51 protein-coding genes and 1 riboswitch (2 of these 52 cut by a window edge) are annotated in these 57,671 nt (G+C 44.7%); of the genes, 12 read left to right on the plus strand and 39 right to left on the minus strand.

From position 1 onward, the window contains the following. A protein-coding gene (gene galE, locus AC1DM9_RS21125; RefSeq protein ID WP_441877407.1) for a UDP-glucose 4-epimerase GalE crosses the window boundary here: on the minus strand, positions 1–268 show its beginning. 719 nt of this gene lie to the left of the window's left edge; only the first 268 of its 987 coding nucleotides appear in the window; its start codon is at positions 266–268; its stop codon lies off the left edge, out of view. 43 nt (positions 269–311) lie between these two features. Then, a complete protein-coding gene (locus AC1DM9_RS21130; RefSeq protein WP_477527947.1) occupies positions 312–1,484 on the minus strand; it encodes a galactokinase in 1,173 nt (390 codons plus the stop codon). A gap of 205 nt (positions 1,485–1,689) precedes the next feature. On the opposite strand from AC1DM9_RS21130, the gene AC1DM9_RS21135 reads away from it, so the two are divergent. Beyond that, entirely contained in the window at positions 1,690–2,559 is an 870-nt protein-coding gene (locus AC1DM9_RS21135) for an AraC family ligand binding domain-containing protein (protein ID WP_477512771.1), read from the plus strand. A gap of 101 nt (positions 2,560–2,660) precedes the next feature. After that, positions 2,661–3,890, plus strand: coding sequence for an NAD(P)/FAD-dependent oxidoreductase (locus AC1DM9_RS21140; RefSeq protein ID WP_477582002.1), 1,230 nt, complete (start codon positions 2,661–2,663; stop codon positions 3,888–3,890). Positions 3,891–4,040: 150 nt separating this feature from the next. Here the strand turns inward: AC1DM9_RS21140 and AC1DM9_RS21145 are convergent, their stop codons facing one another. After that, complete coding sequence (locus AC1DM9_RS21145) at positions 4,041–4,595, minus strand: hypothetical protein (RefSeq protein ID WP_477512769.1); 555 nt, start codon at positions 4,593–4,595, stop codon at positions 4,041–4,043. Between the two features lie 193 nt (positions 4,596–4,788). Here AC1DM9_RS21145 and AC1DM9_RS21150 point away from each other — a divergent pair, with 193 nt between their 5' ends. Continuing rightward, complete coding sequence (locus AC1DM9_RS21150) at positions 4,789–5,979, plus strand: magnesium transporter CorA family protein (RefSeq protein ID WP_441877422.1); 1,191 nt, start codon at positions 4,789–4,791, stop codon at positions 5,977–5,979. 71 nt (positions 5,980–6,050) lie between these two features. Here AC1DM9_RS21150 and AC1DM9_RS21155 read toward each other — a convergent pair whose 3' ends face one another. Beyond that, complete coding sequence (locus tag AC1DM9_RS21155; RefSeq protein WP_477582004.1) at positions 6,051–7,019, minus strand: Gfo/Idh/MocA family protein; 969 nt, start codon at positions 7,017–7,019, stop codon at positions 6,051–6,053. Positions 7,020–7,169: 150 nt separating this feature from the next. Here AC1DM9_RS21155 and AC1DM9_RS21160 point away from each other — a divergent pair, with 150 nt between their 5' ends. Continuing rightward, positions 7,170–7,985: a lipase family protein gene (locus AC1DM9_RS21160; protein WP_477582006.1), complete on the plus strand. Its 816-nt coding sequence runs from the start codon at positions 7,170–7,172 to the stop codon at positions 7,983–7,985. A 100-nt stretch (positions 7,986–8,085) separates the two neighbouring features. Here the strand turns inward: AC1DM9_RS21160 and trhA are convergent, their stop codons facing one another. From trhA to AC1DM9_RS21235, 15 genes are all read right to left on the minus strand, one after another. Next, entirely contained in the window at positions 8,086–8,733 is a 648-nt protein-coding gene (trhA, locus tag AC1DM9_RS21165) for a PAQR family membrane homeostasis protein TrhA (protein ID WP_477512766.1), read from the minus strand. Positions 8,734–8,806: 73 nt separating this feature from the next. Next, positions 8,807–9,502 carry a lipase family protein gene (locus AC1DM9_RS21170; RefSeq protein WP_477512765.1) on the minus strand — a complete coding sequence of 232 codons (696 nt, stop codon included), beginning with the start codon at positions 9,500–9,502 and terminating at the stop codon, positions 8,807–8,809. 274 nt (positions 9,503–9,776) lie between these two features. Next, on the minus strand, positions 9,777–9,980 hold the full coding sequence (locus AC1DM9_RS21175) for a hypothetical protein (protein ID WP_179089865.1): 204 nt from the start codon (positions 9,978–9,980) through the stop codon (positions 9,777–9,779). A gap of 32 nt (positions 9,981–10,012) precedes the next feature. Further along, positions 10,013–10,930, minus strand: coding sequence for a TRM11 family SAM-dependent methyltransferase (locus AC1DM9_RS21180; protein WP_477582009.1), 918 nt, complete (start codon positions 10,928–10,930; stop codon positions 10,013–10,015). Between the two features lie 27 nt (positions 10,931–10,957). Continuing rightward, complete coding sequence (locus AC1DM9_RS21185; RefSeq protein WP_339207192.1) at positions 10,958–11,287, minus strand: LapA family protein; 330 nt, start codon at positions 11,285–11,287, stop codon at positions 10,958–10,960. A gap of 186 nt (positions 11,288–11,473) precedes the next feature. Further along, on the minus strand, positions 11,474–13,285 hold the full coding sequence (locus AC1DM9_RS21190; protein ID WP_477582011.1) for an FTR1 family iron permease: 1,812 nt from the start codon (positions 13,283–13,285) through the stop codon (positions 11,474–11,476). A 66-nt stretch (positions 13,286–13,351) separates the two neighbouring features. Continuing rightward, positions 13,352–14,659 carry an iron uptake transporter deferrochelatase/peroxidase subunit gene (efeB, locus tag AC1DM9_RS21195; RefSeq protein WP_477582013.1) on the minus strand — a complete coding sequence of 436 codons (1,308 nt, stop codon included), beginning with the start codon at positions 14,657–14,659 and terminating at the stop codon, positions 13,352–13,354. 4 nt (positions 14,660–14,663) lie between these two features. Then, positions 14,664–15,527 (minus strand): iron uptake system protein EfeO, encoded by an 864-nt coding sequence (gene efeO, locus AC1DM9_RS21200; RefSeq protein ID WP_430057374.1) that lies wholly within the window; start codon positions 15,525–15,527, stop codon positions 14,664–14,666. A 153-nt stretch (positions 15,528–15,680) separates the two neighbouring features. Further along, positions 15,681–16,775 carry a glycosyl hydrolase family 18 protein gene (locus tag AC1DM9_RS21205; protein WP_477582015.1) on the minus strand — a complete coding sequence of 365 codons (1,095 nt, stop codon included), beginning with the start codon at positions 16,773–16,775 and terminating at the stop codon, positions 15,681–15,683. Between the two features lie 37 nt (positions 16,776–16,812). Further along, the gene (locus AC1DM9_RS21210) at positions 16,813–18,474 is read right to left on the minus strand and encodes a polysaccharide deacetylase family protein (RefSeq protein WP_477582017.1); all 1,662 of its coding nucleotides are present in this window, start codon (positions 18,472–18,474) and stop codon (positions 16,813–16,815) included. Positions 18,475–18,512: 38 nt separating this feature from the next. After that, positions 18,513–20,384, minus strand: a complete 1,872-nt coding sequence (locus tag AC1DM9_RS21215) for a glycosyltransferase family 2 protein (protein ID WP_477582019.1) — start codon at positions 20,382–20,384, stop codon at positions 18,513–18,515. A 21-nt stretch (positions 20,385–20,405) separates the two neighbouring features. After that, the gene (locus AC1DM9_RS21220; RefSeq protein WP_477582021.1) at positions 20,406–21,719 is read right to left on the minus strand and encodes a nucleotide sugar dehydrogenase; all 1,314 of its coding nucleotides are present in this window, start codon (positions 21,717–21,719) and stop codon (positions 20,406–20,408) included. A 27-nt stretch (positions 21,720–21,746) separates the two neighbouring features. Next, a complete protein-coding gene (locus AC1DM9_RS21225; RefSeq protein WP_477582023.1) occupies positions 21,747–23,198 on the minus strand; it encodes a polysaccharide deacetylase family protein in 1,452 nt (483 codons plus the stop codon). A gap of 239 nt (positions 23,199–23,437) precedes the next feature. After that, positions 23,438–24,520, minus strand: a complete 1,083-nt coding sequence (locus AC1DM9_RS21230) for a Gfo/Idh/MocA family protein (RefSeq protein WP_477512487.1) — start codon at positions 24,518–24,520, stop codon at positions 23,438–23,440. Between the two features lie 85 nt (positions 24,521–24,605). Beyond that, positions 24,606–25,175: a C40 family peptidase gene (locus AC1DM9_RS21235; protein ID WP_076269627.1), complete on the minus strand. Its 570-nt coding sequence runs from the start codon at positions 25,173–25,175 to the stop codon at positions 24,606–24,608. Positions 25,176–25,548: 373 nt separating this feature from the next. On the opposite strand from AC1DM9_RS21235, the gene AC1DM9_RS21240 reads away from it, so the two are divergent. Both AC1DM9_RS21240 and AC1DM9_RS21245 read left to right on the plus strand, forming a co-directional pair. Next, on the plus strand, positions 25,549–26,481 hold the full coding sequence (locus AC1DM9_RS21240; RefSeq protein ID WP_477582025.1) for a hypothetical protein: 933 nt from the start codon (positions 25,549–25,551) through the stop codon (positions 26,479–26,481). Between the two features lie 115 nt (positions 26,482–26,596). Further along, positions 26,597–26,842, plus strand: coding sequence for an NHLP leader peptide family RiPP precursor (locus AC1DM9_RS21245; RefSeq protein WP_477512489.1), 246 nt, complete (start codon positions 26,597–26,599; stop codon positions 26,840–26,842). Between the two features lie 41 nt (positions 26,843–26,883). Here the strand turns inward: AC1DM9_RS21245 and AC1DM9_RS21250 are convergent, their stop codons facing one another. The 6 genes from AC1DM9_RS21250 to AC1DM9_RS21275 form a co-directional block, all read right to left on the minus strand. Further along, on the minus strand, positions 26,884–28,803 hold the full coding sequence (locus AC1DM9_RS21250; RefSeq protein ID WP_477551705.1) for an ATP-binding protein: 1,920 nt from the start codon (positions 28,801–28,803) through the stop codon (positions 26,884–26,886). Positions 28,804–28,955: 152 nt separating this feature from the next. After that, complete coding sequence (locus tag AC1DM9_RS21255) at positions 28,956–29,702, minus strand: hypothetical protein (RefSeq protein ID WP_477582027.1); 747 nt, start codon at positions 29,700–29,702, stop codon at positions 28,956–28,958. Then, positions 29,702–30,580, minus strand: a complete 879-nt coding sequence (locus tag AC1DM9_RS21260) for an ATP-binding cassette domain-containing protein (RefSeq protein WP_477582029.1) — start codon at positions 30,578–30,580, stop codon at positions 29,702–29,704. Before AC1DM9_RS21260 ends, AC1DM9_RS21255 begins: the two co-directional genes overlap by 1 nt. Then, positions 30,577–30,945, minus strand: coding sequence for a GntR family transcriptional regulator (locus tag AC1DM9_RS21265; protein WP_076271901.1), 369 nt, complete (start codon positions 30,943–30,945; stop codon positions 30,577–30,579). The genes AC1DM9_RS21260 and AC1DM9_RS21265 overlap by 4 nt, the downstream gene beginning before the upstream one ends. A 215-nt stretch (positions 30,946–31,160) precedes the next feature. Next, positions 31,161–31,955 (minus strand): alpha/beta hydrolase, encoded by a 795-nt coding sequence (locus AC1DM9_RS21270; protein ID WP_477512493.1) that lies wholly within the window; start codon positions 31,953–31,955, stop codon positions 31,161–31,163. A 14-nt stretch (positions 31,956–31,969) separates the two neighbouring features. Beyond that, complete coding sequence (locus tag AC1DM9_RS21275) at positions 31,970–32,881, minus strand: Gfo/Idh/MocA family protein (protein WP_477582031.1); 912 nt, start codon at positions 32,879–32,881, stop codon at positions 31,970–31,972. A gap of 293 nt (positions 32,882–33,174) precedes the next feature. Between AC1DM9_RS21275 and AC1DM9_RS21280 the strand changes: the two genes are divergently transcribed. The 3 genes from AC1DM9_RS21280 (at position 33,175) to AC1DM9_RS21290 (ending at position 36,225) form a co-directional block, all read left to right on the plus strand. Next, positions 33,175–33,924 (plus strand): DNA-binding response regulator, encoded by a 750-nt coding sequence (locus tag AC1DM9_RS21280; protein WP_477582033.1) that lies wholly within the window; start codon positions 33,175–33,177, stop codon positions 33,922–33,924. 429 nt (positions 33,925–34,353) lie between these two features. Next, positions 34,354–35,319: an ATP-binding protein gene (locus AC1DM9_RS21285; RefSeq protein WP_441877492.1), complete on the plus strand. Its 966-nt coding sequence runs from the start codon at positions 34,354–34,356 to the stop codon at positions 35,317–35,319. Positions 35,320–35,346: 27 nt separating this feature from the next. Then, complete coding sequence (locus AC1DM9_RS21290; RefSeq protein WP_477582035.1) at positions 35,347–36,225, plus strand: tetratricopeptide repeat protein; 879 nt, start codon at positions 35,347–35,349, stop codon at positions 36,223–36,225. Positions 36,226–36,274: 49 nt separating this feature from the next. Here AC1DM9_RS21290 and AC1DM9_RS21295 read toward each other — a convergent pair whose 3' ends face one another. The 7 genes from AC1DM9_RS21295 to AC1DM9_RS21325 form a co-directional block, all read right to left on the minus strand. Beyond that, positions 36,275–37,297, minus strand: a complete 1,023-nt coding sequence (locus AC1DM9_RS21295; RefSeq protein WP_477512498.1) for an S-layer homology domain-containing protein — start codon at positions 37,295–37,297, stop codon at positions 36,275–36,277. A 165-nt stretch (positions 37,298–37,462) separates the two neighbouring features. Next, positions 37,463–38,905 carry a nicotinate phosphoribosyltransferase gene (locus AC1DM9_RS21300; RefSeq protein WP_477512499.1) on the minus strand — a complete coding sequence of 481 codons (1,443 nt, stop codon included), beginning with the start codon at positions 38,903–38,905 and terminating at the stop codon, positions 37,463–37,465. 138 nt (positions 38,906–39,043) lie between these two features. Next, the gene (locus tag AC1DM9_RS21305) at positions 39,044–39,643 is read right to left on the minus strand and encodes a response regulator (protein WP_441877504.1); all 600 of its coding nucleotides are present in this window, start codon (positions 39,641–39,643) and stop codon (positions 39,044–39,046) included. A gap of 31 nt (positions 39,644–39,674) precedes the next feature. Further along, a complete protein-coding gene (locus AC1DM9_RS21310) occupies positions 39,675–40,793 on the minus strand; it encodes a sensor histidine kinase (RefSeq protein ID WP_477512500.1) in 1,119 nt (372 codons plus the stop codon). 155 nt (positions 40,794–40,948) lie between these two features. After that, positions 40,949–42,004, minus strand: coding sequence for a Delta(5) desaturase DesA (gene desA / locus AC1DM9_RS21315; protein WP_441877510.1), 1,056 nt, complete (start codon positions 42,002–42,004; stop codon positions 40,949–40,951). Between the two features lie 244 nt (positions 42,005–42,248). Beyond that, positions 42,249–43,481: an aminopeptidase gene (locus AC1DM9_RS21320; RefSeq protein ID WP_339207151.1), complete on the minus strand. Its 1,233-nt coding sequence runs from the start codon at positions 43,479–43,481 to the stop codon at positions 42,249–42,251. A gap of 96 nt (positions 43,482–43,577) precedes the next feature. Then, positions 43,578–44,183, minus strand: coding sequence for a TetR/AcrR family transcriptional regulator (locus AC1DM9_RS21325; RefSeq protein ID WP_441877513.1), 606 nt, complete (start codon positions 44,181–44,183; stop codon positions 43,578–43,580). A gap of 156 nt (positions 44,184–44,339) precedes the next feature. On the opposite strand from AC1DM9_RS21325, the gene AC1DM9_RS21330 reads away from it, so the two are divergent. Continuing rightward, positions 44,340–45,227: an ABC transporter ATP-binding protein gene (locus tag AC1DM9_RS21330; RefSeq protein WP_339207147.1), complete on the plus strand. Its 888-nt coding sequence runs from the start codon at positions 44,340–44,342 to the stop codon at positions 45,225–45,227. Next, a complete protein-coding gene (locus AC1DM9_RS21335; RefSeq protein WP_477582041.1) occupies positions 45,227–46,039 on the plus strand; it encodes an ABC transporter permease subunit in 813 nt (270 codons plus the stop codon). Before AC1DM9_RS21330 ends, AC1DM9_RS21335 begins: the two co-directional genes overlap by 1 nt. A 63-nt stretch (positions 46,040–46,102) precedes the next feature. Here the strand turns inward: AC1DM9_RS21335 and AC1DM9_RS21340 are convergent, their stop codons facing one another. Next, positions 46,103–47,059 carry a helix-turn-helix transcriptional regulator gene (locus tag AC1DM9_RS21340; protein WP_477582043.1) on the minus strand — a complete coding sequence of 319 codons (957 nt, stop codon included), beginning with the start codon at positions 47,057–47,059 and terminating at the stop codon, positions 46,103–46,105. A gap of 128 nt (positions 47,060–47,187) precedes the next feature. On the opposite strand from AC1DM9_RS21340, the gene AC1DM9_RS21345 reads away from it, so the two are divergent. Next, entirely contained in the window at positions 47,188–48,072 is an 885-nt protein-coding gene (locus tag AC1DM9_RS21345) for an SDR family oxidoreductase (RefSeq protein WP_441877525.1), read from the plus strand. An 8-nt stretch (positions 48,073–48,080) separates the two neighbouring features. Here AC1DM9_RS21345 and AC1DM9_RS21350 read toward each other — a convergent pair whose 3' ends face one another. From AC1DM9_RS21350 to AC1DM9_RS21375, 6 genes are all read right to left on the minus strand, one after another. Further along, positions 48,081–48,950 (minus strand): SDR family oxidoreductase, encoded by an 870-nt coding sequence (locus AC1DM9_RS21350; protein WP_441877528.1) that lies wholly within the window; start codon positions 48,948–48,950, stop codon positions 48,081–48,083. Positions 48,951–48,957: 7 nt separating this feature from the next. Next, positions 48,958–49,767, minus strand: coding sequence for an adenosylmethionine decarboxylase (gene speD, locus AC1DM9_RS21355; RefSeq protein WP_076271701.1), 810 nt, complete (start codon positions 49,765–49,767; stop codon positions 48,958–48,960). 134 nt (positions 49,768–49,901) lie between these two features. Continuing rightward, a complete protein-coding gene (locus tag AC1DM9_RS21360) occupies positions 49,902–52,814 on the minus strand; it encodes an EAL domain-containing protein (protein WP_477582046.1) in 2,913 nt (970 codons plus the stop codon). 84 nt (positions 52,815–52,898) lie between these two features. After that, positions 52,899–52,984, minus strand: a riboswitch (cyclic di-GMP riboswitch). 116 nt (positions 52,985–53,100) lie between these two features. Further along, positions 53,101–55,686 carry a metallophosphoesterase gene (locus AC1DM9_RS21365; protein WP_477582048.1) on the minus strand — a complete coding sequence of 862 codons (2,586 nt, stop codon included), beginning with the start codon at positions 55,684–55,686 and terminating at the stop codon, positions 53,101–53,103. Positions 55,687–55,691: 5 nt separating this feature from the next. Then, complete coding sequence (locus tag AC1DM9_RS21370) at positions 55,692–56,957, minus strand: methyltransferase domain-containing protein (RefSeq protein WP_477582050.1); 1,266 nt, start codon at positions 56,955–56,957, stop codon at positions 55,692–55,694. 40 nt (positions 56,958–56,997) lie between these two features. Continuing rightward, on the minus strand, positions 56,998–57,671 hold the 3' portion of the coding sequence (locus tag AC1DM9_RS21375; RefSeq protein ID WP_477551724.1) for a nucleotidyltransferase domain-containing protein. 172 nt of this gene lie beyond the right edge of the window; 674 of the gene's 846 nt are visible here — the last part of the coding sequence; its start codon lies off the right edge, out of view — the gene reads right to left on this strand; its stop codon occupies positions 56,998–57,000.

The following is a 57,671-nucleotide window of genomic DNA, read 5'->3' on the forward strand; positions in this document are numbered from 1 at the left end:
GATAATATTTGCCCGGATCCTTCATGCTTTCGCCAACAAGCGAATTCGCTGCAAAATGGATCACTGCATCGATTTCATTTTCCTTAAAGACGGTATCCATGAAAGCTGCATCGCGAAGATCACCCTCATACAGCTTGCCTCCAAGCAAAGCCTTGCGGTGACCCTGCTGCAAGTTGTCGACGATAACGATTTCCTCGCCGCGTTCCTGCAATGCCGCTACTGCATGCGAGCCGATGTAGCCAGCCCCTCCAGTTACTAATACTGCCATGATTCATTTCCCCTCTCCATTTGGTGTCGCATGATCATGCTATTTATACTAGGCGCTCTACGCCATTTCCGATTGTGCATACATAGAAGTCAGCAGTTAAGCCTGTTGCTTCATTATACTTGCGGCCTACCTCTGCTTGGAACGCTTCAACGCTGTCTTCGTGAACGAGCGAAACCGTACATCCGCCGAAGCCTGCGCCCGTCATACGCGAACCTAGTACGCCTGGTACGAGGCGAGCAGCCGCAACCATGGCATCCAGCTCAGCACCCGTTACTTCGTAAAGATCGCGCAGCGAATCGTGTGAGCCGTTCATTAATTGTCCAAACTGCGCAAGATCGTTTGCTTTCAATGCTTTGATTGATTGCAGTACACGGTCGATTTCTTCTACCACATGCTGTGCGCGTTTGCGAACTGTTTCATCCTTGATCAGATGTTTTGCAGAGTTAAATTGCTCCAGATTAATCTGTCCAAGAAGCGTAAGCTCAGGGAATGCTGCTTTAAGATCCTGTACCGCCTGCTCGCATTGTGCGCGGCGCTCATTATAAGCGGAGTCAACCAAGCCGCGGCGTTTGTTCGTATTGCCTATTACCAGCTTATAGCTGCCGGAATCAAATGGAATGAGATCATATTCAAGCGTATCGCACATGAGCAGGATGGCATGGTCCTTTTTGCCGTTTGCAACCGCGAATTGGTCCATGATGCCGCATTGCACGCCATTAAACTCGTTTTCGGATTTTTGTGACAGCAATGCGATTTTCACTTTATCAGTTGGAAGTCCCTCAAGAGTTTGCAGTGCAAAAGCTGTTACGACCTCAATGGATGCAGAGGAGGAAAGTCCAGCACCATTTGGAATTTCGCCATGATACAGCAAGTCGTAGCCGCTGGAAAATTTCACGCCTGCTTGCAAAAGCTCATGAACAATTCCTTTAGGATAGTTCATCCAGTCGTCAGCCTCGTCATACACAATCGTGTCGAGCGAGAAGCTTTTTGACGCTGGGAAGTTTGTTGTCGCTAGACCAAGATGATGATCTGGGCGTTTGCGGATAAGAAGCGTCGTTCCGAAAGTTAGTGCAGCTGGGAATACGTAGCCGCCGTTGTAATCTGTATGCTCACCGATCAAGTTTACGCGGCCTGGAGCATGAAATACAGCGATGTCGCTTGCGTCTCCGCCGTATTGTTGTATGAACTGCTGTGTTAGCGCTTCAATGTTTGCCATTTGCTATCACGTTCCTTTTTATATCGATTTTGTATGTTTGGATAACAACTTTAGTATACGGGAAGCAGCAGTAAAACTAAATGGCGGCAAGTGCTTTTTATATGGATTAATGTGACTTCTCGCATAAACATCGGACATGCTATGATATTATAAACTCTACAATTGTTTATCTTCGCATTCCACTGTAAAGCAGGTGTAAAGTAAAATGCAGCAGGATATGTATACCGTAGCCTCCAATCCCGTTATCAGTGATGGCAAAAACTCCCCACTCAATGTATTGTTTGCTGGCGAGAGCCAAACGAAGCCGTACCACCGGCTTGGTCCCAAGGTTTATGACTTCTATTTGATGCACATCGTACTGGAAGGAAAGGGCATCTTTATTTGTGATGAGGTTAAGCATGAGCTTCGTGCAGGGCATACGTTCTTAATTGAGCCGGAACAATTAATCAGTTATGAATCTGACGGTGACACGCCATGGAAATATCGCTGGGTCGCATTTCATGGAACATTGTCCGCCGATCTTGTTGCAACCGCTGGCTTAACAGCCGAGCAGCAGGTAGTGTTTACGCCAGATAAGCGGCGAGCCGCTGCATTGTTTCGTCAAATCTATGATACCTTTAGGCGGGGAGGCGCTGCGTCTGATATGAGAGCCGTAGGTTATTTGCATTTGCTCCTTGCCGAGTACAAAAGCGCGCTCAATAGCCAGAACGGCAATGAAATCCGTACCTCCCAAGCAGAAGGCGATCATTTGCTTCAACAAGTCATCCATTACTTATCAACGCAGTATGCCCATCCGGTCTCCATTGAACAAATGGCGGAATCGCTTGGCTACAATAGAGCGTACTTGTCCCGTTTGTTCAAGCAGCGCATTGGCGTATCTCCCGTTACTTTCCTGCTCAAGCTCCGAATCGATAAAGCACGCCGCATGCTGAGGGAACGGCCAGAGCTGACCATCGAACAAATTTCCGCATCAGTCGGTCTACAGGATGCTCTGTACTTCTCCAAACAATTCCGCCGGCTTCATGGCCAATCTCCTACAGCATACCGCATGGCGATGCGGAATTTAGGTGACTAAGCAGCGCCGTTCAGCTGAATATCCATCCTCTTGTTAGTATCAGCTCCCGATCGCTTCATATTCGTAAATTCGGGTAATACTATCGTAGGGAGTGATGATCTATGAAAGAGCTGCACACCGGTAACTTATATTGGCCGGTTACATTAAACAATCCCAAGGTGTATGCGCCCTTGCGGCAAAACAAAAAAACACAAGTGGCTGTTATAGGAGGCGGGATGTCAGGTACGATCTGTTCTTCTGTTTTCAATAAAAGCGGCCTTTCCACCATTATGCTTGAACGGGGACAGGTAGCCGGCGGAAGCACCTCAGCCAATACAGGCCTCCTGCAATTTTGCAACGATATTATGCTTTGTGACCTCATCGACCAAATCGGGGAGCGGGATGCCCAAATCTTCTATAAAGCGTGTAGAGATGCAGTCCAAATGCTCGAAAAAACAGCTGACTCCCTTTCTATCGATGTAGGATTGATTAGAAGAAACAGCCTGTATTATGCCTCTTCGGAGCAGGAGCTTCCTAAACTCAAAAGGGAATATGAGGCTTTAAAGGCTTGTGGACTTGAAGTCGAATTCTGGTCCCCGAGCGACATCGCCAAACATTTTCCGTTTCAGAAGCCAGGTGCGATCGTTGCACACGGCGACGCAGAGGTAAATCCTTATCAGTTCGTAAACGGTGTAGCAAACGATGCTGCTGAAGCTGGGCTTGAGATTTATGAGCAAACCGATGTCGTAGCACATGAAACGCTGCCAAGCGGCCTCCATCTTCTAAAAACCGCTGACGGTTATGAGATTGAAGCAGATCATGTTGTTTATGCTGTAGGGTATGAGCCTGAAGAGCTTCGCGGCAAGCTGATCAAAGCTGAGCTGAATCGCTCCTTTGCACTTGTCACTGAAGTTCAGCCAAGTCTTCAAAGCTGGCATGAACGCTTTCTCGTATGGGAAACTGCCCGTCCCTATTTGTATATGCGAACGACTATTGACGGCCGCGTCGTTGTCGGCGGCTTGGATGAGCATACTGAAAAGCCCACTCACAGCGATAAAGAACTTAGGAAACACAGCGATAAGCTGCACAGCCAGCTAAAGGCTTTATTTCCCGAGCTGCAAGCTCCCATTGCCTATGAATGGTGCGCCACCTTCGGCGAATCGCGTGACGGCTTGCCCTTTATAGGTGCTGATCCCGCTTGGAAAAATGTTTATTATTGCTTAGGTTATGGCGGCAACGGTACCGTATACAGCATGCTTGCATCCCATTTGCTGCGTGATCTTATTATCGGCGAAGAGCATCCCTTAACTGAAATCGTAAAGCTGGATCGCAAATCCTTAGCAAATGTATAATCAACAACATAAATGATACAACTTTTCATTGCGGCTGCCGTCCGTCGGACGGCTTATATACATAATTAAAAAGCCTCACCTATCGGCAAAAATGGCTTCTGCGCGATAAGTGAGACTTCTTTATATTTATCTTTCTGATGTAACCAGCAGCTATTCGCCAGCAATAACGCTAGAGGCATTGCAGGCGCGAAAAACAGCTTCTGCCGCCCCCAGCCGTGACAAATCCGGACCGCCATCCTTGTCAAACAACGATTTGCTTTCCAGAGTTTCAACAATAACGATTAATGAACCGCTTTGCAGAGCATCACTGCACAATCGAACTTCTTCATTTTCAAGACCAAGCGACTGCAGCGTTCCACTGTGATCGTCATCGCCAAGCAGAATTGCCGCTGCAAAAGGAAAACCTCCGGCAGCATAAGGCGCTGTCCCGTAACCTGTCATGCCATAAACAGCATTCATGCCAGCTCCTGCAAACCCAGCAGCAGCAGCCATGCCAAGACTACCTAAACCTTGACGGTCAGGTATATCTTCGAGCTCTCTAAGCTCGTCCACATGGACATCGCTCTCTGCTTCTACGCGCCTAGAATGCTCAGAATCTTTCGCTATGACTTTTAGCTCGCCTTGAACGAAGCCCGCTTGCTCCAGCTGTTCAATAGCCGTTATGACTTGCTGCTCCGTTTCAAATATGCCTATTTTTTTTGCCATTGCCTTATCCTCCTTATGTTGCATACTAATCTTGGTATGCCCTTCTTATGGCGGATTAAGTCGTATTATGTTGAAATTTGACATGAAATAACGAAGGTTTTGTGTTATCAAATGATCAGGTTGTGCATCATTGAAGTTCGCGGTATGATGGAGGAATAGATATTGGAAAATCGGACAAGCAGGAGGCAGAGCGATGATTCATCGGATGCTTCGCTATCCCGCAGGATGGGAATGGCATGTACTGCAGCAAGCGAGGCAGCAAACCGTAAGGAATGAGCCCTTGCCCAGCAGGAAAGGTGCACAAAGGCAAACCGTTTCTTCAAGCGAAGGACAAAAGACCATTAAAGCCATTACCAAACAGGAACAGGAAGCGGCTCAGCAGCAGAGAGATGAGCTCAAGCAGCTATTTCCGGAATGTGCGTCATGGATTGATGAATGCGCAGGCAGAAGAACAAACAATATATCCGTTGGCGGTGCGACGCATTCGCAGAAGCTGCTATATGGCACTGTTATGTTCCAAGTGTCGGACGACCAATCGGATATTCAACCTTTTCACTTCTGGCTGACAGAAGACCGGCTGCTGACGATGCATGATGACATGCGCATTCCGCTCCGACTTCAGTCCATTGACCATAACCTAAAGTTCGAGAGCTGTGAATCGGCTCCTGAAGCGTTATTTATTATGCTGAGCATTATTTTGGAAACGTTCCATGCTGGTCTTGATGGTTTTGAAAAAAGACTCGGAGAGCTTGAAACGACGATGCGCAATGAGAATCGTACCGGCCTTATCGATACTATTTTTGAGAGGCGTTACGATTTGCTTCATTGGAGTCATCTTTTCATTCCGATTAGAGAAGTTCATAGTGCTGCACAGGAAGCTTTCATGGATGAACTCACCGAGACGGACAGCTTTAAGCGCATTACGCATAAGCTGGAGAGAATCGAAGCGCTTCTGAAGCATTACGCACTGGAAATAGATACCTTGATCTCAATGGACGATGCCATCTCAAACTTTCGCGGCAACGATATTATGAAGACGCTCACGATATTTACTGTCTTGTTCCTGCCTGCTACGATTATAGGCGGTATATGGGGCGTTAACTTCGAGATCCTGCCATTTAAAGATAATAAGTGGAGCTTTACAGCGATGAACGTATTTATTTTATTCGTTACGATTTTCATGTATTTATGGCTTTGGAAGAAAGGCTGGACTGGCGACTTGTTAAATGGACGCAATCCGAAGGAGATTGTTACTACTGATTCTTCCTCTCAGGCAAAACGTTCCAAGCGTTCGAAGAGCAGCCGTTCGCAGAAAGCCTCTGCGAATGCTTCAAGTGAACCCCCTCAAGCTCAAACGCGTTCCCAAAGAAAACGAAGCCAATAATGATAGTCAGCCCATATTAAAACCGTCCACTAGGGTCAATGACCTTCATGGACGGTTTTTTACATCATATTCTAAAGCTTAACTGGCAATCCAGTACGAGCAGATTCATTAGCAGCAATGGTCACTTGATGTGTTCTTACTGCATCCGCATAACTGGAGCGAATGCGGGAAACATCCCCGGTTCGGATCGCATAAAGAAAAGCCTCATTTTCCAACTCATAGGGATCCGTTTGGTTAGCATACTCTGTTCTGCGGCCAGCCTCCGTGTCGATCAATCCGCTATGGCCAAGCTCCAGCACGCCTTTGTTCGTATAAATATGCAGTCCGGAACGATCTCCAGCTGGGATAGCGCAAGTATTGCTAATTGTAGCAACTGCACCACCCACTAGCTTCAGTGTAACTGTGCCTACATCAGGAACCGTCACACCTTCTTCAACACCGCTCATATATCGATTGCCGTAAGCTGCGTAAACCTCACTTACTTCACCAACCGTATACCTTAGCAGATCCACAATATGTGTTGTCTGCTCTACGAATTGACCGCCTGATCCTTCCATCTTGCGCCACCAGCTTACCCCCGGCATGGAGCCCATCCAATAGCCAAGCGCCATTAATGTTGTGCGCTCGCGCAGCAGCTCTCTTGCACGGTCGGTTCCATCCATATAACGGAAATGATAGCCAGCCGATGTAATCAGCTTTTTCTCTTCGATTCCTTTCAAAATCTCAGACGGCAGCTGCTCGTCCACTCCAAGCGGCTTCTCTACAAGAAAGGGAATGCTTCTTTCAAGCAATGCAGATTCAATCTCGCCATGCGCAAATGGCGGTACACAAATATATACCGCATCAAGCTTACGATCATCCAGCATGCGATGTATAGAATCATAACCGCGTGCACCCTCAAAGCGCTGTGCTGCTGCATCTGCTTTTTGCTGGCTAGTTGCTAAGAAAGCAGTTACCTTGATGCCGGCAAGCTTAGCGAGCTTCTCCGCGTGCATCATGCCAAACCATCCTGTACCTGCAATACCTATTTGAAGAGTCATTTATGAATCCCCTTTCATAATCGCGTTATTCCCCGATTATACTTGTAGCTGCCTTATGAAGTCCATTTTTTTCCGCTGGTACCCATCTGCAGGGCTGATCATATATTACAAACATCGGGAGAACCGGAGTTGTATGAGCGGAGGGATGGTATGACAGCAAATACGAGAGGTACGTTAGCCACGCAGGATCTCGATTATCGAACGGCTTTGTTTTTGGCTGCGGTTTGCGGACAAACGTACATGCAATACAATAACAAGGACGGATTATTTCTTGTACCTAGAACCTACAGCTTAGTAAGTGAATTTACGGCTAGAGCATATGACGACAGCGATGAACGATTCGGTTTTGTTTTAACATCTGAAGGTGCATCCGTGCTCGCTTTTCGCGGCAGCAACTCTGCAGTGGATTGGGTATCTGATTTCATTGCCCAGCAAACGACTTACCGCCCAGTCAAAAATGCCGGTCTAACGCACAAGGGGTTTACTGACATCTATATGTCAGCACGTACTCAAATCATTGAAATCATAAATCAGCTTCCACAGGGCAGACCGCTGTTTATAACAGGACACAGCCTTGGGGGAGCACTTGCAACCCTTGCTGCCCTCGACCTTGCGAACAACACCTCATTTATAGATCCCATTGTATATACGTATGGAGCACCTCGAGTCGGAGATCCGAAGTTTGCAAGCAGCTATAACGCATCCATTGGTACCCATTGGCGTTTTCAAAACGAATTTGATATCGTCCCCCATCTGCCTACGCTTGTTTACCAATCGCCAAAGACTAAACAAACTTACTACTATATGCACGCAAAGGGTGAGGTGAAACGTTCGTTCCGTATGGGCTCTGTCTCAGGAAACCATATATTATCAAACTACTTCGCTGATCTTGCCCAAGAAGATCCTGCCTTTGCCCTGGCCATTTGCGCGGAGCCGCCAGGCTGGTGCCCAGCAATTGAAGTTTAATTCCGAGCTGCTGCAAAAAAACAAAAAAAGCAAATCTCATCTCCCGCACCGCTTGCTTCATGCGAGTAAGATTTGCTTCTCTATGTCCAAATAATCTTTGTCATTTCGCTGGGAGAACATATAGCAGTATAGCGAAGAAATGGACAATTGAACCGCCAAGTACAAACAAATGCCATACGGCGTGATGGTAAGGAAAGGCACGCCACATATAAAATATCGTTCCGAATGTGTACAGCAAACCCCCTGTTACGAGCAGCTGCACCCCTCCTGGAGCTAGATGCGTTGTGAGCGGCTTCCAAGCAAATACGATAATCCATCCCATTGCGATGTAAATGATCGTTGATGTGAATAAAAATCGTGATGCAAAAAAAGCCTTAAACGCTACACCGATTAATGCCGCTCCCCAAACGATCCCAAACAGTACCCAGCCAAGCGTACCTTGCACGATATGGAACAATATCGGAGTATAAGTTCCTGCTATAAAGACGTAAATAAACGAATGATCAAGTGATTCAAATACCCGCTTCGCTTTTCCCTCGGGAAAGCTGTGCACGAGCGTAGAGGCCGCATACAGCAGCAGCATGGCTGATCCATATATAGTAAAGCTGACAACATGAAAGGCCGTTCCCCTCGTTGCCGCGAATACGATCAACACGACGAGTGCCGCAATGCTGAGTGCAGCCCCAATCCCATGTGTGACGGCATTCGCAATTTCTTCTTTCTTTGTGTACGTATGTGTATTGGCCATGGGTCCTTCACCTCCTAAGTCGTAAGCATCTCACTCTAGAAGCTGCTGCTTACTCTCACCTTAGTGTATAGGATCAGACCCACCCTTTCAACCAACCCCGCACGCGGTCCACTGTTTTATCTAGATTGCAAATGGCCTCCTGGTCGCTAAAATCCTCCGTATGGCGAAAATAATCCGCATGTCCGCCCACAGTAGGAATTCCTTCAACATAGCCTGGCGCGTACTTCATGCGATTCCACCTTGGCATCGCATATTTGCTTATGCTCCATCCGCCCCAAGTCCCAATTCGGCTAATCGGGTCATTAAGCTTGCCTAAGCTGTCGATGGAATGAAAATAACTAACGCGCTCCTGAAGCTTTGGCTCGATCGGCGTTCTTGGTGATCCGACCTGCACGATTCGAAAATCCTCGATTTGATCCTGCTCATAAAGCATTTTTGCCGCTTGATAAGCAGCGGCACCGCCGCCGCTGTGTCCAATCAACAATAAACGCTCGCTGCTCATCGTTTGTTTGATTTTCTCCAGCGCATGTTGTCCGCCGATCCGACCAGCCGTTAAACGGTTGGACAAGTCGCTTTTCACCTCTAGCACTTGTCTAACCAAGCTGCGACTGGCATCGCCATAAGGAAATATGACGTGGATAGCTGGTTCGACACCATCGGATTGAAACATTTGTTCCAGCTTAACCTTGCATTCCGTAAATATGCTATTGGATGTTGCGACACCGGCAAGCAAATAAATACTCATTCGTGATGGTTTGGTCGCCGTCATAACGAATCCCTCCGTAATTAACTTAAACGTTATTCATTTTCATGTTTTATTATTTTTACTAATTCATCCGTGTATATTCATTATGCGGGATAGTCGATTGATTCATTCTTGCCTTTTGTTGTAATTTCCGTAAATTTAGGCAAGAACCCCGTGAACCTCCAAGCTGACTAACCTGCTTCTTATATTATTATATAAGAAAAACGCCTAGCTGTTACCAGCTGGCGTCCTTCATTGTTGCTATTTCTGCATTTCAAAAAAAAGTTGGAACCGACAGCTATACACCCATTTTTTTACGCTGATTGTTAACTTTCTTCGTGTTCTGGCTCTTCAGTGCCTGCGTCCCCGTAGAAAGATGCGATTGGCCTGGAGCTCCTCCAGCTTTCGCTTGTTTCTTCTGAGCGAGCAATTGCTTCGCTTTCTCCGCTTGAGTCAGCTTCTTAGGCTCCTCTTGGGATTCGTTTTGTTCAATTGTAGACATAGGTTCACCTCGTTTCATGCGCTACATAATTCTTATTCTACTACACTTATATATCTGGTAAAAGAGGCTTTACTCAGGGTTGTGGTTTTTATGATCCTCCAAGATGCCAGCTCCAATTGCCTCATCATTGGATCAGTTGTGACAATAACCGCTCGCTTCGCCCACCTTCTTACACTCTCAAGCATAACAAGCTGCTCGCTTTCTGGCAAGACAGAGCACAAATTGTATGGCATATCTACAATGGCAGCATCGTAATGACCTTCGAGAAGCCGCATATCGCCAAGTCTTACTCGGTCGGGATAACCAAAATGAGCAAGATTTACGCGCGCGCCTCGCACGGCTAGCGGATTGATATCCAACCCCTCAATGTCGATTCCCATTGACATGCCTTCAATCAGAACGGTTCCCATTCCGCAGCACGGATCAATAAGCTTAAGCTGTTCAGCTGCTAGCTCAGCCGCAAGATTCACGATCGCACGAGCTGCTCTTGTTGGCAGTGCGGTTGAATAATTTTGCGGCTTATTCTGATGCCTCAGCCAAACAGCTCCGTTCTCTTCCAGCGGTCCAAAGTACCAGCGTCCATAAAGCTTCATTAAACCAAACAGCTGCTCCGCTTTGCGCATATCGGCTTTGCCATGAATAACCGCGCCAGCAGCTCTCTCGAGCATTCTTTGCTCATCGAAGGTGAAGGCTTCATCGCCTTGCGTATAAACAACCTTGAACGTTTTTCCACCCAGCTCAATTGACGGAAGCATAACGATCAGTTCTTCCATACTGTTAGCTTCCAGCATGACGGCTATACGCCGTTTTACGAAAGGGCTGCGATCAACCGATAGCTTATGCTGACTTCTGACAACGCCTTGTTTGGGCTTCTCGCCGAATAAGACTTGCAGCTCCAGCTCACACAAAGCCGCTTCATCCTCATGGCATGCATACGTATAAATAAACATTAATGGCCTCACGATCTGATAACTATATTATTCCTTTTGTGAAACAGCCGCCTCTTCGCTCGGCTCCGTTCGGATCGTTGCCTTGGATAAACCAAGCAACTCCGCTTCGGTTGTAAATTCAGCAAGCTGCTTCTCTAATGATTTGACGGTTCGCTGCAAGCGAATCTGACGAATCATCCCCAGCAGGCCTACGGTTAAGCCGCCAAGCAGCGTCGATCCCAATATGACGAGAATGAGCGGAAGGGTTGCCTTCGTAAACAAAAAGTTTACATGTACCGAATCGATATTGATAACCGCAAATATCGCGATAAGAAGCGCGAATACTAATGCGGAAATAAGAATTCCCGGACCTTTCATACCGATTCCTCCCTTTTCAAAAATCATACCACAAACCTAATCCATTCGCCTATTGGCAAGCTATGAGTAATTACTTTTCCTTACATACTAAACTTAACCACAATTTTATAATAATGAAGCATCAATAAAAAATGAGCTGCCCCAAAAACAGAATATATCTGCTCTTGGAACAGCCCCATTGCATCATTATTTGGCTTCTGCTGCTTTACCGGGTGATGCCGCTTTGCGCAGCTGCGTTATACTTATCTTTACGATAATATACACTAGCACCGCAAGCTGAGGCAGTGTAGTTTCCCAAGTCGGATATACGCCTAACGCCCCTATAGTCGGTACGCCTGAAGCAGTATGTGACGGAACCCACCCTGATACCTGCAAGGAATGTATGCTCTCGCCAAGGAAGCGAACAACGAGATAATAGATTAATGCGGATGCAACAAGGAAAAATGGCCGTATGGGAAGCTTCGCGCTAAATTTAATAATCGTAAAGCCAAGTGCAATCAGCAATATGAAAGTAACGCCAAATCCGAGAGCCAACTGCAGCGGATCGATAGACGGCGCCATCCCGACATAAAAAATCGTCGTCTCCGCACCTTCGCGGAAGATCGCTAGACCCGAAACTGCAAATAGTGACCATAGGCTTCCTCTTGCGAGCGCACTGCCCATTTGCTTGTCGATGTATTGATTCCAATTGTTCATATTAGACTTATTGTGCAGCCAATTGCCAACTGTGATCATTAGAATAACGGATAGTAAGCCAGCAATACCTTCAATCGACTCACGCGCACTTCCAGCTGCAACCTGAGCAATGGCATACGTAAGCACAACAGCCATAATACCGCTAAGCAGAAGTCCAACCCATACGCCAGACCATACCCATTTGCGCTTATCTTGATTGCCGGTACGCTGCAAGTACGCAAGTAAAGCAGATAATACAAGAATGGCCTCAAGACCCTCGCGCAGCAAAATCATCCCCGCATCCCAAGCGGTGTAACGGGTATCCTGCATCATAGGCTCTAGCTGCCCCAGCATCTCAGTTATAAGCTGCTCCGCCTTATCTGCCGCTGGAGGATCGGAGAGCAAATACCCGCCCGCCTCAGCCATTCCAATTTCCATATTGCTATAGATAGCAGCCGATCGCAGGGCAACCACACCCTCAATCGCAGGCCACTGCACGATAAAAGCTTCCATCTGTCCAGCCGCTTCTGGATAATGCCCTTGCTGGACATCATTTAACGCCTGATTTAGGATGTCCACAGCATCGGCTACCGTTATGCCCGACTCCTTAGCCACAGTCGCTATTTTCCCATCGCGATAATCCTTAATAAGCTGAATGAGTGCCAACGCTTCTGTTTTCGCTTGTTCGGTTCTCGGAGGATCAGCTTGAACAGCAATGCGAAGCATGCTCATCTTCGTTTCCAAGCCGCTGTAAACGTTGAAATGATCCGCTCGAATAGCAGGCTCAACCTTAAGCCAGCTATTATTCATTTCACGATATCCAGCATATGCCTTGTCCAAGTCGCCTGCTTGAATGCTTGCAAGCAGCTTCTCTGCCAAAGGAAGGATGCTGACAGCCGCATCTTGACCAGTTAGCTGAGTCGCCGGTGCGTCTTGAACGCTCTTCACGTATTTATTAAGTGCCTTCGCGAGTAGGGATAACGTAGCTTTGGCAGCATCAGCATCGCTTTCCGGCGCTGCTAAAGCTTTTATAGCTCCCGCAAGCGCAGAATCCACCGCTGCCGATTCCTTCGTTGCCGCAGGCTCAAGCTGCTTCCACTTAGCCGAAGCATCATCAATATGAGCTGCCGCTTCCTTCCACTTTCCTTGACCTGCTTCAACAAGAGCACCGCCAACGAGCGGAAGCAAACGATCAAGCTCGGTGGATTGCGCACCTTCAGCAAACGTATATAATCCGCTGCTCCCTAACATCAATATCATCAGTACAAAAAAAGAAATGAAACGAATACCCCACTGTTTCATTCCGCCATTTTGTGCGAACATAGACGTCCGCCCCTTTCATCATCAAGAGCTATTTTCTACCCAACCCTAACCGAGCAACATAATTATTTAAAATAACGTTTCTCCGATATATCCGCCTTCACGAACACCTGGAAAACAAGCAAACATCGCACTGCCCGTATGAACGACATACTCATTCATTAGGTCGCTTTGCCCAAGCTTAGTCTGCATCGGAATAAATTGTTTCCGTGAGTCGCGGTTAAAACAAATAAACAACAAGCCTGCATCCAGCTGCCCGGTTTTGTGATCCATTCCACTTGAATACGAGTAGGAGCGGCGCAATATTTTTACCGATCCATCGCCATGAGCTAGACGCACATGCGAATTCATCGGAAGCACCGGTTTGCCCTTCTCGTCCTTCTTCTCCAAATCAAGCTTGTCGAACTCATGAGCTCCGCCAAGCGGGGCACCGCTGTCTCGGTGGCGCCCAAAGGTTGACTCCTGATCCCCGAGCGTCGAACGATCCCATACCTCAATGCGCATGCGAATACGCCTTACGACCATATAGCTGCCCTTATCCATCCACGGCGTACCATCCGCTGCGGCTGCCCACACGACCTTGTTCATTTCCCCATCATCGTTAACGTCTGGATTGCCTGTTCCATCCCTAAAGCCCATCAGGTTGCGAGGCGTTGCATTCGCTGGATCAGCACCGCTCGTACGCTGGAAACCTTCCTGCGTCCAGCGGAGCACCGCTTTCCCTCTAGCTATACGAGCTAGATTGCGGATCGCATGGAATGCAATTTGCATATCATTAGCATTCACTTGAACGCCAATATCACCGCCTGACCATTCGTCTCGCAGCTCGTCACCGCCAAAAGCAGGCATATCAGCAAGAGCAGCTGGCCTTTTGTCCGCTAATCCATATCTTGCATCAAAGAATGACGAACCCACACCGAAAGTAATCGTAGTACGAGATGGCAGCAAACCTTCTGCTTCACCCGTATCTGAAGGAGGAAGATTTAAATTATCGTTAGTCTTGCCGAGCATCTCACCGTTTGTCATGGATGCTGCTGCACTCGTCCATGCTTGAAATAACTTGCGCACCTCATCAAGTGTACTCGCCGTTAAATCAAAGGAAGCGAATAAAATAAAGTCTTGTGCCGGCGTCGTGATTCCGGCCTGATGCTTGCCATAAAAGCTGACAATTTGGTCTTTATCTACTTTGACTGCCTTCGAAGCAGGCTTAGCCGCGCTGCGTTCCTGCGTTTGGAACAAGCTTCCGACTCCAGCTGCTCCGAGCAGCAGTCCAGCCCCGCCAACACCTGCCAGCCGTAGTAGGTCTCTACGGCTGATTTTTTTAGCATCTATGTTGGGCTTGCCCTCATTTTGATTGGAATTAAAAGATTCCGTCATGTTGTTAAGCCTCCAATATTGTACCCATTTGAGAAAGCGGCTCGGCAAGCGCATCAATAAGCTGGCTTAGCTTCTTTGTATCTTCCTCTTTCAAATCTAGATAGGACACATAGCCATCACCTGATTTGTAAGCTGACAAGGCTTGCTCAAGATCAGCAAATCCTTTGCCGATTTGCTCATCCAGCGCAGCATCCTTTTTGTTCAATTCAGCTTTAACCAGCTGATAGATCTTATCTGCACCTTCCACGTTAGCTGCAAAGTCGTACAGATCCGTGTGTGAATAACGTTCTTCCTCGCCAGTCACCTTCGAAGCGGATACCTCATTAAGCAGCTCTACTGCTCCCGTTACAAGCAAACTTGGCTCAACTTCAACGGTTTCCATCAAAGCGCGAAGCAGCTTTACATCCTCCAGCAAGCGGTCTGCATATTCACCCATACCTTCGGTTGAGTTCTTCTCCCACAGCGACTGCTCAATGCGGTGGAATCCGCGCCAGTCCTTGTCTTCCACGTCATTCTCACGCGCATCAATATTTGGATCGAGGTCGCCAATCGCTTCAGCTATTGGCTCAATACGTTCAAAGTACATGCGTGTCGGCGCATACAGCTTTTTCGCCGCCTCAACATCCCCGCTCTTCACAGCTGTTACAAACTTCTCTGTTTCTAATATGAAAGTATCGGCTTGCTCAATAGTAAACTGACGATAGCTCTCCAGAATAGGTGCCCAAACCTCGTCCGAGACGACAGCACCGCTTGCGGAATTGCCCTCTGCTTGTTTAGGCTCATTCTTAACTGCATCATTTGAGCCGCAGCCTGTAAATACTACCGTACAAGCCAATAAAAAAGTCATTAATTTATACTTCATTAAAATTGCTCCCCACTCCAATAAATTGGATCTGTTTTTGTCCTAAAATGAAGTATATTCGCTATTGATAATCATTGTCAATGGAATATTTCAGTACTAAAGAAAAGTGCTTCCGCAGCTATTCTCATAAGCTTCAGAAGCACTTTGTTATTCCCTATTTTATTGCATGTACAGCTTCAAATTTGTCAGAGATTCCATCTCTATTTCGCCTAATCTCCAAATCGCCGCCTTGCTAATTCCGTTATCTTTTGCAGTATTTATCCAACGAGATAATGTCACTTCATCTGCATACCACACGGTATGCTTCATATTGTTGGCCTCAGCATCAGTATATTCAAAAAACATGCTGCCGCTCGCTTGGTCGCGCTGCGCTTTACTGCCCGTTTGCTTTAACAGCAGCCCCGCTCGCTCCTCAGTCAAAGCTTCAACCTTGCCATCCTCATGCCAATCGAACCCGCCAACCGAGAAAGCCATATACGGACTGCCAGGCAGTACTTCCATTCTGGTTGCCAATTGTTCAATAAAAGCTTCATCCGCTTTTGGTCCTGGTTCGCTGTGTGAGCCATATAGGTTATAAGCCATCATGACATATTCCGGGCCTTCCGGAAGCTTTAATTGTTCAATAGGAGCTCTTGGTTCCAAAATGATTCGAAGCGACTTCCCGCTTTTCTGCAAACGAGTATGAAGCTCCGAGTAAAAAAGCAGCATCCGTTCCCAGTCTTCTTCCTCGACTCGCTCATAATCGATCTCAATTCCGTTCAACCCAAATTGATCAACGGCTGCAATCAATTCATCTACATGTTTTTTGCGACTTTTTTCCGTCTCTACTAGCCGCGTAATTAAACTCGAATCCTTCTGAACAGACTCGCCATTTTCTTTAAACTGGTCGTTTACTACCGTCAGATAGAGCTGCATCTGTTCGTTCTTCTTATAAATCTTCATGATTTCAGGCAACGCCTGCTGGAACTTATCCGTAAAATAAAGACTATCCTTATAATCAAAATAGGCCGCAAACAACTGCAAGCTCGTTAATTCACCTTTAATAATACTCAGGTCCTCAATTCCCTGCTTCCACTGCCAGTCCACAATCCAAGCTGACAATTCAGGCAGTACGTTGGCTGCAGCCTGCTGTACGTCTTCAACAGACGACTGCTCCGCTTTCTTTGCGCGATTTGTAAGATTGGAAAAATACATTGCTGCGCCTACAAGCACCACAAGCAAACATGCTGCAATAAGACCTTTTCGTTTCCGCATTGATTCAAACTCCTCGAATTATTAGGTTCTGATTAAGCTAAAACGTATCGATCGCCCAGTCGAATGATGCATTAATCGCGTTCTTCACTCTACTGATTAACCCCTCAATCCCAACATAACCGTTCTTGTATAATGACTCATGCTCTGTACCGTCCTCATTGACGGTCGTTACTTTTATATTATCAAAAACAGCGTCGTAAATATCATCTTTTTCGTTGTTAAGGCTTGCTTTGGATGCAAGCGATATATTTCCGCCGACGATCGAGCTGCTAATTTGCTGCAAAGAGAGCTGTACATCATCTACAATCACCGTTAATTGATCGCCCGATACGCTAACTTCAAGCTGCTTCGCACGTTCAGCAGCCTTGTCCCCAAGCTTGCTTGCTAGCAGCCGTTCAACCTTGCCTCCGGGTGCCTTTTGCTCCACAATAACCGAATTATCCTCGATCGACACTCGAACAAATGAATCCGTATTCTGATCGTAGCGAACATAAATCGATTGGCTGCCGACTGCATGACCGCCAAGCTCCGCAGTAAGTTTTACGTCGGCAGCATGGATATCTTTCAACAAAAGCATGCCGCTTCCTGCTGGAACAGAGGTCAAAGCAATCCGGTTATCCGTAAACTCAGCTGCACCGCTGATAAGCTGCCACTTTGCCGATCTCCGATCATCCCCTGCAATAAAGCTGACTTTCTGACCGGTATCCTTGCTAATTTTCATAAGCAAATGATTCGTATACCAATAGGAAGCAGGCTGCACCCTTGTTAAATTATAAAGGCTGTCACTGCTTTTATTCAAGGAAAGTCCATCACGGTTAAAATGCATGCCGAACATCGCTTTAATATTTTGGTCGTTCACATTCTCAACAAGCCGGTTCATGCCGTTGTACATAATGTTCGCGTGCATAATCATATACACGTTCGGAACAAAGCCAAGCGTCTTGTTGTATATTTCCTTCATCGACTTGTAGTCTGCATTAATGCGTGCTTCCATTTCATCTCGATGCTCCGCAGGCACAAGGTTCTCATCCCGGATAAAGTCCATCAGATAATGAGTGTAGTAGCTCGTGTTAGCCCGATCTTTAAACTCATTCTCTTCCTTCACACCAATGAGCTTGCCTTCCTTGTCAAAAATATTAATATAAGACAAGCGGTAGCCGTTGCTTCCCAGCTCCCAAAAGCCGTTTTTCATCATACTAAGCATGTCCTTAGGCTGAAGGAATTTGGATTCATTGCTCCCAACCTTATTCGCATAGGACAATATGGTCGCTTTATAGTTGTATTTCTCCAGCAAAGGCTGAGCAAATAAACTGGAATCGTTTCGTCCATCCTCGAAGGATAGAAACAGCGCTTTAGGCGGCAAAGGTTTTCCAAGCTTGTAATAGTCCATAACATCCTGCTGCGAAATGGTTACATAACCTTGATCGTGCAGTGCCTTCAGCTGCTGATCCAGCCGTTTTTTGGAAATCAGCTCCGATGTGCCGTTTCTTGCTACGCCAAAATAAGACAGCGCAATAAACCCGTCTTGATTGGTCCACTGCGCCTTATCCGGCTCCGCATATTGCTTGATATCAAATACAGCATGGAAAAGAATGAAGCCCAAAACAAGCAAGATGATCATCTGTACGGTCGTTCTGATCACCTTTCTTTTGTTTTTCCGCTTATAATCGAAAACTCCATTCGTATACCACTTATTCATAGCGGTCATCCTTATCTATGAAATAGACCATGGCCGCTTTAAAGCGGCATGTCCATATTCTTGTTGTTTTTGTTCTTTCTCGCTGCTTTCTTATTTCTAGCTTCAATGTCCTGCGGCGTTTCTCTTGTCCCCCAGGTTGATTTCCAGAAGGTAACCCAAGCAACAGGCATTTGCCACAGCAGCACAAACTCGTAGAAAATACAAAATACGAATCCAAAAACCCACAGCTTGCTCTTTCGAAACAACAGATGGGCAAAGCTCATCAACAGCGCCATCAGCAGCAGTCCCATCAGAAAGGTGCTTGGGAAGATCCGATACATGATCGGTACATAAACCAAGTTGTACAAAACCACAATCGGCGCTGCAATCGGAACAATAAGCCCAATGTAGAAGAACAAAGCCATAAACGGCTCCTTCCGCCAAATAAAGCCCCCTGCTCGCAGCGATTCACGCAGCCATGAACGTTTCCAGCGCATTTGCTGCTTTAAGAACACGTTCATCTCTGAGGGGACGATTGTGGAGCAAATCGCTGTATCCTGATAGCCGGTTCGATGTGTTTTCAAAATAAAATTAGTCATGCTGCGGTCATCGCCAAAGGTCGCTGGCTGCCCCAGAAACTTCTGAGTCAGCCAAGCATCCTTATGCTTCAAAATTAAATCCTTGCGGTAGCAAGAGAGTGGCCCAGACAGGCAGGTTACGCTGTCAAACCAAGATTCAGCAGCCTTCATAATTCGGAATGCAATATAGTAACGAACCGTCTGCAGCTTCGTCACTGTGTTCGTATATTTATTTTCCACATCCGTGCGTCCTGCGACACCGCCCATTCGTGGGTCCTGAAAGGGCTGTACTAGATTTCTAATCGCCGTAGGCTCTAGAAAGCTGTCAGAGTCCACAAATACGACCAAACGATGCTTTGCCATCTCCACGCCCTTTACAAGCGCTACGCGTTTGCCCCCATTTTCGGACAATACATGCAATTTCAGACGATCCAACGTTTCATACCTCTGCGCCTCTTTGTGAACAAGGTCGATAACCTTCTGAATTTGCTCCACAGAACGATCCTTAGAGCGATCATCTACGACAATCACTTCCAGCTTGTCGATCGGATAGTCTTGATTCATGCAGCTCAAAATCGTTCGATGAATCCATTCCTCTTCATTAAAGCAAGGAATTATTATCGATACGCCTGGCGTATAATGCGGATTAACCGGCACATCGCGGTGCAGCGCGCCGAAGAAGTAACGAGTAAGCAAGAAAGCCGCTGCCGTAATACTGTATAAATATAAGATGAAATTGTATTTAAAATAAATGATGCTCTCCACACGCATAAGCATAATAATACCCACTGCTACAAACAGCAGGGTGCTCGCCGCATAGACAGAATAACCCCAACGCTTCTTCTGAAGATACGTGGATAATGGCCTCTCGAACTGGAATGCGATAAGCTGCTTCGCTCCCTCTTCGCTATCTCGTGTAAATGTTCTTTTGATAACAGCTTCTATTTTCACGGCAGACTCATAACCTTCAGGCATCGTCCCAGGCGGGATCTCGAAGCTCAGCTTATACTTTGCCCCCTCCATGAACGAATCGCCAATTACGGAGGAGTCCAGTTCAATCAAAATGCCTGTAGAAGAAATGTCTACCGCTTTTCCCTTTATTGCCTGCTTCTTCCTCCGGCCATTGCGAAGCAGCCGCACGTCAAAGCTAGCCTCATATCTCAGGCTTAGCTCACGCAGCTTATGCATCGCTGCCGCATCATCACGGCCGTCCTTGCTTTGACCTTCGGCATACCCTCTTCGATCAACCTTTTGCCGCAAATGTTCCGGATCGGGAACGCTCCAAAGGGTGCGTCTGTCCGCTCTTGGAACAGTCAGCACTTCTATCGGCTTTTTTTTCTGTCGTCTAAACACGCTGCTGTCTCCAATCCGGCACTATAGGCTCCAATAGTCGTATCCGTTTTGCTCGAATAAACGCTTATCAAATACGCCTTTTATATCAACCAAAAACTTCGTTTTGTTGTCGTCATACAGCTTGTCAAAATCCTCAACATTCATCTTCGTAATTTGACTGTGGGGAACCGCTACAATAACAACATTCAACCCGCTTAATTCCTCAATGTCGCATAGCTCGATGCCATACTCGCCATAAACCTGCTGCTTGTCCACATTTGGATCTGCCACAAGTGTTGTTATCCCGTACTCTTGAAGCTCTTCGATAATGTCTGTCACCTTCGTATTGCGAATATCGGAGCTGTCCTCTTTATAAGAAAAGCCAAGAAAGCCTATTTTGGCTGTATTTATATTTACCTTCTGCTTAACAAGCCTCTTAATGATTTGCTGAGCGACATACTTGCCCATCCCATCGTTAATTTGGCGTCCCGCTAAAATAATTTTGGAATGATAGCCGGTATCCTCCGCCTTATAGGTCAAATAATAAGGATCAATTCCGATGCAATGACCACCAACCAGCCCAGGGCTAAAGTTAAGAAAATTCCATTTGGTGCCTGCTGCTTGCAGCACGGCTTTTGTATCTATCCCAATACCGTTAAACAGCATGGACAACTCATTCATAAAAGCAATATTTACATCTCGCTGTGCGTTTTCAATGACTTTTGCAGCCTCAGCTACCTTGATGCTCTCCGCCCGAAATACGCCTGCATCAATAATAAGCTCATACATGCTCGCGACAGTTTCCAGCGTTTCCTCGTCCATACCGGACACGATCTTCGTAATGTTCTCTAGTCGATGAACCTTGTCACCGGGATTGATTCGTTCAGGCGAATAACCTACCTTAAAATCGACGCCGCAAACAAGACCCGACTCTGCCTCCAAAATCGGAATACATATTTCTTCCGTCACCCCCGGATAGACGGTCGATTCAAACACAACCATTGCGCCATGCTTGAGCTTCCTGCCCACCAATTGACACGCACTCTTCACATAATTCAAATCCGGTATATTACCGCTTTGAATCGGTGTAGGCACTGCCACAATGAAGAAAAAAACATCTTTAAGCTCATTCAGATCTGAAGTAAACTGCGCTTCGGTATTTTTGAGCACATCACTGCCTATATCGCCGGTTGTATCAATCCCGCTGCAATATTGTGCAATCTTATCTTTATTGACATCGAAGCCGACAACGTCCACTTTTTTCGCAAAAGCTACTGCGATCGGCAATCCGACATAACCTAATCCAATGACCGCTATTTTCTTCTGCCTTGTAACGATTTCCTCGTATAACGTCATATGTCATCTCCATCTAGTAAGAAAAAGTTATTTTAGAGACATTTGCGACATGGGAACGAATGTATAGCCCTTGCTTTTCAGCTTCTCAATAACATCTGGCAGCGCCTCAATCGTATGAATGTTATCCAGCATGTGAAGAAGAATAACACTCCCATCAACCGTTTGATCCAGAACACCCTTCACGATATGGTCGGCGTCATTGGCAGAGTCCCAGTCGAACACCGTTACGTCATACATCGCAATGGAGGTGTAGCCTGTTGCGGCTACAATTCTCGCCCGTTCATCATCAATTTCACCCGTCGGGGGTCTAAATAACATGGTAGGCTGCTGCTGAATCGCTTCGGTTATTACTTGATGAGCCTTGACGACTTCCTCTTGCAATTCCTCAGGCGTTAACTTGGTAATGACAGGATGACTGTATGTGTGATTAGCAACATCATGTCCAGCTTCCGCTATCGCCTTAGCTAAATTCGGATTTTTCTCTACCCCGTTGGCACGCAAGAAGAAAGTAGCCTTCACGTCATGCTTTTCCAAAATATCAAGCAGCTTTGTAATCGTGTAGTCGGTACCCCAATCATCAAAGGTAAGTGACACAACCTTCTTTTTATTTTCCCAGTTATAAATAAGCTTGTAGCTCGATTGTTTGTCGTTTGAATTTTTTCGAGCAGCATCAAATCCCGGTATTTGTTCAAGCGGTTTTCTCTCTTGACCACTGCTTACCAGCTCTTTAAGCGGAACGAGCTTGTAGCCAACCTCGGCCGCTGCCTTCGCAATAAGCGGTATCGATTCAAGAACCTGTCCATCCAGCTCCGTATCCAAGGCAATAATGCCGCCCCGAGTTACATATTTTCGAATATAGTCCGCTTTCTCTTGCTCCGATTCCTGCTGCCATTCATGCAAATTAAGACTGTAAGATACAACAGCCGATAGCCCGCTCTGCGCTGCCGCCAGCTGAACGGTATCATTGTAATCGCCGGATCTCGTCCGCATATATTGAGGTTTTACTCCTAGCTCCCTCTCGATCACTTCATTGCTGACATTGATCTCTTTAAACACTTGCTCATAGCTTAAATGAGTTAGATCGAGCCGACTAAGCGTGTTGTTCTCAATGCCATGACCTCTAGCCAAAATCTCCTTGGCGATTCCCGGCTCTTCAGCCACCCTCATGCCCGGCAAAAAGAAGGTCGCCTTAATATCGTAGCGATCAAGTTCATCGAGCAGCTTAGTCATCAGTCTCTCATCACCCATACCATTGAAAGTAAGAGACAATTCCTTATTGGTCGTATAGACAAATGGAATCACTTTACTCTTTTCACCATTTACAGGCGCGACAGGCTTTTCCGTCTCTATTGGTTTATTCTCTTCGCCCGAATTGCCGCTGCTTGTAAACAAAGCACACCCTGTAACCGAAAGAGCCAGCAACACGAACATCAGCAATAAAATGACAGGATTCTTTTTTTTATTCGTTAAAAATGGCATCTGTTTCTCCTTTATAACTTGATTACCCATTAATTAATAAATCGAATATGTTTTTCCAAGAAAAAAATAATAATTTCCAGAAAATTCCGAATATTCAAAACAAAAAAAGACTCCATCACAAAAATAGTGACTACGAGTCTTCTACTTATAAAACAATTTTAGCACAGCCGAAGACTTACACCTGCATGTAATTGGTACCAATTTTGTTTAGTGCTAATTGTCCTAATTGGTGATTATGACTATTCTGGCATCCACACTTGTTTCTCCGTATGCACCGTTTGTCCCGAAGCCATTGCTTCTCCCATAAGGAGCGCCAAATAGTGATCCTGTGCTGCTTCTGCCAGGCTATAGAAGGAAGCTCCTTTACCGGAAGCGAGCAGCCCCATTCGCAGCAAACAAGTCGCGATTGCGATCTCGTCATCACTAAGCCTTGCGGGAGCAACTGGATTCTGGTAAAGCCATTCGCCATCCGCAATAACCCCGCGATGATAATAACCTTCCAAATTCCCGTGCTGACCGGTATCGACTCTGCGAAGCTCCGTATGAATGGGCGTGGCGTAATCTTTTAAATAACTGACTTCTGAGTCTACTAGCTCACCTTTGCTGCCTCTTACGAGCATGCGGCTGCGCCGTATCCAAGAGAAGTATTGATCTCCCGTAAAATCATATACAGCCAGCTTGTCGCCAAATCGGAGCGTTGCAATTCGCTGCACAGATTGAACCATTCGTTCTTCAAGCGGATCACCTTGTCTGCTTGGCCCTTGCATGATCTTCGATTCAAAGGTCTGTCCAATGATGCTGGCATGCTCGAAGCCGACGCCAAGAAGCTGTCTAATTAAGCTAATCCCGTGATAGTCATGGGCAGCAGATACCTGTGCTTGCGATACTTCACCCAGCTTCCCGGAGCGGGCAATCTGAATACGAGCCGCATGCATCGGCTGAAATAAATACTGTTCGGCTACTTGTACCATTGCATCCTTAGGCAGCGATTGATACAGGTCGGTTAGTGCTTCCAAATCAGCAGCCGGAGGCGTCTCTGCCAGCACTGGAATTTGCCGTTCAGCTAGCTCTTGGATAATAGCCGGAGCCGCTGTTCGCGGGACAGATACAACAGCGAAGCTGAACTGCTTGGACTCAGCCGTAAACTGAGCCATATTGCGAACCGTACGAATGCCCCATTTTGCCTCCAGCAGCCGCCCCTTCTCCTCGTCACGAACAAGTATCGTATGAATGTTGAATTTCTCCGGCAATGCTTTGGCGATACGTATGTAAAACTCTGCGCGCCAGCCTCCGCCAACTATTCCAAAGCTAATAATAGACATCGTGAACCAGCCTCCTGGATGTAATCCGTTTTCGTCATAATGATCATTATAAAAAAGAAAAAGATCTCAACACGTGAGATCTTCTTTACGCAGTGCGGAAGGTTCCAGTTGCCTTTATTTCCTCTTGAACACCTGTATAAGCTTGCAGCTTACCATGGTAAACGAGCTCCAGCAGCGTTGTATTCTCCAAATCAGCAGGTGTTACGAACAAGGAAGGTTTATTAACAAGATTCACGCCGCTTTCCTCAAAAACAGAGGCTACAAACTGCGAGCAAAAGTATGCGTACTCTCGTTTCATCTCAATATTAAGCATGATGCCTAACATGCCTAGCAAATTGTATTTATACTGATCGCGATTTTTCTCCATGTAATGAATTTGATTTCGTATGTTTATATAGGCGCAATGACTAATCGTGCATCTATACAAAGCGCAGGTTGAGTTCTCAAAAAACTCGCCTCGTACATCCTCTTTCACAAATCCCGCAAAAAATGGGTTGTTCGGATTTTTTCTGCCAAAGCTATAAACCTCATTCAAGTCTCTGTCAAATGCGATTGAAGCGTGATTCAGCATATTTTTAGTGTACCATCTAATTGTCTTGGAAAATAAGGTTCCCGTATTCGTTAAGAGAACATAAATTTCAACATCTCTATTCATGCCATACTACCTCCACATTAAAGAACTCTCATCTAGGTATTAACTTTAATGCAGGAGAACTAAATTCTAAACCTGCTCAGGTAATAGATTCATCCCCGACCTAAGTCCAGTTCTGTAAGCATAGCGTGACAGAGGATCATCTACTAACTTCACCTATTTTTATAACCTTAATCCATTTTACTGGATTTTCTGCTTTTACTCAATACAGACTTCGTTTTTTCTTCCTCATGCTTAAAAATATGTTAAGATTTTCTTTTTCCAAAAATGATATAGTAGGAAAAGATTGACACCGTTCATATACTATTTATATGCACCAAATCTTAATTTAGTATGGTCGTTTGGCTTACATTCTATTGCAGCGGAGGACATTTAAATGGAATGGTTTACTCGCTATACCACACAGCTGGAACTTGTTTATGCCAAAGCCGAAGAACGTATTGCAGCTTTCCCAGCACCGCTCGGCAGCCTTGGTCTGGCCTATGCGCATAAGTTCAATCCTGTGAAGCATGACAGCAATAAGGATTACATATGCAGCCTTCTCCCCTTCTGGATGAAAGAGCCGAGCGGAATTAATGATTCGCAATGCGAAGCGCTTGCATTAGCTAATGTATATGGAATGCTTTATTTTTTTATTCAGGATGACGTGATGGACAGCATGCCGGCATCCAATTGGAAGGAACAGCTTGCTCTTGGTAACCTGCTCATGCTCGAAATGTTCCGTGTATTCCGTGAGCTGTTCCCTTCAACTTCACCATTTTGGGCGTATTACGACCATTATGTAACGAACTGGGCCGAAAGTGTAACCAACGAGGATCGCGATGATTACTTTATAAACAACCCTATCCGCACAGCTGGCAAAGCAGGTCCCGTCAAAATCGCCAGCACTGGCGCGCTGTTGTTAGCAGAACGCCCAGAGCTCATTGAGAAGATGGAGCTCGCTATCGATATTGTGCTGATGTCGCTTCAGATGTCTGACGACTATCAGGATTGGAAAGAAGATCTGGCTGAAGGCAGCTATAATGGCCTGCTCGCGATGATCGCCGCAAATAGAACTGCGGAAGAACCATTAACTGAACAAAAGGTTGAAAATGAAATCTTTATTCGAGGATGCCTTGGACCTTATGTTCAGCTTGCAATCGATAATGAAAAACGACTAATCGAATTGGAAGCGGGATCTAGTGAGCTAGTCGCATTCCATAGTTTTATACTAAAACATTTGAACCATACCCATGAGACGATAGAATCAAACAAAAAGTTGCTGCTAGAGGGCGGATTTAACTACTTTTTGTCTAAAATTTCAGTTTAATAGGTACTATATAATCTATTAATTGTCGAATAATTGAAAATTCATATAGAATTTGTCGAACGGGCATGATAGACTGAGTATGGTAAACTTATACATATTCGGAAGGGTGATTATTGTGTCCAATGTACAATCGTTAAAAGATCAAATCATTCAAAAAGCTTGGGAAGATGCCGAATTCAAGAAACAACTTATCGCCAATCCGAAAGAAGCAATAAAAGAAGCTTTCGGAATCGATGTTCCGGATACAATCGAAGTAGAGGTTGTGGAAGAATCGGCGAATAAATACTACTTGGTAATTCCAGAAAACCCAACAACAATTAAAGAAGAAGCGATCCAAGCACAAGGCGCTATGTGGCAATAAATAAAAATAAAAAAAAGCGCTGGTTTTAAAAGCAACCAGCGCTATTTTTCTGCAGATGGGATATGAATTATTGCTTCGGTTCCTAAACCTTTCTTACTAAAAAACTCAAGCTTCCCTTGCATTACCTCTATAATTCGGAAAGTAACCATCAGCCCTAAACCAGTTCCTTTTGATTTCTTCGAATAATACGGCTCTCCTAATCTTGCGAGATCAGCCTCATTCATTCCCTCACCGTTGTCTTTTATACAAATAACGACATTATTAGAATTATCCATATAAGCTCTAATTAATATAACACCTTCTTTGTCCAGTGCTTCAATACTATTTTTAATAATATTTATTAGAGCTTGCTTAAATTTTGATGAATTACCTCTTACAAATAAGTCATTTGCCAACTCAACATTGATTACTCCACCTTGCATTGTAGCAAGAGGAACCAGTATACCTTCAATTTGTTGAAGCTCCTCTGAAATATTTAAAAGCGTTGTTTGTTCAAGCTGTGGTTTGGCGAACGTAAGAAAATCAGTTATGATCTCTGATGCGCGATCTAATTCATCTATTGCAAGTACCATAAAACTTTGTTCCTTATCGTTCGTAGTTTTCTCACGAAGAAGTTGTAAAAAACCTCTCGTCACCTGCAACGGGTTTCTAACCTCATGAGCTACTGAAGCTGCTAACTGACTAATGATTTCCATTTTTTCAGACCGTTGAAGATCATTGTTAAACACTTCAAGTTGTTTTGAATATTTAACAACCTGTTCGTAGTTTTCTAAAATTCTCCTTGCAAGAATCACAACAAGTGCAGCAATAAAACTAAGAATGCCCCATTTCCAGAAAAACAAATCATAGCTCATACCCTTGATAAAATACCAAATAACTTCGGATACCCCGACTGCTGAGAAGATTCCGAAGCCAGTCGTTAAAACAATAGCTTCTTTATTTCCTTGAAAACAATAATTTATAAGCAAGCCGACGAGAAGCAAATTCCCAATTATTATTGAGCCACCGAAAGATATTATAGTAACCATAGTATACATAGTTTTGATCTCAACTGATATAAAAGAAGCAAACAATAATATAACTGTTATAATTAAAATAATAACCTGGAGCCTTCTAAACAATAATATTAACCCATAAGGGCCTCTTCCAAAAATCTTTTCGAAAAAGAAATAAATAGCAGGCATCAATAAGCTTGATGCTAAATCGAATAGATAGTAAATATAAAATCCATACTCCCCGTAAATAGTATGTAGATAAGGTGAATATGAGAGAATCATTAAACCGATTGATAAAATAACTACGCACAGTGAACTCCATCCAGCTAAATATGGTTTTCTCAAAAAAATAATAATAAGGAACATAGCCAATGAAACGAACAAAAGGGCTGCTCCCAATACAACATCCAGCATATCGTGCTTCAAAAAATCTTTACTGAGCGTTTGATTCTCGCCAACTAAGATTTGCTTCTTTAATCCTAGCCAGTCTGCATCTGTATGAAGAAAGACGTATACCATTTTATTAGATTCATACGAGCTTAAAGATAATAAAATCTCATTCCTATTATATGGATAATTACGATCAGACTTATATACGAGTTCATTATCAATAAAAATCATTACATCCTTCGCAGTAAGACTGCTAATCATTAGAGCGGGTCTTGAAAAGTAAAATTCAGGTAGTTTAAATCTCAACCATGCCGATGTAATATTAGCAGGCTTAGTAGGTAATGGATCGCCGTAGGTAAACGGGATCCAAGCGCCTTTTTTCTCCAGAAATTCACTATGATCCGAAATTCCAGATGGATTCTCCTCCCAGATCATTTCCCATTCTGTTATCCTGATATTTGGTTCATTCGTTAATGCTTGGAAAGTAGCAGCATAAGAAGCCGTAGCAAAAAAAGGAGTAACAATACAGAGCAAAAACACGAAGATCAACAAAAATTTACGTAGTACTTTCATCATACACCTCAAAAACTCGATAATGTTAATGCTCATATCATACTATATTTCGACAATGTTCGATAAGCCTCCTTCAAAAATTTGGTTGTTGACAAAATAAATAAAGCCGTTTTCAAAGATCATTACGATCTTTGGAAACGGCTTGAATAATTGGATTAAAATAACTTTTTTCTTATCGATACACGGCGAAGCATCATAAAATTCAAGGCTACAATACACAGCATGACAGCAAAGGCAAGAATAATGACTGCTGCTAGCGATGCTCGTTCTACCTCTAATCCCGTTTGCAATAGATTGCCTATCCAGTCTGACAATAGAACAGCCTCCATCGCCATCATTGGCAGCAGGGCAGCAACTGAAATTAGTACGCCTATCTTCCAATTAAATCGATAAAATCCGGAGCCAATGAGCCAACCGCTGCCAAAGTAGGCAAAGAACAAACAGAAATATTCAAAAAAGATCCAGCCGAGTTCTAAAGAAGAAGAAAACAAATGCGGATTGTTCAGCTCTAATGTCCAATTGTTTTTGTCATAAATGAACTGCTCGACGGGATACCCTATCGTTAATATAAGGGCGAATATAGCTGAAAATAGGACTAGTACTAAACTCACGCCTCCAATAAAGTGCTTTCTCGTTACTCCACTGGAAACAAAACTTGCGAGCGATGCAGGGGTCAGCAGTATGCCAATGACAAGCAGAAATACTCTCGGCGATATGGTCGTGCTTTCCCAAACCTCTTGCCCTTCAAAATCAGGTCCTACTATAGCCTCAGCATTCGTTAAAACGCCTATACCAATATAGATCAGAATAAATATGACCCAATAAAAAAAGATCGTCCAACGAAAGGTGTACATCATATGCTGTGCCACATTAAGCACGGGATGTTTTCTCTTGCTGCTCATTATTCATCCCCTCTTTTCTTCGTCAAATGAACGAATAAATCTTGCAGTGATACAGGACCAAGCTCAAGCCCTGCTGCTAATGCTTGCTTGCGCTTCACATCAGTGAGCTCTCCGAACACAGTAACTGACTTCGTTTTACCAAGCTTCTGCTCCCCAAGCACCGTCAATCCTTCTGCAAAACGATCCACGCTTTCACTCGGTCCAGTTATAGATGAGCCGCGCGCCCGCAGCGCATCTGTTTCCTCATGCATGATTAGGCGACCTTTATCCAAAATAAGCACCTCTTCAAACAAATTGCCTACTTCCTCAATTAAATGCGTAGATAAAATGAAAGTACGAGGCGTTTCCATATAATCATTAAGCAGCTCTTCATAAAAGGTATAGCGGGACGGAGCATCCATGCCAAGATAAGCCTCATCAAAAATCGTAACCGGTGCGCGGCTAGCAAGGCCAATCGTCACGCCAAGCGCCGACTTCATTCCTCTCGAAAGGGTAGATATACGTTTCTTAATCGGGAGCTCATAGTGACGAATGAGTCGATCCGCATAGTTTGCATCCCAATTGGGCCAGCAGCTAGCCGAAAGCTTTAACACGTCACGAACGTATAAAGTGTCCGGCATATGGCCGCTTTCTTGGATAAAGCATACTTGCTCCATGATGCGTGCATTTTCGAATGGCGCTTCACCATCTATCGTTATTTCACCATCTGATTGCTGTCGATAGGAGGCTATGATCGATAATAGACTGGTTTTTCCAGAACCATTTCTACCGAGCAAACCGTATATTTTGCCACCCTCGAGCTTGAACGAAATGTTGTGTAGCGCTGAAAATGATCCATAACGCTGCCCCAATTGATTCACTTCGATACCTAGCGTCATACGTCAGTCCTCCCTTTCACTTGTTCGATGCGACCAATGATATCTGCAAGAGGGACACCAATTTTCTCAGCTTCCGCAAGCATTTGATCGACGACCTCTTCGAAAAAACGATCTCTGCGCTGTGCCAGCAGCAATTGCCTGGCTTCGCCATTTACAAACATGCCGATTCCCCTTTTCTTATACAAAATGCCTTCCTCCGTCAATAAATGAAAGCCTTTCGCTGCTGTAGCAGGGTTTATACGATAAAACGCAGCATACTGGTTTGTTGACATGACCTGCTCATCTTCTTGCAAAATGCCGCTTATGATGTCGTCTTTAATTTTGTCTGCTATTTGTTGGTAAATGGGACTTCGATCATCAAACACGTCATCACCCCTTTAGGTTACATGGTTCATTAGTTATGTAACTAACCATACAACCGTGACCAATAAATGTCAAGCCTATTTCATTACAGCATGTTATACAGACCTCTGAGGCTAAACGTTGAGAACAAAAAAACTGCCTCCGGGTATTAACCGTGAGACAGCTTCTTGTCCTCTTATGATAAGCAGTACGTTTGTCCGAGTAACTGGACAATTCGTTATTTGGTTGCTTGAATTCCCTTCATCCATCCGATCAGCTCCTTGCTTACTTGCTCCAGCTGCTCCTCCGGCTTAATGCTTGCTGGTCGATCCCCTTTTTGCGTGCCATAGGAACCAAATTGACCATGATTCCCTCCTTCAATCGTGACATACTGCGTTGAGCTAGGCATATACCGTTTTCCTTTGCCCCATGCCTCCCAATCCAACACGCCATCATTAGACGCAGTGACTTGCAATACTGGCAGCTTAGCATCTTCAAGAGTTCCAGCTTTTTCTGCATAGGCCGCAAGGAAAAAGATACCCTTAAGTTGATCCAAATGCTCCGCAGCATATCGTGAAGCAAAAACACCGCCAAGCGAGTGGCCGCCTATAACGTAACTTTCCTCTGGATGCTCAGCAATAAAATCATCCGCTTTATTTTGCCCCATTAAAGCAAGATTAAGCGGCATACTTGCAATGTATACACGGTGGCCAGCGTCAGCGAGCTTGTGAGCTAAAGGTGCATAGCTTTTTGGATCTACTAATCCACCTGGATAAAAAATAACATTAGGCTGAACAATCCCGGCTGCTCCAGCGGTCGGTTCAAAGCGATAGCCTGCTTGTCCAATGCTGACCGTAACTTGTTCATCGCTCTTCATGGCAGCTTTTGCCTCAGCAGATGGTGAATAAACCATCATTTGATACGCGACAGCCAGTGACAATAGTAATACCAAAACAATGGCTAACGTCCATATAAGCACCCTCTTTTTTCGCGCTTGCTTCGGTTTTGCCAATGCCTTTGAATCGTGACTCATTTCGTGCACTCCCTTTATTCCAGCATCTTCATTAGCAGCTTTTGTGATTCCAGAGCTTCTTCACCATTCACGCTTGGACTCTTATCTTGTACGATACATTGAATGAAGTGAAGAACAGCATCCTCAAAACCTCGTTGTTTCAGAGTCGTTTGCCAAGATGGCGGCAACGTTTGTGTTACTGTATCGTCACGCTCTACTTCGAGCAAACTCATATTTTTTACACGAATAATTTCGCCTGCCGATACAATTTCGAGCTGCTCCAAGTTCGTTCCTGCATGTCGGTGCATCGCAGTCGATAACGTGTAACCGCCGATTGTACTGTAGTGATGCTGTGCATAAAGCAGCTGATTATGCTCGTTAACATTAACGACGCCGTTCATCACAGTCGCCTTCCCATCTGCAAGCCAGCGTGCTGTATCAACTACATGCAAATAATCGTCCAGCATCGTAAAATCTGCGGTTTGCGGACCAACTGAATTCGTCCGATGTTTCTCCATCCGAACCCATGCCGTGTCTGTCATTCGGTTCTTTGCTTCTATGTATAAAGGAGAAAAACGACGGTTAAAGCCAACCATCAGCTTCCGGCCTAACTTTTCTGCGAGCTCCGCAAGCTGCTCTGCCTGATACAAAGTAGCTGCCAGCGGTTTATCCACATATACATCCTTACCCTGTTTGAGCAGAGTTGACACTACCTCATAATGAGTGTCAGTAGCGCTATGTACAAAAACAGCATCGCAGCGGTCAGCCAGCTCGAGTAAGCTTCCATAGGATGAAATTCGGTACTGCTCGCAAATTACTGCACGCTTCTCTGCATTAGGTGAAAAAGCACCAACAAAATTCCAGTCTATAGCTTTCGATAATATAGGAAGATAGGCCTTTTGTGCAATTCCTCCAAGTCCAACCATACCAATACGCGGTTTGGTCATTTTCAACCACCTCTTCATAGTTTCATTATTAACAGGATTACTTCAAGCTATTAGCAATAATTCATTTAACTCGCTTCCTAAACTATACACTTATTTGCGTGGGCTGGCATTTGAATACGAAAATTATAGTACCTGAAAAATAAATCCAGCTACTCATCCGAATAGGTTGTTTAAGTCTAGTGACAGTTGAACGCTGCTCGGCTACAATTCATTTAGGTGAAGCACACCGCTCGTACTGCGGACATTTGTTCGTGGTGGGGCGGTGTTTTTTTATTTTATGAGGATGGGGTGGGATGTTACGTATGGTGAATCGTTTTGTATCTGTTAGTGGGAATGAAGGTGGATTGGTTCATTTGGACACAGTGAAACAAGCATACACGAGGTGGATTGCGATGCATTCTGAACTGCGCAAAACTAAGAGTGAACGCAGACGCCGATTAGAAGAGCGCGATGATCATGGCGAGCAGCTATTTGCAATTCATATATGGTGGCCTGTACTCGGCAGCTTTGACTATTTGCATCCTGAATATGAGATCAATGATTATCGCGATGGCAGCCGCTTTCTCGACTTTGCTTATGTTCGCCCACCATATCGAATTTCTATCGAAATTGACGGATACGGGCCGCATCACAAACAAGCGTCTCGACGAAAATTTTCAGATGATCGCTTTCGCCAAAACCAGCTTGTGCTGGATAACTGGATTGTAGTGCGTTTCTCCTATGACGACATCGGTGAGCGGCCTAGACAATGCCAGCAGTTTCTTCAACAGTTGCTCTGGAAATTGTATGGTCTCGGAAGCTCCGAAAAGTTGGCTCTACCGTTACCTGCATCCTATCGAGAACTACTAAGATGGGGACAGCAACGTGAGCGGGAATCAACCTTTACTCCCAAGGAAGCGCAGCATCTTCTAGGTGTCAGCCACTGCACAGCATGTGAATACTTGCAGCATCTGCTGCAGCAGGGACTGCTCGAGCAAGCATCTGGGCATAGACGCATACGCACCTACCGCATATCGTCGAAAGTTGCTCAATTGATTATATAAAACTAGAAATTATAAACACATTAGCTCGCTACTAACAATTGTGCATTTGAGGCATATTGGCGGATAAGTTATGAAAATTAGATTAGTTTTTAGTTCTATTTGTTCGCATTTGGTCAGTTTGGCTGAAATAGAGCTAATTTCTAGTGCTATTCCCAACGACTTCGTGCATTTGAAGCATATTGGAGAACAAGTAATGAAAATTAGACTAGTTTTTAGTTCTATTTTTGCGAATTTGCTCTGCTTGGCGGAAATAGGGCTAATTTCTAGAGCTATTCCCAACAACATTGTCCAGTTGAGATGTATTGGAAGTTGAATCCATAAAATTCACAAGAGAAATCCTACTCTATTACATTTCTATATAAAAACACACTGTAAACTCTCAAAATTTGGTACACTAGTAGCAAATTTGTTTTAAAAAGGATGATGACCATGTCCGATCATAATGACCGTGATGATCTTGCTGATCGACGCCGCAGTAAGCTGAAGGTGCTTCGATTTGATAATAACGGTAAAGATTTAGTTGAATCCGAAAAGCCTGATGAAACCTTTGCGGACGTAGGCGGGCTTGAGGATGTTAAGAAAAAAATACGCATGAATTTCATATTGCCATTGAAGCAGCCTGAGCTGTTTGCAGCCTACGGCAAAGAAGCGGGCGGCAGCCTTCTGCTTTACGGGCCTCCAGGCTGCGGCAAAACCTTTCTTGCACGAGCGGTTGCTGGAGAAATAGATGCTAATTTCATGCACATTGAGCTGCAGGCTATTCTAGGCATGTACGTCGGTCAAAGCGAAAACAATTTGCATGACATTTTTGAGAAGGCTCGGGAAAATAAACCGTGCGTCATCTTTATTGATGAGCTTGACGCGATGGGCGGCAGCCGCAATCAGATGCGTCAGCATCATGACCGCATACTCGTCAATCAGCTTCTGATGGAGCTTGATGGACTTCGTACGTTCAATGATCAAGTATTTGTCATCGGAGCGACGAATACGCCTTGGTACCTTGATTCCGCACTGCGCAGACCAGGAAGGTTTAACCATATGATTTTTGTACCGCCGCCTGAAGAATCGGAGCGTACAACCATCCTGCAGCTAAAGCTAGCTGGAAAGCCGCTTTCCTCGCTTGATTTAAATAAAATCTCGAAGGAGACCAAACATTTCTCAGGAGCGGATCTGGAGCAAATTGTGAAGGATGCCGTTGAGAGCGCACTGGAGCGTACACTCGATATTGGAGAAATTCAGCCCATATCTCAGGACGATTTGAAAAAAGCTGCGAAAAACCGAAAGGCGACCACTCTCGATTGGTTTGCCACAGCCAAAAACTATGCTACGTTCAGCGATATTAATCAGGACTATCAAATCGTTCTCGATTATATGAAACAAAGCGGTTTGAAATAAATCCGATATAGCGAGGTAGACATAGTTATGATGGAAATAGAAGAGGAAATGACCAGTAAACGATACGAGCGAATACAACAGCTCATGGGATGGAAAAAGTTTAAGGAAGCTTCTGTTGAGGCGCTTGCGCTAATTCAGGATACTCCCGAGGACCCCTATGCCTATGCACTGTTCGGGCAAGTAAGTCTATACATGGATAATCTGGATCAAGCCCTTCACTGGACCGAACAATCGCTTCAACGCGACCCGGAAAATGAATTGGCCTGGTTTGTTCGCAGCAATGCTTTTTATTCGATGGAAAATTGGAAAGCAGCCTTGGAATCGATTGCCGAAGGACAGCGAATTGATCCTTATGAACCACATTATTATTTCTTGCTGGCTAACATATACAATAAAACGAGAAGGTATGAAGAAGCCCGGGATTTGCTATTGAAAGGACTTGAAATCTCTCCTGAAAATTCATTGTATCTCGCTAATTTAAGCTATAACGAAGCGTTGTTGAATCATTTTGCCGAATCAAAAATGCTGGCTAATCAAGCTTTGCGGCTTGATGTCGAGTCTGATATGGTTTACTTATATTTGGCATGGTCAGCAGAAAGACGGAACGATTACGACGACTATTTGCTCATGCTCAAGAACGCGATTAGATTAGATCCTGACGACAAACAAATTCGTCAGGAGTTTCTCGAAGGACTGCAAAAAAATTATAAATTTTATCGGATCATGCTTTTGCCGGGAAATCTCTTGAAAAAGCTAAAGCCCTGGCAGGTTCTTCTCATTTGGATTGTGATTTGGATTGTCTTTAAGCCGCTCGTTATATTATTTATTATTCTTTATGTCGCGACGCACTGGATTACAAGGCTGCTCGTGCATGTAAAAGTGTTTGGCTGGAAACGAAGAAGGTGAGCAGCTTGTGCTCACCTTCTTTTTTACTCAAATCGATGCCATGCCTATATTATTTAAGCACTATATCCAGCCGCATAATCGTTATATAAGCTTGTTGACGTGTATACGTGCCTTTTGGGCTGAATTTATTGTTTCCAATGCCTTTCATGACATCATGCATCGACACAAAATCAACGCTCGGCTTAGCCCAGCTTGCTATGATGCTGTTGTCTGCAAATACTGAAGCGTCAGCTGGAACCTTATAGCCAAGCACCTTGGCTGTGTTCGTAAGCATGACCGCTGCTTCTTGCCTTGTGATGCTTCCGCTCGGATCAAACTTCCCATTTCCTTTACCTTTGACGATACCCATCAAATAAGCAGCTACTACTTCTTTAACCTTCGTATCCGTAAATGGATTATCGCTCAGGACAACTTGTTTTTCTGCTAAAATCTCATCAATCGTTTGGCTTTTCTCCACTTCAAGCAGTTTAATAATAATTTTCGCAAAATCTGCACGTGTGATTAGCTTCTTGTAGTTGTTTTGCAGCTCCGCTGGAATAAGCCCGGCTGATATCGCTTCATCTACCTCTATCTTTGCCCAAGCATCAGGTTGATCGCCTACGGCTGCACTCGTGTCAATTTTAAAGAAGTAGCTTGCCCTGTCGCCTGTCGCCTCATCTAAGATGAACAATTCATAATAGGGAACACCATAATCAAAGGTTACTGTTCCCGTCGTATTAGCGGGTAAAGCATTAACGAGCTCCTTCTTGCCGTTTATCGTCCAAGGTACTGGACTCGAAACCAAAACACCATTTACCAAGCTATAACCAAATACAACAACGCTAGTATCAACCTTTGCTGTATAGCTCAGAACTGCTTTTTCTGGAACGAGTATCGAAGTAATTGTAACATCCTTATATACATCTCCTAGATCATTGAACGTTAGCGTCTCTTTCACTTCGCCCGATTTCTTCGAAATCGAATATGTATACTTATCCTTCGAAATCTCAGCTGCAGCAGCTGGCATTACGAATGAAAACGTCATTAAGCAGATTGTCAGCCATATCAAAACAGCTTTTTCCCTTCTTTTCATACCAGTACCTCCATGTTTAATGAAATGTATCTGCTATTAATTCAACAATACCAGTGGATTTCCCTTCATTTTCGACAAAACCGCTGCTTATAAAACCTATACAATAAATAGCAAAAGACATTTGTGCACTTTCAGTGCGGCAAATGTCCTTTATTCATACTGTTGCTATTGTTGATGCTTCTGTATCAATTCCCGCTTTAGCTCCCACGTCGCTTCACTTAAATTAACGCGGTACGCTTCCGCATTGAGCTTACGCAAATATTGCGGCCAAAATAGTTCAAATTGTCCCTTATGATAGCTTCGAATTTGATCTAAGCTCGGCATATTATATACTAATTCGCCATCTGTAAAAATCGGCTTTAATAATGTTATCGCCTCATAATGAGTAATAAATTTATGGATATAAGAATGAACCGGGTCAAACAGTTTAATTCGCTCTCCCCTGTTTACATGCTGCTCATCCCTCAGCGTAATATAATCCGCTTCTGCTTTTCCAGTTGATGTGTTAATGATACGGTAAAGCTGCTTGAACCCCGGTGTGGATATCTTCTCTGGATTAGCTGAAATTTTGATAACCGGCTCGTAGCTCCCGTTTTTCTCGCGCGCGACAAGCTTGTACACACCACCGAGTGAAGGCTGATCCGCTGCGGTAATCAGCTTCGTACCGATACCCCATACATCAATCTTTGCGCCTTGCGACTTTAGGTTAGAAATAATAGCTTCGTCCAAGTCACTGGAGGCAACGATATTCACATAAGGCAGGCCAGCTTCATCGAGCATTTTCCGCGCCATTTGTGATAAATACGCCAAATCGCCGCTATCAAGGCGGATCGCATTCATTCGTTTACCCTGGCTCTCTAGCATATGGGCGATCTTAATCGCGTTGGGAACTCCGCTTTTGAGCGTGTTGTACGTATCTACCAGTAGAGTTACATAGTCAGGCAGCGATTCCGCATAAGCTCGAAATGCTTCCTCCTCCGTATCATGCCCCTGCACCCAAGAATGAGCATGCGTGCCTTTGGCAGGAATGCCAAACAGCATGCCAGCCCTCATATTAGACGTCGCATGGAAGCCCGCGATATAAGTAGCTCTTGCTCCCCAAACCGCTGCATCTGCCTCTTGCGCACGCCTCGTTCCGAACTCAAGCAATACGTCATCTGGAGCAACCTGCTTAATTCGAGCAGCCTTTGTCGCGATCAACGTCTGATAGTTCATCATATTGAGGATAGCCGTTTCTATGAGCTGTGCTTCAAATACGCGTGCCTCAACGCAGAACAATGGTTCATTCGCAAAAACGAGCGTTCCTTCCTCTACCGAATAAATATTGCCTGTAAACCGAAAGCTGCGCAGCTCATCAAGAAACTCCTCTTTGTAGTTCTCTTCTTGCGTACGCAAATATGTAATTTCCTCTTCTCCGAAATGAAGCGATTGAATGTATTCCACAATTCTCTCCAAACCTGCGAATACAGCAAAGCCGTTATTAAAGGGAAGCTTGCGGAAATACGCCTCAAATACGACCCTCTCATCTTTGCTTCCTTGCAGCCAATGCGCGTACATCATATTTATTTGGTACTTATCTGTATGAAGTGTCAAATTTGTATAACTCATCCCATTAACTCCCTTCCCTAGTACTCTCTCCAATACCCGTTCCTTTAACTCTTGAAAACAAAAAAAGCGCCGTTGAGATCGAATAGCTCCGCTCAATAACGCATCATATTTTCACTTCGGTGCTCTTGTACCGGTACATTATTTGAACCAGCCCTTTTCTTTAAACCGAGTAATCGCCTCGATGCGGTTGCTGACGTCAAGCTTATCAAGAATGACAGATATATAGTTGCGAACGGTACCCGTCGTAATAAACAGCTCGCTTGCAATTTCCTTCGTGTTTTTCCCATCTGCTACGAGCACAAGCACTTCCTTCTCGCGCTCTGTTAACGGATTTTCTTGTCCGTATGCCTCATCTACAAGCTCCGATGCGAAGATCCGTCGTCCAGCCATGACGCTGCGAATCGAATTGGCAAGCTCCTCGCTTGGGCTGTCCTTAAGCAAATAGCCGCTAACTCCCGCTTTGAGAGCACGCTCAAAGTAACCGGATCTTGCAAATGTCGTCAAAATAATGACCTTGCAGCCCTGTCCCTTCAGCTCCTCAGCAGCATCAAGCCCTGTCTTGGCCGGCATTTCAATATCCATAATGCAAATATCAGGCTTATGCTCATGCACAAGACTTATGGCATCTTCTCCATTGCTTGCTCTTCCGACGACCTTCATATCCTCTTCCAAGTCAAGCAAGGAAGCGAGGGCGCCCAGCAGCATACGCTGATCCTCGGCAATGACGATTCTGATCATATTATCCCTCAATTCCCTTTTCAGCTTATCATTACATTTGTTTAATAACGTTTGGCACCTTAATAATGAGCGTCGCACCATCATTCGAAATGATATCTAGGCTTCCATTCACGAACTCAAGACGCTCCTTCATGCCTTGAAGACCATGGCCTCCGCAGTTTCTAGCTTCCTCAGGAATTCCTACACCATTGTCCTGCACCTTCAGTGACAGCTCTGTACGCGATGATTGGATCGTTACGGTGCACGTCGTTGCTCCGCTGTGCTTGACAACATTCGTTACCGCTTCCTTCAAACACATGCTGAGAACATTTTCAGTGAGCAAATTCGCAGTACCAAGCTTCAATTCTCCCACGAGCTCGAATTCAATTTCGGCTGCCTTCAAAATCTGCTTTACCCGAAACATTTCATCCTCAATTCTCGTCCCGCGCATCTGTGTAACCATTTCCCGCACTTCTTTAAGCGCGGTTCTCGCCGTCTGGCGAACATCATTGATTTCCGCTTGGGCTTGCGCTGGGTTCTTAACCATCAGCTTGCCGGCGAGGTCACTCTTCAAACCGATTAGCGACAGCTTCTGTCCCAGTGTATCATGCAAATCACGTGCGATTCGCTGCCTCTCCTCAAGCTTTACAAGTTCCGATATCCGCTTATTCGCGTCCTCAAGCTGCCCTTCGAGCTGCCCCTGCTTGTTTTTGTTGTACGTGTTGAAGGGAAGCAGAATAACGACGATGAGACTGATGAGTATGAACGGAAACTGTGTAAAAAACAACGTGTTCTGTGTAGCAAATCCGTAATTCACCGTTACGAACGTACTGACAATATGAATCGTATACAAAGTAAAAAATCCAGCTCGATTCTGAATATGTCCGATAAAAAAAGCTAGAAATATCGAAAAATAAACATAACTGAACAATAAGGTCATCGCAATCGATATAATAATTTGCACACTGGTCCAGAAATACACTAGCCAGCCCTTAGACACAAACGATAGCCGGTAACAAATAAAAAATAAAATAATCATGATGATACCGGATACGGCTTCATAAGGGGAAGACGAACGAAAAATAAAATAAAAAGGCAAAATACAGAAGACGACCCAAACATATGGGCTTAGACCTGTGTTTTTCTGAAAAATCTGATACCACTTGTTCATGGTCGTCCATCCTTTTTCCCATGCCATACGATGGTTATGATTATTTTATAATCATTTTAGCATATACAACATTTCAAGTATTTATTTTCCTTGATGCTATATGCACTAGAAGCCAGCCTGTAAGGGCGTGGCTTCTGGTGTATGTTTAAATGGAGTTATTTAAATTTCAAGCTTGCTTGTGTCGCTTTTATTTTCTCAGATGATGCTTTTGCTTTACGAAGACGATGCTTGATCCCTTTGAAGCTGACAAATTTTTTGTCTGATTCATCCCAAAGACGGAACTGGAGCGATTCTAAGCTTTCGCTGATCGTAATCGTCGTCGCTTTGTGAAGCGGCGGCGTTGCATTATGCGCTTTTTCCAAGTTATAGTTCGGAACCTTTGGGCTCAAATGATGAACGTGGTGGAAGCCGATGTTGCCTGTAATCCATTGCAGCACTTTAGGCAGCTTGTAGTAAGAGCTTCCGTCAACGGCAGCTTTCACATAACTCCACTCGTCTTCATTCTCAAAATAAGAATCCTCAAATTGATGCTGTACATAAAACAACCATATGCCGAGCAGACCCGATACAAAAAACACAGGACCTTGAACAAGCAGGAATGCTTGCCAACCGATTGCCCAGATCAGAAGCGCGTAAGAGCCTACGATCAAAGCATTTGTTAAATAAGTGTTCATCCGTTCCTTGCGTCTAGCACCTTTAACATTAAAGCGGTATTGAATAAGAAAAACACCGATTGGACCAAGTCCAAACATAACTAGCGGATGACGATACATACGATAGGCAAACCGGCGCATAAGCGGCGCTGCTGCGTATTCTTCCACCGTTAAAATCCACAAATCGCCAACGCCCCGTTTATCGAGGTTGCTGCTTGTTGCATGATGGATAGAATGTGAATTTTTCCACTGTCTATAAGGGACAAGCGTAATAACGCCTGTAATTGTACCTATGATATCGTTTGCTTTTTTGCTTTTGAAAAACGATCCGTGACAGCAGTCATGAAAGATGATGAAGGTACGAATGACGAAACCAGAAGTAAGCACCACCAACGGAGCAGTAAGCCAGTACGATATGGAAAGACTATAGTAAGAGGCATACCAGAGCAGAACGAGTGGCACTAAGGTGTTAATAAGCTGTCTGATACTCGACTTTAAATCCGTTTTCTCAAATGGGGCAACTTCTTTTTTCAAGTGAGCATGTTTAAGCTCTGTCATCGCATTTTCCTCCTCAATATGACGCTTGGAGAGTATCCCGGACGTCTAACGCAGTATTCTAACTTTATTGTAAAGAAAACTGTCAGGTCATTGTAGTCATAAACGTCAATACGATGGCATGACATTTGTCATATAGCCATCTGGGAAGTTGTCTTATTTATGTAAAAGAACCCATAAAACAGAAAGAAGCTACCCGAAAGAAGCATTCGCTTCTTCCAGATAGCTCTTTATTTGCTAACCCTAATTAAATAGCCCAATTTCCTTTACGGAAAATAGGGACAACCTTTCCATCCTTCGTGATGCCATCGATATCCATTTCAGCTGAGCCGATCATAAAATCATTATGCGTGATGCTGGCATTTACGCCATTCTCAGCAAGCTCTTCTGGTGACATCGACTTGCCGCCCTCGATATTGAAAGCATAACCGCTGCCGATTGCCAGGTGATTAGATGCATTCTCATCAAACAACGTATTATAGAACAAGATGTTGGACTGCGAAATCGGTGACTCATGCGGAACGAGCGCAACCTCGCCTAGGTAATGCGCGCCATCGTCAATGTCTACAAGCTTCTGCAGGATGTCTTGGCCTTCTTCAGCCTCTACCTTCACAATACGTCCGGCTTCAAACGTCAGCTTGAAACGATCGATAATATTGCCGCCATAGCTTAGCGGCTTCGTGCTGGATACATAACCGTTTGCGCCTGTTTTTAGCGGAACTGTAAACACTTCCTCGGTCGGCATATTCGCCATGAAAGGAATGTTGTTAATGTTCGTACTGCCTGCAGCGACCCAAATATGCTTCTCCGGCAATTCAATCGTAAGATCCGTGCCAGGAGCCGTATAATGCAATTTGTGAAAACGGTTCTGGTTGAGCGTCTCGCCCTTGCTGTGCAGGTTCGCATTATGCTCTTCCCACGCTTTGACAGGGTTCTCAGCATGCAAACGAACCGATTCAAAAATAGCTGTCCACAGCTTTTGGGCCGCTTCCTCTTCCCCTGCATCCGGGAATACTTTCGCTGCCCATTGCTTGCTCGCTGCCGCAACTACTGTCCAGCTCACCTTATCCGATTGAATAGCTCTGCGGAACTCCTGCAAGCCTTGGCCTGATGCCTTCTGGAAGCTGGAAATACGTCCTGAATCGATGCCTTTCAGCAAATCTGGGCTTGATGAAACGATGGAGATAAATGCTGCTCCACGTTCCACAAACGAGTTGCGTTTTGCCGTTTCCCATTCGGGGTAACGCGCAAATACTTCGTCTGCTGCTTGCTCATATTTTAATCTGGACAATGAATCGTCAGTCCATTCCACATGGACGTTGCTCGCGCCTGCTTCATAGGCTTTGCCGGCTACAAGTCTAACGAGTGCTGCTTGATCGACAGCTCCTGTAACGAATACCTCTTGGCCCTGCTGTACGTTCACTCCAATTTTTACAATCAACTCTGCATACGTATCTAAATGATGTTCAAATCCACTCATGATCTCGTATTCTCCCTTCATTCATACCTCTATGTACAAACATGCTGCAGCCTAAATTGTATCGAATATACAAGCCCATAGTCAAATAACATGGACCTACGAATTAGACTCTGGTCCAGAGCTGCAAATACCATAAAAGAAGAGATGAATAAACTCATCAAGAAAATCGTCTACTTGTTCGCTTTGCTGCGCCAAATCTAGGAACATGTGGGATTGCGCTTTTAGCATATTGATATAAGCGATAATGGTCGGAGTCGATACCTTTTTCGAGATCTCGCCCTTCCTTTTCCCTTCTTCTACAAATTGTACGACGAGCGGCATCCCCTTTGTTCGATAAAGCTCTTCAATATATTGATTCGTTTCGTCATCAATCAGGAACTGTGTGAAAAATTCAGGAGTAAAGGCGCGATAAGCTTCCTTATCTACAAACACGATATATTGAATGATCTCCTTTAAGGAGTGATTACCTTGAATGAATGTTTCAAAATCGGTAATGCTCTTATCAATAAATTGTTTGAATACCTCGCTAAGCAGTGCTTCCTTACTGCCGAAATAATTGTAAATCGTCACTTGAGATACTTCAGCTTCCGCTGCAATATCCGCGATTCGTATTTTTTTTGGCTCCCACGTCTTGAGCATGTCTAACACCGTCTTCTTAATCTTCTCCTTGATTAATTCCTTCCTTCTCTCGAAACCGTTCATACTGCCTCCTGCAATCACGTCTATTTTAATTTAATGAAATTATAGCACATCTATATTTCATAACCCATTGACTTCTAATCCTAACGAAATTATCATAAATAATGAAATCAAATAATAAAATAATTTCATAATTACAAATGCGGGGTGCAGCGGTATATGTTAATCGTTGAGGGGCTGACTAAGCTTTTTCGGAATGGCCGCGGCATTACAGATGTGTCATTCACGGTAAACAAAGGTGAAGTGTTCGGTTTTTTGGGGCCTAATGGTGCAGGCAAATCGACGACTATTCGTCACATTATGGGTTTTATGAAGCCGGATCATGGACGCGTATCCATAAAGGGACTCGATACCTGGGCGAAACAAGGAACGGTGCAGAAGTTTGTTGGCTATTTACCAGGGGAAATCGCTTTTATCGAAGGAATGACAGGAAAAGCTTTTCTTGAATTTCTATCTTCCATGCAGAGAGTGGACAGCTCAGCCAAGCGCCGGAGCCTAATCGAACGGCTGCAATTTGACGTCAACACACCGATTCGAAAGATGTCCAAAGGCATGAAGCAAAAAGTCGGAATTGTCGCCGCATTCATGCATGATCCCGAATTAATCATTCTCGATGAACCTACCTCCGGTCTCGATCCTCTCATGCAGCAGACATTTATTGAGCTTGTTCTCGAGGAGAAGGCGAAAGGAACGACCTTTCTGATGTCTTCCCATAGCTTTACCGAAATCGAGCGAACCTGCGACCGCGCCGCCATAATAAAGGACGGGAAAGTGATGACCGTCAAAAACATACATGAGCTTCAGTCCATGCAGCGCAAGCTGGTTGAGATTGTTTTCGAGCAAGCCACAGATGCTCATCTGTTCGTGTTATCGGGCACAGTGCCTATCGAATCACACGATGGCAGACGGGTCACAGTCGCCGTGCAGGGCAATTATAACGAGCTGATTCGAGAGACGGCCAAATACCCTATTCGCAGCCTCGATATCACCGCACAAAATCTTGAGGACGTATTCATGCACTATTATGACCGGAAGGAGCTCGCCTGATGAACGCTCCCCTTTTCAAACAAATGATGAAGATCAATCTTAAAGGAATAAGCAACTACGCCTTCGGCTCGGCCTTCTACATTTTGCTCATGTTTTGGCTGTATCCCGGCATCGCGCAAAACACAGGAGCACTTAACGAGCTTATGTCGGCTCTGCCCGAAGGGCTTATGAATGCTTTCGGCGTCCAAGCCGGCTTCGGCAGCATGGAGGCCTTCATCTCGGGAGAGTATTACGGACTCATTTTGCCTCTCCTGCTCTCTATTTTCAGCATCATGCTGTCGACGGACCTCATGGCAGGGCTGGTGGATCAAGGCTCCATGGCTTATCTGCTGTCCACACCGACGTCTCGACAGCGTATCGCCGCAACGCAAGCGAGTGTGCTCATCGCTGGGCTGCTGCTGATTATGATCGTTACGACAGCTGCAGGTTTTATTGGCTATGTCTTGTTTATCGGTGATCGATACGAATTTGACGGTTCCCGCTTCATTTTATTGAATGTGATTGCATGGATGTTATTTTTTGCAGTAGGGGGAATTTCCTTCTTCATCTCTGCCTTCTCTAGCGATGAAAAGAAAGCACTAGGCATCTCAGGGGTCATTACATTCGGCATGTTCGGACTCGATATGCTCGGCAAAATAAGCGCGAATATAAACTGGTTAAAGTATTTCTCCCTCTTTTCATTATATAGGCCAAGCGAAATCGCAAGCGGCAGCAGCGACCCGGTACTCGCTTTGGTCATACTCTTCTTGATCGGTCTTGCTGGCTTTATGGCGGGTATCCTCACTTTCAGCAAACGAGACCTGCCGTTGTAATGCCTTAATAAGTATCGTGACACGCCAAAAAAGAGGAAGCCCATCGTCGGGCATCCTCTTTTTTTACAATTCGATATATAGATGGTTGATGGCCATTGCCTCAGCCATCACTTTTTGCCGCAGCTCTGCAGGCCCAACCGCTTCTATTCGTGAACCATAACTTAAAATAATTTCGCACGCCGATTCCAATCCTTGAAATTCAACTCGCGCCGATGACCAACTCGTTTTCAGCGAAGGGCTGCTTTCTACGATTTTCACATATCGTTCTTTGGATAGCCGAGAGAGCACCGTATCATGAAAAGTAATAACAGCTGGATATTGCGGCAGTCTCTGCTTAAATTCACCCATGGACTGTTCCCAGTACTGAGCCAGATCAAAGTCTGCTGGGCGTTCGAAACGCTCCTCCAGCATAAGGGCATCCAATAATCTTGAGATTCGGTAGGTCCGTTTCTCCCCTTTCACTTCGCCAATCAAATACCAAACGTTGCGCTTAGCAACGAGTCCAAGCGGAGAGACGATTCGCTCGGCGATACCGTCCTCGCGATGATAGCGAATCTGCAATAATCGTTCTTCCCAAACGGCTTCCTGCACAATCGACAAGAATGGCATTAACTCTTCCATCTGATGCCAGCCCGCTCCATCAATATGAATCTTTTGCTTCATAAGAGCTGCCCCTTTGCTCACTTCAGCAGGAGAGGCAGCCAGTATTTTTTGAACAGCCGCTTCATAATGACTCGCAATTCCTAGATCGCTCAGCAAAGAAGATGGACTGCCAACGATAACAGACACTAATTCATCCGCATGCATACCCGTTAGATTGGTTCGATACCCCTCGGATAAAACCCATCCTCCGTGCACTCCCCTCTCCGCATAAACCGGAATGCCCGCTTCACTAAGCGACTCCATATCACGAATGATGGTACGCTCGGATACCTCCAGCTTTTCCGCAAGTTCTTTTGATGTCAATTTCCCGCTGTTTTGCATCAATAATAGGATGGCAATTAACCGTCCCGCTCTCATATGCTAGGCCTCCTGTGCTGCTCTAATCCGTTTTTTTCATTGTAGCATGAATATATGACAGTAGTTGTCGTATATCGTTTGCTAAACTGACAAAGAGTAAACCATAGAAATCGGAATGGAGAGATACAATGAAACCATTAGAGGGAAAAATCGCAGTCGTTGCTGGAGCTACACGAGGAGCTGGACGCGGTATTGCAGTAAGTCTTGGAGAAGCAGGAGCCACCGTTTACTGCACAGGAAGAAGCATTCGCGGCCAAGCCTCCGATTTGAACAGAGCGGAAACGATTGAAGAAACAGCCGAATTGGTCACTGCACGAGGAGGCGTGGGCATCCCGGTTAGAGTGGACCATACAGTTGAAGCGGACGTTCAGGCTTTGTTCGAGCAAATCAATAAGGAGCAAAATGGACAACTGGATGTGCTGGTCAATAACATTTGGGGAGGAGAAAAATTAACGGAATGGGGAAAGCCGTTTTGGGAGCATTCGTTAAGCAAGGGCCTGCTAATGCAAGAGCGTGCCGTAAAAGCTCATCTCATTACGAGTCATTATGGGGCTCCATTGCTGGTGAAACGGAGAAAGGGACTAATTATTGAAGTAACGGACGGAATCGATTACCGTTATCGCGGAAGCTTGTTTTATAGCTTGGCCAAAATTTCGCCTATTCATCTTGCCGCAGCAATGGCAGCTGACCTTAAGCCCCATGAAGTAACGGCTGTTGCTGTAACCCCCGGCTTCCTTCGTTCTGAGGAAATGCTTGAGCATTTTGAAGTAACGGAAGAAACGTGGCTTGATGCTGTGCATGGCGGCAAGCCAGATGCCGAGCATTTCAGCCAATCGGAAACGCCATATTTTGTTGGACGCGGAATCGCAGCTCTTGCAGCAAGCAGCGATTTGCTTGAAAGATCCGGACAAGTATTCCCGAGCTGGCAGCTGTCTGATGAGTTCGGCATAACCGACGTCGATGGCAGACAGCCGCACTGGGGAAATTATGCGAAGCAGCATGGTTTCTTGTAATACCTACTTTACCCGTTTACAACTTCTCCGCCGTTAATATGCAGCATCTGGCCTGACATATAACTGGAATCATCACAAGCTAGGTAGACATAGGCAGCTGCTAACTCATGCGGCTGTCCTGGTCGTTTCATCGGTGTATCTGAGCCAAAAGTGGCTACGGACTGCTCATCGAATGTCGCTGGAATAAGCGGCGTCCAGATCGGTCCGGGAGCTACACCGTTAACACGAATGCCTTGCTCAGCCAAATTTACTGACAATGCGCGCGTAAAGGAAACGATTGCTCCTTTTGTAGCGGAGTAATCAATTAACGTCGGATTGCCTTTGTATGCCGTTATAGATGCCGTATTGATAATGGAGCTGGATGCCTTCAAGTGCGGCAAAGCGACGATCGTCAAATAGAACATGCTGAACACATTCGTTCGGAACGTAGCCACCAGCTGATCCGACGTAATATCCTCAAGCTTCTGCTGCACATGCTGCTCTGCTGCGTTATTCACCAAAATATCCAGCTTGCCATACTCCTTAATCGTCTGCTCGATGACACTTTTGCAAAAATCCTCTTCGCCGACGTCGCCAGCAATAAGCAAACATTTCACGCCAGCTTTCTCTACAACTTCCTTCGTCTTCTCTGCATCGCCATGCTCATTCAAATATACGATCGCTAAATCCGCGCCCTCTTTGGCAAAAGCAACGGCTACCGCGCGGCCAATGCCGCTATCTCCACCCGTAATAATAGCTGTCTTCCCTTTCAGCTTGCCTGCCGCTTTATATGAATCCGATTCAAAAATCGGCAGCGGCTTCATCTCGGATTCAATGCCCGGTTGACGGTTTTGGTGCTGCGGCGGGTTAATATTTTTTTGTGATGACGATTTAGACATGAGAAAATCAGCTCCTTATATTTTTTCCATAAAAGATTTCATCCATCTCGGTCTTTAATCTTCTCGTAATTTCCTCTTGCTCTATGGTTGACAACGAATCCTTCGTATAGCCAAACAAATAGTTGTTCAAATCAAATTGCTTCAGCTTGCATTTGGTATGAAACACATTTTCTTGATAAATATTAACGTCGATCATGTCATACAAAAGAGATTCCTTCTTCGGTATGTAGTTCTGAATCGAGTTAATATCGTGATCAATAAAAAGTTTATAACCATTAATGTCACGAGTGAAACCTCTCACACGATAATCCAGTGTCATAATATCGGTATCAAATGAATGGATCAGATAGTTCAGCGCTTTAAGCGGTGAGATCTCGCCGCAGGTCGATACATCAATATCTGCGCGGAACGTGCTTATCCCTTCGTTCGGATGATACTCCGGATACGTATGAACCGTTATATGGCTTTTATCCAAATGCATCACTACGGAATCAGGCAAGGGACCCGGCGATTCTTCAAACGACTCATTGGGTCCGCCAATTACCGGCCCTTCCGATACGAGCAAAGTAACGCTGGCACCCTGCGGCTCATAATCCTGCTTTGCAATATTAAGCACATGCGCTCCAATAATATCCGATACCGTTTCCAAAATATTCGTCAGCCTATCCGAATTATATTGTTCGTCTATATAGGCGATATATGCTTCACGCTCTTCTTTCGTTCTTGTATAACACACATCATACATATTGAAGCTGAGTGACTTCGTTAAATTATTAAAGCCATGCAGCTGAATTCTTTGTTCCGGTGTAAGTTTCAAGCGCACATCCTCCTTTTCAATAACTACTATTTCCTTTTACCCAAAGACCGATGCGGCAAAACTTTTATGTTGCACAAAAAAAGCATTTCACGCCCCGGTTTTACCGAATGTAAAATGCTTTTTCCATCTCATTTTTAATTATGTTTTTTCAATTCCTTAATCCGGAGTATCGGATCTCCCACATACACCTGTGTTTGAGGAAGCATGCCATCACGCTGCTTAATGGCTAGGAAATTAAGCGTATTGACGAGCTCATCCTGCTGCTTTTCTTTTAATTGAAATTGCACACCATATTCATAAATGTCTTTGCCCAGTTCATTGTACCAGACGATAAATCCGAATAGCACATACATTTGATTAAGAATTTTCGTCTTAAACATCAAGAGAATATCGCTGTTAACGGGCAGCTTCACACCGACTATAAACCGGAGCCCGCCTGGTCCGATGTTTCGAACAAACACCTCTGTACTCCCAAGCTTCACACTGCTACCTTTGAACATCGTAATGGTCATCTCTGCCAATAGACAATGCTTCAAATCGATTCGAAAGCTTTTTCTCCGATTAACGAGCACCTCTTTACTTGGCATAAATAAAGCAGGCTCTTTACAAGATCTTCGGCTCAAAAGTTGTACGATGCTGTCCGGCTCTACAGGACGACTGAAATAATAACCTTGGATTTCATCGCATCGCTGCTCGCGTAAATAGTTGAATTGCTCCTTCGTTTCAACGCCTTCAGCCACCACCTGCATGCCAAGTTCGCCAGCCAATTGAATAATGCATTCAATAATGCTTTTATTTCTACGATCCGTCATCAACTCCTCGATAAATGACCGATCAATTTTGATCGTATCGAGTGCCAATCGCTTCAATAAATAAAGAGAGGAATAGCCGGTTCCAAAATCATCAAGCGATACTTTGATTTTTCTTTTCTTCAGCTCCAGCAGCAATTCAGTCACCGCATTCTCATTGCTAATAAAGGAGCTTTCCGTTATTTCAATTTCCAATCGATCTTGGGAAATTCCTGTCTCCTCGATGATCTGATCGATGGTATGCAATATATTTTGCTGAAGAAGCTGCTGCACCGAAAAGTTAACCGACAGCGTAACCGAAGGCAGGCCTAAGCTCTGCCACCGTTTATGCTGCATACAGGCTTCGCGAAGCACCCATTCTCCTATGGATACAATAAGCCCCGTTTCCTCTGCGATCGGTATGAATTCAGACGGAGCAACCAATCCCCAATCCGGATGATTCCAGCGCAGCAGCGCCTCAACGCCAACAATTTCCATCGTTTGCGAATGTACGCGAGGCATATAATGAAGGAACAGCTCTCCTCTTTCCTGCGCTTTACGCAAATCATTGCTGAGTGAAAATAATTTGAATGATTGCACATTTAAAGAAGAGGAATAGCACTGTGATTGGTTGCTGCCTCTGGACTTCGCATGATAAAGAGCCGCATTCGCATTTTTCATCAACTGCTCCACCGAGCTCCCATCGCCAGGCGATTGACTGATTCCAATACTTGCAGTTACATTCAGCTCATATCCTTCTATCAAAAATTGCTCATTGATAAGCTTAATAATAGTAGCTGCCATATCCTTGATTTCGTTTTGCTGCTTTACATCAGCTATAATAATTGCAAATTCGTCTCCGCCAAGTCGGAATACGGTTTGGCCATCACGTAAATTGCTCATCAATCGGAAGGCGATTTGTTTCAGCAACTCATCCCCAATTGGATGCCCCAGCGTATCATTTACATATTTGAAACGATCCACGTCAATCAGCACGATCGCCAGCCTCTGCTTAAAATACTCGCTTACCCTTAGCTGCTTATCTAGCTGGTCTTCAAACATTCTGCGATTTGGCATCTCCGTTAAATAATCGTGGTAAGCCAAATATTGATTTAATTCCTCAGCCTTGCTCCGATCCGTAATATCAAGGACTACTCCAACGATTGCCTGCTCTCCCATATTTGACACTTGATTATAGTGCACTTCGCAATGAATAATCGTCCCATCTTGTTTAATGGCTCTGTGGCAGAAATTGGATACAGACTGACCCTCCTGTAACTTCGTTAGCTGATTAACGACGGCTTCACGGTCTGAAGGATGGATCGTCTGTATAATATCCATACCATTCAAGGAGTCATAACCAAACATTTTATTGAGCTGATCGTTTGAATAAACGAAGTTGTTTTTCTGCGCGACAAAAATACCGACAATGGATTGCTCGACAATACTGAGGTATTTTAATTCGGTCTCAGTCAACGATTGCTCAATCATTTTTTGCTGCGTAATATCCTTGGCAATGCCATAGACACCGATAAGCTTTTTATTAATAATGATTGGAATATTGGTCACATTAAATTTGATCGTTTGTCCTGTTCTCGTAATGCCTGTCGTATCATAGTTTTGAGGTGTCAGCGTCTTGACTGTTTGCTCAAAATATTGAATCGTTTTATCCAGCGCTGCGGCATCTACAAATTTATGAAAACTATCATTTATAATTTCCTCTTTCGTATATCCAAAAAGTTGCTCAAGCACTGAATTGCATGACAAAAAACGCCCTTGTGCGTCTAAAGAAAAGACCGCGTCAGGATTGTTTTCAAATATCGATTTATAAAGCTGTTCTTCTAGTGTGAGGCGATGCTGCAATTTTTTATTTTCCGTTACATCCTGAATCATGCCTATCGTCAACAATATCTCGTTTTCGTCATTAAGTATGAATGTAATGTTTTCTACAACATATCTAACTTCACCGCTCTGACGAACGATTCTGTACTCGCAAACGCTCTCCTTCTTTGATTCAATTGCAAGGTGGAACTGCTGAATAACACGCTCACGATCATCGGGATGTACAAACTCAAAAAATTCGTCCATCGACATCGAGAAATCAGATTTCATACCATATATTTCGAACATTTGATTCGACCAGGATGCTTCTCTGCGAATATGGTCAAACTCCCAGTAGCCTAAATTCGCTATCTTTTGAACAATATTAAAACTACTAACATTAACATTGCCATTAAAACGTTTAATCATTTGTTTCATTGCTAAATATCCCCTCTTTTTCATAACGTAGGCGGTAACCTGAAGTTTTTAAGGAGAGGATATAGGTATGTTATCACTCATCCTTTTGGCAACCCAGCCACCTTTGGAAATTTCCTTTAGGCCTGTTGGCTTTGCGTCATTGTCTTTCGACAACTTTGCTTTTTACTAGGACTTTTTACATATACCAGTATTCCATATTATTCCGATATATACCATAACCAATTTAATAATAGGTCGAATGATGTAGAAAAACCTCCCATTTTGGGAGGTTTGGTATATTGATGATTTACAATCTAGGATCGATTTCCTTCTCTTTGGCGACCTCAAACAACAGATTAGCAACAGCCGCTTGATATCCATCGTTGTCTGGGGCAATTTCAGCAAAAGGAATCGCCAGCATATGCTGTCCTAGCCGGTACTCGTTAAATGATGTACGAAGCTTTTGCGTAATATTTTTTTGCTTGATGAGCTTATTGTACTTGTGCGGAAATCTATAATCATAACCGTAAATAATAGACATGTATTCCTTATTGCGCACTTTCATATAGGGAACCGTGTACGGCTGAGGCATCTCCGGCTTTATCACGACACCTTCCATATGATTGTCTACCGTAAGCGTGTAGAAATATTTTTCTGCAAGCTCATAGCTCTCCGCATCAGACAGCACAAGCGTAATGAATGGATCGTCAGAGAGGAAACGATACATCTCCGAGGTTTTCCACGCTGGCAGCTGCTCTCTTCCGTCCACGTATACGATTTTGAGCAGCGAAAATGGCTTGTATTCAAGCTCCCCTGCCTCGGCATACAGCTCTAGCTGCCTCTTATACGTTTCATATGCTTTGATATGCTCATCAATTGGCCTGTTTTTCTCAAGAATAGAATGAACATGCTTAAAATTTTGATAGACGGCTAGGCCATACTTCTCATTAATAGCCCCTTTGCTAAGGTGAAACTGATCCTTTTCAAAACCACTTTCCTTGAAATCATGCGCAAGCTTTCCGAACGCTTCCTCGAATCCATTCGCCTTCAGGAATGCAAGCTCTGTCTCAAGCCCCTTCTCAATTGGCTTAAACTGCTTTTCGATGAGACCTTCTCCCAGCGCCTCCCATGGCAAAAGCTCGCCATCCAGCAGAAGCATCGATATATCGTTTTCCTTCATGTAGCTTCCGAATCTTTGCAGCAGTCGCTCATAAACAGCGGTTAGGTCAACCTTATTTATTTTGTACCCATTGCGGCTCACTGCAAAACATTGCTCGATATCTGCATGCAAATAAACATTGCAGCGTGATCCCATATATTTGGGCTGCAGCACGACCTCTTTAACACCGCGCTCCATAAAATAGTTCAGCCCTTTCCTCAGCGATTCCAGCTCACCCGCCGCTTCATCCTTATCTGCAGGAGACATGGTTCCTGAAATAAAGTTAATTTTATTGCGCGAGCAATACTGCAATCTGCGGGCTTCATCATCATCCAGCTCCTGCAGCGATACTTTGCGTTCCTCTTTGAAGAGAGCAGGAAGCTCGCCTTCCATGCCGGCTATTGCCGATTTCTGTGATTTGAAAGTCGGCTTCACCGACAGAGAAACCGAGGTTAGCAGATTGCCGTGAACTGCGCCTGAATCCAAATGGATTTTATTTCTGATCCGAAATGCTTGTTTAGCAGCCACATGTCCAAAAACATGATACGGCTGGTTTCCTGCTGCATCCCGCTTCAGAAACGCAAGCTGTGCTTCAATCGGCGCCGATCGGTCGAGTCTAAAATTGCGCTGATGACGGATCGAATTCACATCCAGCTTGCCAATATATTTGTTCTCGCATGGCGCGTGAGTCACATAATAGGATGGTCCTGATTTTCCTACCATTCTGTAGAAAGGCTTCGACAGCGATACGAGATGATTAAACTTCTGAAGCAGCTCAGCATCGCCTCTCAGCACCTCAGTCGAATCGAAGTAGGCATGCAGCAGCTCCTCTTCCACACCTTTGATTTCACCACGCATATATTTATGGACGAAGTTTTCATGATTCCCAAGCACAAACAAAAACTTATCCTGATTCGTATATAGGAAATCAATGATTTCCTTAGTGCGGCTTCCCTTATCGATCCAATCTCCAACGAGCAATACTTTTGTACCGCTGACCTTTCCTGTCTCAACCAATACATTGCCCTCTAGTTGAAACCCATGGCTAACGAGCAAAGCCTTCAGCTCATCCACACATTCGTGAACGTCACCGACGATAATCGTCTTCTGGTCCAGCGGTAAAAAAACGTCCAAATACTCAGCAGCATCCTCGATTATAATCTTATAATCCGGATTCGCAACCTTATCCATAGGAGAATAAAAATCTTTAGCCCGCACCTTATGAACTTTGCTGTATTTCTCCCTCGAGAGCGAACCAAGCACATCCTTGCGCAAACGATTAATGTGGCTCGTTATCAGTTTCTTCGAACGCTCCGATGAATAATAATCATCCCGCTTCTTGTAATCAAACAGCACGACTTCAAGGTTGTAGTTATTTTCCTTTGCAACCTCTCTCACTCTCGCCCGGAAATCCTCCGACAAACCTGTTGTATCCACGACAACAAATTCCGCATTGATGGGGAAAGTAGTGACCAGACGCAGCTTCTCGAACAAAAGGCGGAAAGCCTGATCGCTCGCTTCAAGCATGATTTGATCATATTTGTCATAATCAGAGCCTAGAAGCTCTTGTCTAATGCTATCGGATGAAATATATTGCACGTTCGCATTCATGCCCTTGCTGTCATCCCTAAATCGCAGCTGCGGCATCAGCACTTCGTTTGCAAAGGTTGTTTTCCCGCATTCCGTCGTGCCAATCAGCATAAAAATCGTATGGACTCTCGTTCTCATTTCCATTGACGCTACTCTCTCCTCTTCCGCAAAATCGCACCCTGCGTCGTTTGTATACCGTTCACTCCGTCGCCGATTGCGACAAATTGGCTTTCCACGGTTTGATCTTTAATCGTTTCGAGCAGCCACTCTTGAAATTCCGCTCGCCCAAGCTCCCATTTATGGTCATCATGCCGGAAGTCTTCCAGCTCATAATAAGCATTAAACTCTGCATTAGGTGTTGTCAGCACAAAATAATCAAAATCAACATGTTCGCATATTTGCCGTATCAGAACAGCTGCCTCATTTAGACTCATATGCTCAATAACCTCGGTCAAAATGACATCCACCTGCTCGCCGTTATAAGCCTCTAGAAAGTGTTCAATGGAAGGAAAGGTAGCGATGTTGTCCAGTTCCTTTGCTTTCGCCTTCCGCTCTACTACCTCTAGCAGCGGCTCATGGATATCAACCGCGTAGTAGCTGTCTTCAATTTTGGATGCAAATGGAATCGCATAAAAACCTTCTCCACAGCCAACGTCGAGTATTGCCTTATTGAACGGAAGCACGTTTCCGATATAGCTTCTCCGCTGCTGAGCCGTCCCGCCGAAGGCCAATTGAACCGCATAACGGTCTGTTTTCTCCAGCTCTTCTTTATATTTCTTGAACCGGTCTCTTGAAGCTAGAAAATTGCGGGCAAACAAGCTTCGTATATAAAAGGGTGCGTCGATAATTTGGATACTCTTCACATATTTAATCAACACATCATCAGAAATATCGATGTATTCGTCGCTGAACATCGAAAGGAAGAGACAAAGCACACTAACGACATGCATAAGCTCATATAACGATTTATGCGTCTTAATGGTAAGCGAATAGCTCTTATGCGCCAGATGTACTGCTTCAAATGTATAGTCGGTAAGATGCTTCTCAAAAAAATGAATATAACGCAAGAGCTCAATATGAATCATATTGATATGGAAGGTATGCTCGTATTGCTCCGTGTCACTCGAATGCTGCGCTTTAAGCGGCGCTGCAAAAAATTCATTAATCGCTCCCAGTACAAAGAGCGGCGTATTATATCGCGATACATTGAGGTACTCAAATTGGTCCTGCCTATGCTGCTTGTATGAAACCTCATTGTCGGCATCCTTAAAATAAACGTTGAAGGTTGCTTCATCGGTATACCAGCCGTAGGCCATTCCTTTGCGAACGGCGCGCAGCAGCATGCCTGACCCCGGATTTTTTCTGATGACGAACGAAAAGCTTGGGTTCGTCGATTTCACTTGCACGATAGCCATCCTTAACTTCCCCTTACTTGTCAATTAAAAGCAACACTATTTAATCCCAAACCTCTTGTAATGCTCTGCGGAACAAGTCATCAAGCTGATTGTCCTGCGCAGTTCCCCCTTGACCCATTTCGAGTGCGATTTGTTCAAAATGAACCATTCGCTCCTCCAAATAGGAGTTAATAACTTGCAGCCTAGGCTCATAATCGAGCTCGTCGCCCGCTTTTTTCCTGCGCAGCAATTGTTCAACCGTAGCCCTCAGCTCGCTCTGCTCAGGAATAAGCGCCTCTACTAAACGATCAAATTCGATTGGAGGCATCGAGTTGTACTTCGCAATCCAGCCGCAAGCAAGAATCGGCCTTAACACATAAAAATACTTTTTTATTTTCACTTGCTCGCCTTGCAGATACTCTCGGTAGTTCCCTTTAGCCATATGGAGATAATGGTACATGCACGACTTCGGCGAGAAAGATAACGGAGAGACACTTCGGATTTGTTTGGCTACTGAGTATTTCGTAAAGTATGGAATCGGTGATTGCAGCCATTCGAGCAGAGGCGGATTCGACTTGCGAAACAGATTAAGCGCTTTGCGCAAATCCCAGCCGTTAATATCGAGAAGATCACTTATAGGCCGTTCGATTACATCTCTTTTGTCAAATATCGATAAATACCATTCCACCGGCCTGACGTAAATAAATCGCACGTCGTAATCGCTGTCCTTAGAAG

The sequence above is a fragment of the Paenibacillus sp. 01T431 genome (genome assembly GCF_056398625.1).

Coding starts and splice junctions, on each gene's coding strand:
- AC1DM9_RS21305 (WP_441877504.1), bottom strand. CDS start 39,643: ATGATCAGAATCGTCATTGCCGAGGATCAGCGTATGCTGCTGGGCGCC.
- AC1DM9_RS21240 (WP_477582025.1), top strand. CDS start 25,549: ATGGAATGGTTTACTCGCTATACCACACAGCTGGAACTTGTTTATGCC.
- AC1DM9_RS21285 (WP_441877492.1), top strand. CDS start 34,354: ATGTCCGATCATAATGACCGTGATGATCTTGCTGATCGACGCCGCAGT.
- AC1DM9_RS21220 (WP_477582021.1), bottom strand. CDS start 21,719: ATGACGTTATACGAGGAAATCGTTACAAGGCAGAAGAAAATAGCGGTC.
- AC1DM9_RS21170 (WP_477512765.1), bottom strand. CDS start 9,502: ATGACGGCGACCAAACCATCACGAATGAGTATTTATTTGCTTGCCGGT.
- AC1DM9_RS21310 (WP_477512500.1), bottom strand. CDS start 40,793: ATGAACAAGTGGTATCAGATTTTTCAGAAAAACACAGGTCTAAGCCCA.
- AC1DM9_RS21185 (WP_339207192.1), bottom strand. CDS start 11,287: ATGAAAGGTCCGGGAATTCTTATTTCCGCATTAGTATTCGCGCTTCTT.
- trhA (WP_477512766.1), bottom strand. CDS start 8,733: ATGGCCAATACACATACGTACACAAAGAAAGAAGAAATTGCGAATGCC.
- AC1DM9_RS21360 (WP_477582046.1), bottom strand. CDS start 52,814: ATGAAACAAATGATTAAACGTTTTAATGGCAATGTTAATGTTAGTAGT.
- AC1DM9_RS21280 (WP_477582033.1), top strand. CDS start 33,175: ATGTTACGTATGGTGAATCGTTTTGTATCTGTTAGTGGGAATGAAGGT.
- AC1DM9_RS21135 (WP_477512771.1), top strand. CDS start 1,690: ATGCAGCAGGATATGTATACCGTAGCCTCCAATCCCGTTATCAGTGAT.
- AC1DM9_RS21225 (WP_477582023.1), bottom strand. CDS start 23,198: ATGCCATTTTTAACGAATAAAAAAAAGAATCCTGTCATTTTATTGCTG.
- AC1DM9_RS21155 (WP_477582004.1), bottom strand. CDS start 7,019: ATGACTCTTCAAATAGGTATTGCAGGTACAGGATGGTTTGGCATGATG.
- AC1DM9_RS21260 (WP_477582029.1), bottom strand. CDS start 30,580: ATGACGCTAGGTATCGAAGTGAATCAATTGGGGCAGCGTTATGGATCA.
- AC1DM9_RS21230 (WP_477512487.1), bottom strand. CDS start 24,520: ATGTCTATTATTAGCTTTGGAATAGTTGGCGGAGGCTGGCGCGCAGAG.
- AC1DM9_RS21350 (WP_441877528.1), bottom strand. CDS start 48,950: ATGTCTAAATCGTCATCACAAAAAAATATTAACCCGCCGCAGCACCAA.
- AC1DM9_RS21275 (WP_477582031.1), bottom strand. CDS start 32,881: ATGACCAAACCGCGTATTGGTATGGTTGGACTTGGAGGAATTGCACAA.
- AC1DM9_RS21180 (WP_477582009.1), bottom strand. CDS start 10,930: ATGTTTATTTATACGTATGCATGCCATGAGGATGAAGCGGCTTTGTGT.
- AC1DM9_RS21190 (WP_477582011.1), bottom strand. CDS start 13,285: ATGTTCGCACAAAATGGCGGAATGAAACAGTGGGGTATTCGTTTCATT.
- AC1DM9_RS21335 (WP_477582041.1), top strand. CDS start 45,227: ATGAACGCTCCCCTTTTCAAACAAATGATGAAGATCAATCTTAAAGGA.
- AC1DM9_RS21290 (WP_477582035.1), top strand. CDS start 35,347: ATGATGGAAATAGAAGAGGAAATGACCAGTAAACGATACGAGCGAATA.
- AC1DM9_RS21325 (WP_441877513.1), bottom strand. CDS start 44,183: ATGAACGGTTTCGAGAGAAGGAAGGAATTAATCAAGGAGAAGATTAAG.
- AC1DM9_RS21370 (WP_477582050.1), bottom strand. CDS start 56,957: ATGGCTATCGTGCAAGTGAAATCGACGAACCCAAGCTTTTCGTTCGTC.
- AC1DM9_RS21320 (WP_339207151.1), bottom strand. CDS start 43,481: ATGAGTGGATTTGAACATCATTTAGATACGTATGCAGAGTTGATTGTA.
- AC1DM9_RS21330 (WP_339207147.1), top strand. CDS start 44,340: ATGTTAATCGTTGAGGGGCTGACTAAGCTTTTTCGGAATGGCCGCGGC.
- AC1DM9_RS21270 (WP_477512493.1), bottom strand. CDS start 31,955: ATGAGTCACGATTCAAAGGCATTGGCAAAACCGAAGCAAGCGCGAAAA.
- AC1DM9_RS21140 (WP_477582002.1), top strand. CDS start 2,661: ATGAAAGAGCTGCACACCGGTAACTTATATTGGCCGGTTACATTAAAC.
- AC1DM9_RS21175 (WP_179089865.1), bottom strand. CDS start 9,980: ATGTCTACAATTGAACAAAACGAATCCCAAGAGGAGCCTAAGAAGCTG.
- desA (WP_441877510.1), bottom strand. CDS start 42,004: ATGACAGAGCTTAAACATGCTCACTTGAAAAAAGAAGTTGCCCCATTT.
- AC1DM9_RS21250 (WP_477551705.1), bottom strand. CDS start 28,803: ATGATGAAAGTACTACGTAAATTTTTGTTGATCTTCGTGTTTTTGCTC.
- AC1DM9_RS21295 (WP_477512498.1), bottom strand. CDS start 37,297: ATGAAAAGAAGGGAAAAAGCTGTTTTGATATGGCTGACAATCTGCTTA.
- AC1DM9_RS21235 (WP_076269627.1), bottom strand. CDS start 25,175: ATGAATAGAGATGTTGAAATTTATGTTCTCTTAACGAATACGGGAACC.
- AC1DM9_RS21345 (WP_441877525.1), top strand. CDS start 47,188: ATGAAACCATTAGAGGGAAAAATCGCAGTCGTTGCTGGAGCTACACGA.
- AC1DM9_RS21150 (WP_441877422.1), top strand. CDS start 4,789: ATGATTCATCGGATGCTTCGCTATCCCGCAGGATGGGAATGGCATGTA.
- efeB (WP_477582013.1), bottom strand. CDS start 14,659: ATGACGGAATCTTTTAATTCCAATCAAAATGAGGGCAAGCCCAACATA.
- AC1DM9_RS21340 (WP_477582043.1), bottom strand. CDS start 47,059: ATGAGAGCGGGACGGTTAATTGCCATCCTATTATTGATGCAAAACAGC.
- AC1DM9_RS21210 (WP_477582017.1), bottom strand. CDS start 18,474: ATGAATAAGTGGTATACGAATGGAGTTTTCGATTATAAGCGGAAAAAC.
- AC1DM9_RS21255 (WP_477582027.1), bottom strand. CDS start 29,702: ATGAGCAGCAAGAGAAAACATCCCGTGCTTAATGTGGCACAGCATATG.
- AC1DM9_RS21205 (WP_477582015.1), bottom strand. CDS start 16,775: ATGCGGAAACGAAAAGGTCTTATTGCAGCATGTTTGCTTGTGGTGCTT.
- AC1DM9_RS21300 (WP_477512499.1), bottom strand. CDS start 38,905: ATGAGTTATACAAATTTGACACTTCATACAGATAAGTACCAAATAAAT.
- AC1DM9_RS21130 (WP_477527947.1), bottom strand. CDS start 1,484: ATGGCAAACATTGAAGCGCTAACACAGCAGTTCATACAACAATACGGC.
- AC1DM9_RS21145 (WP_477512769.1), bottom strand. CDS start 4,595: ATGGCAAAAAAAATAGGCATATTTGAAACGGAGCAGCAAGTCATAACG.
- AC1DM9_RS21160 (WP_477582006.1), top strand. CDS start 7,170: ATGACAGCAAATACGAGAGGTACGTTAGCCACGCAGGATCTCGATTAT.
- AC1DM9_RS21365 (WP_477582048.1), bottom strand. CDS start 55,686: ATGGAAATGAGAACGAGAGTCCATACGATTTTTATGCTGATTGGCACG.